Source organism: Fulvimarina pelagi HTCC2506 (assembly GCF_000153705.1).
In the GTDB taxonomy this organism is placed as follows: Bacteria; Pseudomonadota; Alphaproteobacteria; order Rhizobiales; family Rhizobiaceae; genus Fulvimarina; species Fulvimarina pelagi.
The window spans coordinates 1,163,129-1,219,591 of the sequence record NZ_DS022272.1; the positions used below are offsets into that span (position 1 = coordinate 1,163,129).

Below are 56,463 nucleotides of genomic sequence, written 5' to 3' on the forward strand. Positions count from 1 at the left end.
CGGCGATCACGAGCCCGGTGAATATGCCGATCTCGTTCGCTCCGCCAAGGAGCGGTTCCGGCGGGGCGACCTCTTCGAGGTGGTTCCCGGTCAGGTCTTCTATGAGCGGGCCGAACATAAGCCGTCGGAGATTTCGCGTCGATTGAAAGCGGTAAATCCCTCGCCCTATTCTTTTTTCGTCAACCTCGGCTCGAACGAGTTTCTCGTTGGCGCCTCGCCAGAAATGTTCGTACGGGTCGCCGGCAAACGCGTAGAGACCTGCCCGATTTCGGGCACCGTTCCGCGCGGTCAGGATGCGATCGGCGACGCCGAGCAGGTGCTGAAGCTCCTCAACTCCAAGAAGGATGAGTCGGAACTCACCATGTGTTCCGACGTCGACCGAAACGACAAGAGCCGGGTCTGCGATCCCGGCTCGGTGAAAGTCATTGGCCGACGTCAGATCGAAATGTATTCGCGGCTGATCCACACGGTCGATCACATCACCGGCGTTCTCCGCGACGGGATGGATGCCTTCGACGCCTTCCTCTCACACGCCTGGGCGGTGACGGTGACCGGCGCGCCGAAGCTCTGGGCGATGCGGTTCATCGAAAAGCACGAGAAGAGCCCACGCGCCTGGTATGGCGGCGCTGTCGGCATGGTGCATTTCAATGGGGACCTGAACACCGGGCTAACGTTGCGTACGATCCGTCTCAAGGACGGAATTGCCGAAGTGCGCGCCGGCGCGACGCTGCTCTTCGATTCAGATCCGGACGCCGAAGAGGCTGAGACGGAGCTGAAGGCCTCGGCATTGCTCGGCGCGATCCGCGAGGCCGGTATGGCCAATGAGGGCGCGGCGAAGCTCGCGGCGGCGAAGGTAGGAGAGGGATTGACGATCCTCCTCGTCGATCACGAAGACTCTTTCGTTCATACGCTCGCGAATTACTTCCGGCAGACGGGGGCAGAAGTTTCGACGGTTCGCACACCGGTGCCGCAGGAGATCTTCGACCGCATCAATCCCGATCTCGTCGTTCTCTCGCCCGGTCCAGGAACGCCCTCGGACTTCGATTGTGCCGCGACGATCAGGCGGGCCCGAGAACATGGCTCGGCGGTCTTTGGTGTCTGCCTCGGACTTCAGGCGCTGGCGGAAGCCTATGGAGGCGAGCTCAGAACCCTTCACATTCCCTATCACGGCAAGCCATCGCGCATCCGTATCTCGAAGCCGGGGATCGTCTTCTCCGGACTGCCAGATGAGGTCACGATCGGACGCTATCACTCGATCTTTGCCGATCCGGTCCGGTTGCCGCGTGACTTCGAGGTTACGGCTGAGAGCGAGGACGGCATCGTGATGGCCTTCGAGCATCGCTCCGAGCCAGTCGCCGCGGTACAGTTCCATCCCGAGAGCATTATGAGCCTCGGCGGCGAGGCGGGACTGCGGATGATCGAGAACGTCGTTGCCCATCTTCCGCGCCGTGCGAAGGAGCGGGCCGCCTAGGCATGTCCGAGACCGACAGGATCGAGGAAGGCGCTTCGCTGGCAAAGCGGATCGCGATGGCATCAGTCGCCATCGCGTTCGTCGTGCTGGTGATCAAATACGCCGCCTATCACGTCACCGGATCGGTGGCGCTTTTCTCCGATGCGATGGAGTCGATAGTCAACGTCGTGGCGGGGCTCATCGCGCTCTGGGCGATCACGCTGTCCTATAAGCCAGCAGACGACGACCACCCGTTTGGCCACAGCAAGGCGGAGTATTTTTCCGCCGTAGTTGAGGGCGTGTTGATCGCGCTCGCTGCGATTCTCATTCTCGCCGAGGCTTGGGACGCCTTCCGAGCACCCCGTTCCCTGGAAATGCCAGTATTGGGGCTCATCATCAACGGCGTCGCGACGGTCGTCAATTTTGGCTGGGCCACCTACCTGTTGCGGCTCGCCCGGCGCCGGCGGTCTCCGGCCTTTGCAGCTGACGGCAGACATCTCATGGCGGATGTCGTGACTTCGGTTGGCGTCATCGCCGGCCTTGTCCTTGCGACGTGGACGAATGTCCCGGTGCTCGATCCGCTGCTTGCCGCCTTTGTTGCGCTGAACATTCTTCGCGAAGGGTATGCGGTTATTTCGAACTCGCTTTCGGGCCTTATGGATCGGGCGATGGAACCGGAAGAGGAGGGTCGGGTGCGTGAAATCGTCTCTTCGAACGCAGATGGCGCTATCGAGGTACACGAACTACGCACACGCCTGTCAGGCCGAATGATCTTCATCGAGTTCCACCTGGTCGTGCCAAGCAGGATGACGGTTGGCGATTCCCATGTCATCTGCGACCGAATCGAGAACGCGCTGTTCGAGGCCTTTCCGACGGCCCGCATCCAGATTCACGTGGAACCGGAAGAAGAAGCACAGATCACAGGCGTTCCAGTCATCTAAGGGCTAGGCTCTGGCGCGGCGCAATGTAGGCGGCGCCATCGATTTAGCGATCGCCCTGAGATCGTGGCCATCCGCCTCGATGCGGGCGCGGGTCAGGCTGCCGGGGAGGGCAAGGAGACGGCGAGCGGCCATATGGTCGCCCGCTGCGTTGACCGTTTCGACACTGACGAGATGATCGTCACGGTAGCCAAGAACGGTGAGGCACGATCCATCACCTGGGCGGGCCTCAAAATAGTTGGCGGCACTTGGCAGCCCGGCGATTTGAAGCTTCTGGTCACCCTGATCGCTCCAGAACCATGGCACGGCATGGTAGGAGGTGCCGCCTTCGCCCTTCGCGAGGTAGCGGGATAAGTGCTTGGCCTGATCGGTCGCCGCCTGAACCGATTCCAGCCGCTGGTGAATTCCGTCGATGGTGAGAACCGCCGCGCAGTCCCCGATCGCGAAGATCGCGGGATCGTCGGTCGTAAGCTGGCCGTCCACCACGATGCCGTTTCGGCACTGGAGGCCGGCCTTTTCGGCGAGTGTGGTCGACGGTTTCACACCTGCTGCGAGGAGAACAAGTTCGCCTGCCAGCGACTGACCGTCCGCGAGGCGGACAGACTCGATCCTTCCTTCGTTCGAGCCCGCAATCTCCGCGACCGGAGCGTCAAGGAGAACTGTGTTTCCGATCGAGCGATGAAAATCGAGGAAATGTGCGGAGATGGCCGGTGAGACCGCACGAGCCATCAGGCGCGAACTGGCCTCCGTGACGGTTGAGGTCACACGTTGAAGAGCGGCCATTGCCGCAAACTCGAGCCCGATGAAGCCACCGCCGATGACGATCGCCTGCTTAGCTACGGCCAGGCGCTCGCGGATCGTCTCAGCATGGGCCAGCGTCCGCAATTCCAGAAGCGCAGGATGGTCGGCGCCCGTCAGCGGTGGGCGAACGTTCTCGGCGCCAATCGCGAGAACAAGGCGATCATAGCCGATAGTATCGTCTCGATCGGTCACGATGTGCTTGTTGGCACGATCGATCTCCGTCACACGTGTACCTTTGATCACCTCGATCTGATTGCTGGCGAAGAAGCTTTCAGGCTTCAGCAACAGCCGGCTTGCATCACCATCTTTCATGAAGGTTTTTGAGAGAGGCGGACGCTGATAGGGCAGGTGGGGCTCGTCGCCGACCATCGTCAGAGTGCCCTCGAAGCCATCCTGCCGAAGGCTCGTGACGAGTTGCACAGCCGCATGACCGGCACCCACGACTACGATTCTCATAAAGTGTAAGCTCCTGCGCCTCTAACCTTCCGGTTGTAATCGCCGATCGCAGGATCTGATGCAACCTGCCTTCGGAAGCGCGAGGACGACGATGGTCTCAGACGACCGCATTTCGACAGAGCTTTACCCGTATCATTCCGGATCGAGCTCGGTATCCCAGTATAGATAGTCGAGCCAGCTCTCGTGGAGGTAGTTCGGCGGGAAGAGCCGGCCATTATTATGCAGGTCATGGACCGTCGGCTGATATGGCTTCTGCTGCGGGAACATTCCTGCCGCTTTCGGCATGTGCCCGCCCTTCCTCAGGTTGCACGGCGAGCAGGCCGCGACGACGTTCTCCCAGGTCGTGAGCCCCCCCTTCGAGCGCGGGACCACGTGATCGAAGGTGAGATCATTGTGGTCACCGCAATACTGGCACTGGAAGCGGTCGCGCAGGAAGACGTTAAACCTCGTGAAGGCGGGATTGCGAGCCGGCTTCACATAGCTTTTTAAGCAGACAACCGATGGCAGCCGCATGGATGCTGTCGGGCTGTGAACCGCACGGTCGTACTCTGCTACGATGGTCACCCGATCCAGAAACACCGCCTTGATCGCGTCCTGCCACGACCAGAGCGAAAGTGGATAATAGCTCAGTGGTCGGTAGTCTGCGTTAAGGACGAGCGCCGGAGATAAATCGTTTGGGACGCCGATCGTCACCGACAAACTCCTCTTCTCACTGAGGCCCAGTAGGGCCACTGCGATTTATCGTGCGCCAACACGACAGCTTTGTGAAGCCTCATCACCGGTCTGTGCGGCGCTTTGGCCTTGAGTCGCAAACGCTTCTCTATGGTCTTCACAACGAACGACGTGGTTGAGAAGCTGTGGATAAACTGTGCGGAGGCTATGCGCAGCCTGTGGAAAGCACGCAGTGAGCCACGCGTGCGGATCAACCGACCGGAGTTCCGTCGCGGCGGTTGCGCGTCGCATAATAGGCCCAAAAGAGCCGCGCCGCGGTGGAGCGGTGGGGAGCCCAGCTCTCCGCGATCGCCGAGAGTTCTTCCGGCTTCGGCCGATCTTCGAGGCCGAATACCATCCTGACCGCCTCCTGAAGCGCGAGGTCCCCGACCGGGAAGACATCGCGGTGGCCAACCGCGAACAGAAGATAGCATTCTGCCGTCCAGACCCCGATGCCCCTGAGTTTGACGAGATCCGCGATCGCATCTCTGCCGCTGGCGGAGGCGAGGCGGGCAAAGTCGAGTGTTCCCTCGGCCCGAGCGCGGGCGAGTTCCCTAATTGTCGCCTGCTTGGGTCGAGAGAGCCCGGCCCTGCGGAGGGCCCCTTCGTCGAGCGCCAAGATGGCATCATGGTCGTCGAGATCGGCCTCGGCTTCGAGTCGGCGAAAGATCGCGTCCGCACTCGCCTTCGACACCTGTTGGGCGACAACGATGGCACAAAGGCCGCGCAGCCCTTCGGCCTGCCTGCGTATGGGTATACTCCCTGCTGTTTCGATCACCGGTAGAAGGCGCGGATCGAGCGCTGCCAATGCATCGAGTTCGGTAAGGATGTCTTCGGCACTGGTGATACGGCCAATCGGGCGGTCGATCATTTCAATTCCTTCGCTTGCGATCCTTCTTTAAGACGGAAGGACATATAGCGGTGCGAGGAACAAGCGGCGGGATGGATATCGGTGCGGGAGCATGGGAGGTGGATCATTCGACTCCCGTCTTTCGCTTTGCGCCGAGCCCGAATGGCGAGCTTCATATCGGACATGCCTATTCGGCGCTGATCAATCATCGAATGGCGCGTGAGAACAATGGTCGATTCCTCTTGCGCCTAGAGGACATCGATACCGCTCGATGCACAGCAGCCTTCGAAGAACAAATTGTCGAAGACCTTCATTTTCTAGGTGTCGATTGGGACGAAACCCGTCGGCGTCAGTCAGACCATTTCGCAGACTATGCCGCTGCACTCGAAACCTTGCACGATGCCGCGCTCGTCTACCCAGGCTTCATGACACGCGGAGAAATCCGTCGCTTTGCCGAGCGCTACGAGGAGGACGATGGCAGAACATGGCCGCGCGATCCGGACGGTGCGCCACTCTATCCGGGCCTTGATCGTTCCATTCCCGAAAGCGAACGTCAGAGAAGGATGGCAGAGGGCGAAAAGTATGTCTGGCGGCTCGACTTGACCGCCGCGATGGCACTAACGCCCGCACTCGATTGGCAGGAATGGGGTGGAGGCCCGAACGGTGAGACCGGGTTGATCCCCGCCGATCCGAAAGTCTGGGGCGACGTTGTGCTTGCTCGCAAGGATATCCCGACAAGCTATCATCTTTCGGTCACTGTCGATGATGCGCTTCAGGGCGTAACCGACGTCGTGCGGGGGCGGGACCTTTTCCACTCCACCAGCGTCCACCGGCTGCTTCAGACGGTGCTCGGATTTCCGGCTCCACGTTACCACCATCATGACCTGATCTTCGGTGAGGACGGGCGCAAGCTCTCCAAGAGCGCCGGCGATACTTCGATCCGATCGCTCCGCGCCGCCGGTTGCACGCGTAACGACATCGTCAGGATGATCGGGCTAGAGGGTGCTTTCTAAGCAGATAGAGGGTCGAACGGGCGCGATCCATCAAGGAGCTTCAAAGGCTTCGTCGGGAATGCGATTCAAACAAGGAGCGGGTTTTAAGTTGCTCAAGGAATTTAAGGAATTTGCCCTGAAGGGTAATATGGTGGATCTCGCGATCGGTATCATTATCGGTGCGGCGTTTTCCGGCCTTGTGAATTCGGTGGTGGAAGATCTCTTCATGCCGATAGTCGCAACGCTGACGGGGGGTGTGGACTTCACCAACAAATTTTTTGGTCTGGCGGAAAGCGTGAATGCGTCAAGTCTTGCTGCTGCGCGGGAGCAGGGCCCGGTGCTCGCCTACGGCAACTTCGTCACTCTTCTCATCAATTTCCTCATCGTGGCTTTCATTCTGTTCATGGTCGTCAAGGCAATGAACCGCCTGAAACGCAGAGAAGAGGAGAAGCCCGCCGAGGTCGCCAAAGTGCCGCGCAACGAAGCTTTGCTCGAGGAGATCCGAGACCTCCTCGCTAAGCAGTCGAGCGGCACTCCGAGGGTTTGAGGAGCCGCGGGTCTTCGTACCCGCAGGCGATGTGACCAAAGACGGCGGACGGGGTCGCGTCCCCGTCCGCCGTTCTCGTTCATACCCTCAGCGCGGTGCGATCATCGTCGAGGGGTCGACGATGCGGTCGTAATCTTCGGCTGATACTAAGCCGGAGGCTATCGCTTCGTCGCGAAGCGTTGTGCCATTCTTGTGCGCGGTCTTGGCAATGTTTGCAGCGTTATCGTAGCCGATAGAGGGCGCGAGCGCGGTGACCAGCATCAGCGACTGCTCCATGAGGCTCTTGATACGTGCCTCGTTTGCTTCGATTCCGTCGACGCAGTGCTCCGCAAAGCTTTCCATCCCGTCGGCGAGCAGTCTGATGGAAGAAAGGACGGCGTTGGCGATCACCGGCTTGAAGACGTTGAGCTCGAAATGACCTTGGCTCGCGGCGACGGTTACCGTCGTCTCGTGCCCGAATACCTCGGTGGCGACCATCGTAAGCGCTTCCGCTTGGGTCGGATTGACCTTTCCCGGCATGATCGACGAACCGGGCTCGTTCGCCGGCAGGCTCAGTTCGCCGAGGCCGGAGCGCGGGCCCGAGCCGAGGAAGCGGATGTCGTTCGCGATCTTCATCAGGTCGGCGGCCAACGTGTTGAGCGAACCATGGAAGAAGGCGAGGGCGCCATGGGAAGCGAGTGCCTCGAACTTGTTTTCGGCGGTGCGGAACGGATGACCGGTGAGGCTCGCGACCTCCGCGGCGATCGCCGTGTCGAAGCCGATCGGCGCGTTCAGCCCGGTGCCGACCGCCGTGCCGCCCTGGGCAAGCGCCAGAACCCCCTCTAGCGAGACGCTGACACGCTTCTTGGCAAGTTCCAGCGCCATCGCATAGCCCGAGAATTCCTGGCCGAGCGTCACCGGCGTTGCGTCCTGCGTATGGGTGCGGCCGATCTTGATGATGCCCTTATATTCTTCGGCTTTCTTTTCGAGCGAAGCATGCAGGCGGTCGAGGGCCGGCATGAGGCGCTTGTGGGTCTCGACGACGGTCGCGACATGCATCCCCGTCGGGAAGACGTCGTTCGAGGACTGGCTCATATTGACATGGTCATTGGGATGGACCGGCTTCTTCGAGCCCATCGTTCCGCCGGCCATCTCGATCGCCCGGTTCGAGATCACTTCATTGACGTTCATGTTGGTTTGCGTGCCCGAGCCAGTCTGCCAGACGACGAGCGGGAAGTGATCGTCGAGCTTGCCGGCGATGATCTCGTCGGCTGCCTTTTCGATGAGGTCGGCGAGCTCCTTCTCGAGCTTGCCTTTGGCGTAATTGACTCGAGCCGCCGCCTTTTTGACGGTTGCGAGCGCCACGATGAGCGGCATTGGTTGGCGATCGCCGCCGATCTTGAAGTTATTGCGCGAGCGTTCGGTCTGGGCCCCCCAATAACGATCGGCTTCAACTTCAATCGCGCCGATCGAGTCGGTTTCGGTCCTGGTGCTCATCGCTCATCTTTCCTGATCTTTCGGCATCCCGCCGCCATTAGTGAGCCACGGCATAACGCCGCCTTGGCGCACGGAAAAGGGCCACGCGTGAGGAAGACGTGCGATCACGTTCGAAAAGAGTGAAACAGAAGTGGAAAGCACCGTAGCGTCATGAGATTTTCGTGACCCCGCTTCGATTTCAATCATGCATGATCTATATCGATTGCCATGACGGATAAAAACGCTACCGATATTGATTGGGAGAGGCTGAACGAGAGCGTCGTAACGCGTCTGCATCTCGATGATGCTCTTTGCTTTGCGCTCTACAACGCGACGAATGCGATCATTCGGGCCTACAGGCCGCTTTTACACAAAATAAATCTGACCTACCCGCAATATCTTGTCATGATGGCGCTTTGGGACGAAGGCGCCATGCGAATCGTCGACGTCGCCCGGCGCCTCGATCTCGCGCCCAACGCGATTACGCCGCTGGTGGACCGGCTCGAGAAGATCGAACTTGTCTCGCGAGTGCCGTCCGAAACGGATCGGCGCACGTCGATGATTCATCTGACCGATCGTGGCGCCGAACTGGAGAAGGAGGCCTCGATCATTCAGCAGGCCATCTCCTGCAATATTGCGTTGGATTCCGATCGCCACGGTCCGCTGTTGCACGACCTCAAGCGGATCGTCGCCGGAATGGAGCAGGGCGATCTTCTGAGGGGGCGCGAAAAAAAGGATTAAAACTGCCGCGCCGTGCCCTGGTCGATTGAGGAGATTGGCGGTCCAAGAATCTACCCCGGACGCGACATGCGCGATAGCCATGCCCGAAAGTGCATCAAGGCGAATTCGACAGCGTCTATCCCGCGATCAAGGAGACGATTAATCAGGTCGGCGTGCCAAAGCGGGAGCGCGAGGATTCCATGGCGATAATCAAAAGCTATCGCTCGATGCTCGTGGCGCCGGAAAACCGAGCAGCCTGATCCTCGCCGCGACAATTCGACCGGTTTTGAACCCGCGCCGTTGGCCGACGGCGCGGGTTTTTGCTGCCAATCATGGCCCCGCCGCCAAGAGGGCGGGTTTAACGGTGCGTCAACACGCCGTCAGGGGCGATCTGCATGGTGCACGGGTCGGTCGTGCGCCCTACCATTCCTGCCACCGGAAGGTCTTAACCCTCCTGGCGAAGGGACACGTTAATGCAGAATACTGGTAGGGCGGTCGTAGCCAAGGCGAACAGGCGTGGACTCGTTTGGCTCGCGCCGATGGTCCTTATCTCCGTGGCTTTGGCATTCGGAAGTCTAAAAACAGCGGCCGCCCAGTCGAGCGATGGAGGTGGAGGGGGCTCAAGCACCGAAGAACAGTCCTCTACGCTCGATCTGCCGTTGATCGGAGAGGTAGAGCTTCCCGACTGGCTGGCCTTTATCGGTTCTTCCTCTTCCGAACAGTCCGAAGGCTCGACATCGGGCAGTGGCCGTGCAGCCGGACAGGGCGGCCCCGGCGGAGGTCAGCAGCAGCCTCCGGCTGTCGTGGTGACCCGCGCCGAGATCCAGTCCGTGGGCGACGAGTTCGAATTCATCGGCCGGATCGAAGCGATCGAAAACGTGACTCTCCAGGCCCGCGTCAACGGCTTTATCGAAGAGGTCTTCTTCGAAGGCGGGGACCAGGTTTCGATCGGCGACCGGTTGTTCAAGATCGAGGACGACCAGTATCAGGCCTCCCTCGATTCGGCGGAAGCGCAGCTTGCCGGCGCTGACGCGCAGCTCGCGGAGGCACAGCGGGCGCTCCAGCGGGCAGAGGAACTCATCGACTCAGGCACGATCCCCCAGGCCGAACTCGACAATGCCCGCGCCACCTTCGAATCGGCGCAGGCTTCGCGCCTGCAGGCACAGGCAGATGTTCGTCAGGCTCAACTTAATCTCGACTACACCTCGATCGAGGCGCCGATCGACGGCGTGATCTCCGAGCCGATGATCACCAAGGGCAATTTCGTGTCAGCGGCCAGCGGGACACTCGCCAATATCGTGCAACTCGATCCCATCTGGGGGACCTTCCCGATCGGCGAGGAGCGTATCTCGACGCTGCGCCGTGTCGGGGGCGGTGACGGCGATGCGGCTGCATCGGCGGAAAACTATCGCCTTACCCTGCGCCTGCCGAGCGACGAGCAGCTGCAGGGCGATGGAACCTTCGCCTTCGTCGGCAACATGGTCGATGAATCGACCGGCACGATCGAGGTGCGCGTCCAGTTTCCCAATCCGGACGGACGGCTTCTGCCCAACGAGAACGTCACTTTGATCGCGACGGAACGAGAACCGCCGCAGCTCCCAGTGATTCCCATGACCGCATTACAGCTCAGCCGCGAAGGGCGTTTCGTCTATCTTCTCGATGATGAGAACGACATGGTGCGCCAGCAGCCAGTGCAGATTGGCAAGCAGATGCGCGGCGCGGCCGCGATTACGAGCGGCGTCGAGGCAGGTGACCTCGTCGTGGTGCAGGGCGTGCAGAACCTTCAGGACGGAGCGCAGGTCACACCGAATTTCGAGGCGGGATCGTCCGGCTCGGGTGGATCGGCCGCCGGTGGCGCTCAGGAATCAGCGTCGAAAAACGGAGATGGTGGGGGCCAGACCGAAAGCGCCTCCGCGTCGAACGGTTCAGGTGCGCAGGCGGATAGCGGCGAATGATTTCCGACACCTTCATCCGCCGTCCTCGCCTAGCGACGGTCGTCTCCGTCGTCCTGGTGATCGCAGGCGCTCTTTCCACCTTCGTGATGCCGGTGACGCAGTTTCCGAACGTCGCGCCGCCGACGGTCAGCGTGTCGGCGAGCTATCCCGGCGCGTCGGCCCAGACGGTGGCAGACGCGATCGCAGCGCCCCTGGAGGAGGCGATCAACGGCGTCGAGAACATGATCTACATGTCCTCGACCTCTACGAATGCTGGACAGTATAATCTCTCGATCACCTTCGAGATCGGGACCGACCCCGACATCGCACAGGTCAATGTCTCGAACCGCGTTCAGCTCGCGACCTCGCAGCTGCCTACAGATGTCGCACGTCAGGGTGTGACGGTGCAGGCGCAATCGCCAAATTTCCTCCTGGCGATGAGCTTCTACTCGGCCAATCCCGAAACGCTGGGCCCGATCGACGTCGGCGCCTATGTCTCGACCAACATCACACCCGCGCTTTCTCGCGTGGAAGGCGTCGGTAACGCTGCGCCCCTGGGGCCCGCCGACTACGCCATGCGGATCTGGACAGATCCGGACAAGATGGCAGCGTTCAATATAGCTCCGTCCGACATCACGGCCGCGATTGAGGCTGCGAATACCGTCGCTTCAGTCGGCATCATCGGCGGATCGCCCGCGCCAGAGGGACAGGCGACCGTCTACACCGTGACATCGCAGGGTCGGCTCTCCGATGCCGAAGATTTCGACGATATCGTCATTCGCGCTCAACCGAACGGGGCGTTGGTTCGAGTGCGAGACGTCGCGCGGGTCGAACTCGGGGCACAGAACTATTCGGTGAATTCCTATTCGGCCGAGGGCCTTCCGTCGCAGCTCGTCCAGGTGAACCAGGCGCCCGGCGCGAATGCTCTGGCCACGGTCGCAGCGGTAGAGCAGGAGCTCGATCGGCTATCCGCCTCGTTTCCCGAGGGCCTCGAATACGACATCGTCTACAATTCCACCGAATATGTCAGCGCGACGATCGAGGAGATCATCTTCTCGCTGTTCCTCGTCGCGGCGATCGTCGTCGTTGTGGTCTACGTTTTCCTGCAGGACTGGCGTGCGACACTGGTGCCGGCGCTGGCTATCCCGGTCTCTCTCGTCGGTACGTTTGCCTTTCTCCTGGCCGCGGGCTTCACCGTCAACGTCATCACGCTGCTCGCACTGATCCTTGCAATCGGTCTCGTCGTCGACGACGCCATTCTGGTCGTCGAGAACTGCCAGCGCGTGATGGTGCAGGAAGGGCTCGAGGCGAAGGAGGCCGCGCACAAGGCAATGCGCGAGGTCACGGGACCCATCATCTCGACCACGCTCGTTCTCCTCGCCGTCTTTCTTCCGACGACCTTCCTGCCGGGATTGTCCGGTCAGCTTTACAAACAGTTCGGCGTGACGCTCTCGATCTCTCTTCTGCTCTCCTCGCTCGTCGCCCTGACGCTGACGCCGGCGCTGGCGGCGATTTTTCTGCGTCCGCCGCGCCGGAGCTGGGCGCCCTTGCGCCTCTTTTCGCGAGGGCTGGAAGGTGTGACGACGTTCTACGCCGGTGTCGTCGGTTTTCTCGTCAAACGCGTCCTCGTCGCTCTTATGATCCTCGCCAGCGCAGTCGGCCTTGCCGCCTTCTCCTTCCTCAGCCTTCCCAGCGCTCTCATCCCGACAGAAGACCAGGGCGCCATTCTCTTCGACGTCTCTCTTCCGGATGCTTCTTCTCTCCAGCGGACCGACGAAGTGCTCGATCAGGTCTCGGAGATCATCCGCAACACCGAAGGAGTCGAGACCTTCACGACGGCGGCCGGCTACAGCCTCCTGCAATCGGCGCAAAGGCCGGCAGGCGGCGTCGGTATCATCGGTCTAAAGCTCTGGGGTGAACGTCGCGACCTCTTCACGATCCTCGGGGAGCTGTCCGGCAAGTTCTCGCAAATTCCGGGAGCGACGATCGCCGCGTTCCCGCCGCCGCCGATCCCGGGTGTTGGATCGGTCGGCGGGTTCACGTTCGAGCTTCTGGCGCAGCAGGGCCAGGAACCGGCCGAAATGGCGCAGGTCGCCCGTGCCTTCGTTGGTGCGGCAAATCAGAGACCGGAGATCGCCGGCGCGCGCACGACGTTCTCGGCGAATGTGCCGAGTCTCTACTTGGAGATCGATCGCGATCGCGCCGAAACCCTCGGCCTGACCGTCGCTTCGATCTATGAGGCGGTCGGTGGAACGCTCGGCGAGGTCTTCGTCAACCAATTCAACTACAATGGCCGGGTATTCCAGGTGCGGCTCCAGGCCGAGCCGGAAGCGCGGGCGGACGAAGACGACATCCTAGACATCTACGCAAAGAACCGCGAGGGCGAGATGGTGCCGATCCGGACCGTCGTTTCTGTGCGCAATGAGTTCGGTCCCTATGCAGTGCCGCGATTCAACCTTTATCTTGCGGCCGAAGTCTCCGGTAATCCGGCACCGGGATTCTCGTCCGGTGCCGCACTTCAGGCCTTGGAACAGGTCGCCACCGAGACGCTGCCTGACGGCTACGGCTATCAGTTCGCGGGGACCTCCTATCAGGAGCAGCAGGCCGGGAACGTCACCTATCTCGCTTTCACGCTCGCCTTCATCTTCGCCTATCTCTTCCTCGTCGGGCAGTACGAAAGCTGGCTTCTGCCGCTGGCGGTGATGTTGTCGCTGTTCATCGCGGCGGCGGGCGCGGCGACCTCGCTCTTTCTGTTCGGCTACACATCGAACATCTACTCCCAGATCGGGATCGTCATGCTGATCGGGCTCGCCTCCAAGAACGCGATCCTGATCGTCGAATTCGCGCGATTCCAGCAAAATGTAGGCCTGTCGATTACCGAAGCGGCGATCAAGGGCGCGCGTCTCCGCCTGCGCGCCGTGTTGATGACGGCGCTCGCCTTCATCCTCGGCATCGTGCCGCTGGCGCTTGCAACAGGGGCTGGTGCGGCCGGCCGCAATGCCATTGGTATCACCGCGATTGGCGGCATGCTGGCGGCGACCTTCATCGGCATCTTCATAGTGCCGGCGCTGTACGCACTGGTGCAGCGGGTTTCACAAGGAAAGCCCGGCAAGCTCTGGGGCCGCGAGAGTAGGTATGAAGCGGGATCCGCAGGCTCGAGCCAAGCCCTCTCGATGCCATGGAACCGTAGGGTGAGGAATACCGAGGATGGCCAGGGCGCCGCACCGCAACCGGCCGAATGATTTCTACGCACAGTGTACGCAAGATAAAGCCGCCGCGCTCGATCCCGAGAGCGGCGGCTTCTCTTATCCAGTTTCAGTCAGCCTCCGGTCCGCCGGATCACGATTAAGCGCTACGCACTTTCTTCGAGCTACTGTTGCTGCCGAAGATCCAGTCCCTGTAGCTCAGCGGCTCGCCATAGGGTTCGAAGAGTTTCGATTCCCTGTGCTCAGCAAACTGCGCGTAGTTGAGGACTGCGACGAAGATCACGCCACCAACAGTGTTCCCGATCAGCACGGGCGCGACAAAGTTCGGGAAGAGCGCGAAGAACGACACATCGGTCCGGAAGGCCAGGAAGAAGACTTCGACAGACGACGTGATAACGTGGAAGAAGCCGCAGATCCCGAGGAAGTACATCAGGATGAAGACAACCATCATCCGCGAGACGGTGTCGCGCGCAGCGTGAACGAGCCAGACCATCGCTGCAACGATCCAGCCGGCGATGAGCGCGCGGGCGGCAATCGTCAGCCATTCGGTCTCGTAGGCGTGCCTCCCGATCTCGATCGCCTTTGCGACCCGTTGCACGGTCAAGACATCGACGTAGGCGATGAGCGCCGCGACCGCCATCGCACCGACGAGGTTGCCAATGAGCACGATCGTCCAGAGGCGCAAGAGGCTGGCAATGCTCGTCAGCTTCGTGAGCACCAACACGACAGGCGTAAGCGTGTTTTCCGTGAACAGCTGATAGCGGCCGATCACGATGATCAGAAAGCCGACGGGATACATAAGATTGCCGAGAAAGCCGGGCGTCTCTTCGCCGGCCGCTTCGGTGAGGATGACGCGAGCGAGAAATGTAAGGCCGATCGCGCCACCTGCACCAAGCGCGCTCCAGAACAGGTAACGGTTGCTGACGTCGAGTTCGTGATCGGCGGATGAGAGAACCCGCGCGAATACCTCTTCAAAAGAGAAATAGTCGGCGAGCGTCCTTCCTTCGTCGGGGGCATTGAGCAGGGACTCGTCGGGATCCCGCCTCAGAAGCTCTTCGTCATCCGCGTCGCGGCTATCTCGTCTCGTCTCACTCATACCAAGTCCCTGAACTAGAGGCGTTTCAACCATGCCGACCTATGCGGGTGAAGTAGCGTCAGATTGACTCGCATCACGCTACTGCCGAAAACGTGATCATTGCGAGATCAGGCGGAAACGCAACGGCTTGAACCGGCTGTTAACGCAAATCGTGCAATTCGATCGGTTCGAGGAGATTGTCGATGCGTACGATCCAGACCAAGCGAAGCCGGTTGATCCGGTTGATCATCCCGACCCTTTCGGCCGCTGTGCTCGCGTATTTCGCGATCCACGTACAGACCGGCGATTATGGACTGAGCTCAAAGGCGGAACTGGAACGGCGCCTGAACGTCAAGAAAGCGGAACTCGCGAGCCTCGAACGGGAACGGACGGCGCTGGCGCAGCGCGTGGAGCTACTAAGTTCGGGGACACTGGAACGCGACATGCTCGACGAGCGCGCGCGCTGGGCCCTGAATGTCGTTGCCGAGGACGAAATCGTCATTCTCAAATAGCGCGGTTCGCGGGCTTCAGGGCCGGGAGTGATGCTCCTGGTGCACTCGACGCCCCGCAGGTTCGAGTTCGCCTGTCCAACCTCTTTCCAAGCGTGAACCTTGGTAGTTTTTAACCATATGAAAGTTCAAATATTGCTGCGCTGCAGCGTAAACCAGTTAAAGGTTAAAGCAGAACGGGTCGCTTGAAGCGGCTTTCGTACGGTCTATAGTCAGCCATACACCGAGATATCGGTTCAGCGTATGGAGGCACCATGGCGGCTCGACCAAAAACGTCCTCGTCCCGCTCGTCCAAGACGGCAGCGTCGAAATCGACAAGGGCAAAATCGACCGAAAAGAAAACAGTCGATACAGAGTCGGGCAAAGAGATCGTCCGCACGCTTGAGGACTTCTCCACACCGGAGCCAGCCGATTTTTCAAAAGAAGAAGAGCTTCGCGCGTACCGCGACATGCTCTTGATTCGCCGCTTCGAGGAGAAGGCCGGCCAGCTTTATGGCATGGGCTTCATCGGCGGCTTCTGTCACCTCTATATCGGGCAGGAAGCCGTCGTCGTCGGCATGCAGATGTCGATGAAGGAGGGCGATCAGGTCGTTACGGGCTATCGCGACCACGGGCACATGCTGGCGACCGGCATGGAAGCGCGGGGCGTCATGGCCGAACTCACGGGTCGTCGTTCGGGCTACTCGAAGGGCAAGGGCGGCTCGATGCACATGTTCTCGAAAGAGAAGAAGTTCTACGGCGGCCACGGGATCGTCGGGGCGCAGGTTCCGATCGGCTCGGGTCTCGCCTTCGCCAACAAATATAACGGCACGGACGCCGTCTCGATCACCTATTTCGGCGACGGTGCCGCGAACCAGGGGCAGGTCTACGAGAGCTTCAACATGGCCTCGCTCTGGAAGCTGCCGGCCATCTACGTCATCGAGAATAATCGCTACGCGATGGGCACGTCGGTGTCACGCGCTTCGGCTGAGACCGATTTCTCCCACCGCGGCCTTTCTTTCAAAATTCCCGGCATACAGGTCGACGGCATGGACGTGCGGGCGGTGAAGGCAGCAGGCGACATGGCGGTCGAGCATTGCCGATCGGGCGAGGGGCCGATCATTCTCGAGATGATGACCTATCGTTACCGCGGCCACTCCATGTCCGATCCCGCGAAATACCGCTCGCGCGACGAAGTGCAGAAGATGCGATCGGAATCAGATCCGATCGAGCAGGTGAAGAAGCGGCTGACTGAGAACCACAACATGTCGGAAGACGAGGTCAAGAAGATCGATAAGGAGGTACGGGAAATTGTCGCTGATGCGGCGGACTTCGCGCAGAACGATCCCGAGCCTGATCCGAGCGAGCTCTGGACCGATGTCTATGCCGAGGAAATACCCCAGGCTGCCGAATAAGGGAGGACGGCGATGCCGACCGAAATTTTGATGCCCGCCCTCTCTCCCACGATGGAGGAAGGCACACTCGCCAAATGGGTGAAGAACGTCGGTGACACGGTCGAAGCCGGCGACATCATCGCCGAGATCGAGACCGACAAGGCAACCATGGAGGTCGAGGCCGTCGATGAGGGCAAGCTCGGCAAGATCCTCGTGGATGCGGGCACCGAAAACGTGAAGGTCAACGCCCCGATCGCCATTTTGCTCGCCGAGGGCGAAGATGACAGTGACATCGAGAAGGCGTCATCCGGCAACGGAGCTTCCAAGAAGGAAGAGGTCGCAACGAAGTCCGACGACGAGCCGGTGGCCGAGAGCGGTTCGCAGGAGCGTGGCGCCAAGTCGATAACGCCACTCGACGAACGACGGGTACCGGCCGAGGGCAAGACTCATCCAGATGTCGAGGACGAAGGACCGTTCGGCCAAAAGGTGCCGGACGATGTCGAACTGGTCTCAACGACCGTTCGTGAGGCACTGCGCGATGCCATGGCCGAAGAACTGCGCCGGGACGAAGCGGTTTTCGTCATGGGCGAAGAGGTCGCAGAATATCAGGGCGCCTACAAGATCACGCAAGGGCTGCTCGACGAGTTCGGCGCGCGCCGGATCGTCGATACGCCTATCACCGAGCACGGGTTTGCCGGTCTCGGTGTTGGTGCCGCTTTCGGAGGGCTGCGCCCGGTCGTCGAGTTCATGACCTTCAACTTCGCCATGCAGGCGATCGACCAGATCATTAACTCGGCAGCGAAAACGCTCTACATGGCCGGCGGGCAGATGGGCTGTCCGATTGTGTTCCGCGGCCCGAATGGCGCTGCGGCCCGCGTCGCGGCCCAGCACAGTCAGGACTATGCGGCATGGTACAGCCATGTACCAGGCCTGAAGGTGGTGCAGCCATTCACGGCTGCTGACTACAAGGGCCTGCTCAAATCCGCGATCCGCGATCCGAACCCGGTCGTCTTCCTCGAAAACGAGATCCTCTACGGTCAGTCCTTCGATGTTCCGAAGATGGACGACTGGACTGTCCCGATCGGCAAGGCGCGGGTGCACCGCAAGGGATCGGACGTCACGATCGTCTCCTGGTCGATCGGTATGACCTACGCCATCGAGGCGGCCGAAGAGCTCGCCAAAGACGGCATCGAAGTTGAGATCATCGATCTCAGGACGATCCGCCCAATGGATATGCCTGCGGTCGTGAAATCGGTGAAGAAGACGAACCGATGCGTGATTGTCGAAGAGGGTTTCCCACAGTGCTCGGTGAGCGGACACATCGCTTCCGAACTCATGGTGCAGGCTTTCGACTACCTCGACGCCCCGGTTTTGAAGGTCAACGGCAAGGATGTGCCAATGCCGTATGCCGCCAATCTCGAAAAGCTTGCGCTGCCATCGGTTCAGGACGTGATCGATGCGGTGAAGGCCGTCTGCTATCGGAATTGATCGCCATGAGCGCGCTTCCGTCGAATGAGAAAGAAATCGTCATACGTGATGACGGGCAGCTCAAAATCCGCAAGGAGATCGCGGCTTCTCGCAAGATAGTGTGGCGTTGCCTGACGGAGCCGAATTGCCTGAAAGCCTGGTGGCGCGACAATATCGAGTTCGAACCGAAGGAGGGCGGGCGTTTCGTCGAGCCGTGGGTTGACCCAACCGGTCGAAACCGGACGACTAGGGCGCAGGTAACCTCGTTTCATCCACCGCATGGGTTCGTCATGGTTTGGGCGGACGAGGAGTGGACCTTCGACACCGTGGTCTCCGTCAGCCTCGGTGAGACCGAGTCCGGTACCGAAGTGACGATCGAGCATCAGGGCTGGGAGAAGGCACCCGAGGTCGACCGCTCGACTCTGCTGCTCGACCATTCTGCCGGCTGGACGGCGCACCTCGGCAATCTTGCGACCCACGCCGAGAGCCATGGCGACGGACCGGACGGTTCCGGCGGAAGACACTGAACAGATGGCGAGCGCAACAGCCGAAACGACGAACGCGTTTTCACTGGTAATTCACCGGCCGCTCAAGACCGCAGCCGAAACCCAAAAAGACGACGTATAAGACCCTTCGGAGACGAACATGCCGATCAATGTGACGATGCCAGCCCTGTCTCCGACCATGGAAGAGGGCAATCTCGCCAAATGGCTGATCGCCGAGGGCGACAGCGTCTCGGCTGGTGACATCATCGCCGAGATCGAAACTGACAAGGCGACAATGGAAGTCGAGGCGGTCGACGAAGGAACGCTCGCCAAGATCCTGGTGCCTGGCGGGACTGAAGGTGTGAAGGTTAACGACGTCATCGCGATCCTGGCGGCCGAAGGTGAAGACGTCGAAGAGGCTGCCAAATCAGGTGGCGGTTCCGATCCGGCGCCGTCTGGCGACGACAAGGGCGGCGCTATGATGGCCAACGCCGAAGCCGACAATGCCGCGGAGGGCAGCGAAGAAGATGCGAAGGATGCATCAAAACGGGGCTATGCGCGGCCGGAGGGCGGAATAGGAAGCGGAGAAATCAAGGAAGCGACGGAGTCCGCCGGTCCGGCCCCAAAGGCCGAGGATGGCGACCGTGTCTTTTCATCGCCACTCGCGCGTCGACTCGCCAAGGAGGCCGGGATTGATCTGGCACAGGTGAAAGGCTCCGGCCCGCATGGCCGCGTGGTGAAGGCCGATGTCGAGACCGCCACGGAGAATGGTGTCGGCAAGGCCGCGGCCGCCGACAAGCCGAAAGATGCGGCGAAGGCGGATGCCGCCCCGGCGCCTGCAGCGAAGGGTCCGAGCGACGACGCAATCCTCAAGATGTTCGAGGAAGGCTCCTACGAGAAGATCCCGCATGACGGCATGCGCAAGACGATCGCCAAGCGGCTCGTCGAGAGCAAGCAGACCGTTCCGCACTTCTACCTCTCTGTCGACTGCGAACTCGATGCACTGCTTGCCCTGCGCAAACAGCTGAACGACGCGGCGCCGAAGACCAAGTCGGATGATGGCGAGAAGCCGGCCTACAAGCTTTCGGTGAATGACATGGTCATCAAGGCGATGGCGCTGGCACTCAAGACCGTGCCAACCGCCAACGTCTCCTGGACCGATACGGCTATGCTGAAGCACAAGCATGCCGATGTCGGCGTCGCGGTCTCGATCGACGGCGGGCTGATCACGCCCATCATCAAGCGGGCCGAGGAAAAGACGCTGTCGACCATCTCGAACGAGATGAAGGACCTCGCCAAGCGCGCCCGTGCCCGCAAACTGCAGCCGCAGGAATATCAGGGCGGCACGACGGCGGTCTCGAACCTTGGCATGTTTGGCATCAACAACTTCTCTGCCGTCATCAATCCGCCCCATGCGACCATTCTCGCCGTGGGTGCAGGCGAAGAGCGTGCGATCGTCAAAAACGGCGAGGTCAAGGTCGCGACCCTGATGACGGTGACACTCTCGACTGACCATCGCGCTGTAGACGGTGCACTCGGAGCCGAGCTGATCGCAGCCTTCAAGCAGTACATTGAAAATCCGATGGGGATGCTGGTCTAGCAGAGACACATGAAGACCGTCCTCGCCTTCGGCGATTCCCTCACCTGGGGCTACGATCCCGAGACTATGTTGCGGCACGATTTTTTCGATCGCTGGCCGAACGTCGTCGGCAGAGCGCTCGGGCACAAGGTCCGGGTGATCAGTGAGGGGCTGAACGGTCGTACGACGGCGTTCGACGATCATCTGGTCCCGGCCGAGCGCAACGGGGTGAAGATCCTGCCGACGCTGCTCGCCAGTCATCAACCGCTTGACCTCGTGGTGATCCTGCTCGGTACAAATGATCTCAAGCGGGACACGGGCGGGGGACGCGTCTTCGAATCCAGGCAGGGGCTCGAACGGCTCGTCGAGATCTGCCAGACCTTTCCCTATCAGCGCGGCTACGAGCCGCCGAAGCTACTGCTCGTCGCGCCGCCGCCTTTCTGCAGTACCACTGAACCCGATTTTTCGCTTTTGTTCGGGCATGCGGTCGAGGAGTCGACGCATTTTCGGTCCGCGATCACCAAGGTCGCCGAGGAGTACGGGATCGCCATGTTCGATGCGGGCGAAGTCTGCGAGACCTCGCCAATTGACGGCGTCCACCTCGATGCCGAGAACACGCGCCGGCTCGGCGAAGCGTTGATCGAGCCGATCCGAACACTGCTCGAACTCGACGACTGAGTTTCGGCAGACCTGACACGCAAAGGGCGACTTTCCGATCGCCCGCAGAGACAAACGATCCGGGGAGACGACCCATGGCTGATACATACGACGTTCTCGTCATCGGCGGCGGGCCGGGCGGCTATGTCGCCGCAATCCGCGCAGCACAGCTCGGCTTCAAGACGGCGGTCGTCGAGCGCGAGCATCTCGGCGGCATTTGCCTCAACTGGGGATGCATTCCGACCAAGGCCTTGCTGCGGACGGCCGAGATCTTTCACTATGCCGAGAACGGCAAGAACTACGGTCTCGAAATCGCCAAGCCGAAGTTCGACATCGAGGCTGTAGTAAAGCGATCGCGCGGTGTCTCGGCGCAGCTCAACGGCGGCGTCGGCTATTTGATGAAGAAGAACAAGATCGACGTGATCTGGGGCCAGGCGAAGATCAAGAAAGCCGGTAAAGGCGGCCCTGTCGAGGTCGAAGTCGGCAAGATGCAGAAGCCGATCGTCGAGCCGCAGCATCCGGTGCCGAAGGGCACGCTGGGCGAGGGGACTTACAAGGCCAAGCACGTCATCGTCGCGACCGGTGCGCGCCCACGCGTGCTGCCGGGAATCGAACCCGACGGCGACCGCATTTGGACCTATTTCGAAGCGATGAAGCCGAAGTCCATGCCGAAAAGCCTGATCGTCATGGGCTCAGGCGCGATCGGCATCGAATTCGCGAGCTTCTACCGCACCATGGGTGCGGAGGTGACGGTGATCGAGCTCCTGCCGCAGATCCTGCCCGTCGAGGACGCTGAGGTCGCCAAACTCGCCCGCAAGCAGTTCGAAAAGCAGGGCATGAAGATCATGACCGACGCGAAGGTCGCCAAGGTCGAAAAGGGCAAGGACGGCGTCACCGTCACGGTCGAGACAAAGGGCGGCAAGTCCGAGACGCTCAAGGCCGAGCGCTTGATCTCGGCGGTCGGCGTCCAGGGCAATACCGAGGGTCTCGGGCTGGAAGAGGCCGGCGTGAAGATCGAGCGCGGCGTCGTTCAGACGGACGGTCTCGGCAAGACGGATGCCCCCGGCATTTACGCCATCGGCGACGTCGCCGGCCCGCCCATGCTTGCCCATAAGGCCGAGCACGAGGGCACGATTTGTGTCGAAGCGATCAAAGGCATGCATCCGCACCCGATGAAGAAGACCGAGATTCCGGGTTGCACTTACTGCCACCCGCAGATCGCCTCGGTCGGCCTAACCGAGGCGAAGGCCAAGGAGATTGGCCACGAGGTGAAGGTCGGCAGATTCAACTTCACCGGAAACGGCAAGGCCATCGCACTTGGGGAACCGGACGGGATGATCAAGACGGTGTTCGACGCGAAGACCGGCGAACTCCTCGGGGCCCATATGGTGGGCGCGGAGGTGACCGAACTGATTCAGGGCTTCGTCATCGCGATCGGGCTGGAGACGACGGAAGAGGAGCTCTTCCACACCTGCTTCCCGCATCCGACCCTATCGGAAATGATGCACGAGTCATCGCTCGATGCTTACGGGCGCGTGATCCACCAATAGGCGGCTATTCGACTTGTTTGGAAATCGCGGCGGATGTCTTGTCTCACCTGACAATCACCTATCTGCCCTGCGGAACAGTGAACGCAGTCAGAGGATCCTAGCAATGGGTTGGTTAGCAGCAATTATCGTCGGCGGCCTTGCAGGCTGGCTCGCCGAAAAGGTCATGGGCAGCGACATGGGGCTGCTGATGAACATCATCCTAGGCATAGTCGGGGCGATCGTTCTCAGCCTCCTGCTTCAGTTGACGGGCCTCGGAGCCGGCGCAGGCGCTTCGTTCTCGTTCGCCTATCTGATCACCGGTTTCGTCGGCGCCTGCCTTCTGATCTTCATCTTCCGCCTCGTCCGGCGCTGACGCGACCGGTTGGCCGATTGCGACGAGCGCTAGCAGGGCTTAGGTAGAAGGCATGGTTACGGTGCTCGACAATCGCGCCGAGATCGAGGTGAAACCTCGGTTACGGCATCCCGAAAAGGCTCATCGGCCGGACACGGCCGCGAGCCCACCAAAGCCGGACTGGATCCGGGTTCGGGCACCTGTTGGGAAGGGTTTTCAGGAAACCCGTGACATTGCCCGCTCCAACGGTCTCGTCACCGTATGCGAGGAAGCTGGCTGCCCTAACATCGGCGAGTGCTGGGACAAGAAACACGCGACTTTCATGATCATGGGCGGGATCTGCACCCGCGCATGTTCCTTCTGTAACGTCGCGACTGGCATGCCCCATCCGCTTGATGAAGCTGAGCCTGAAAGTGTCGGCAGGGCCGTTTCCAAGATGGGGCTGAACCACGTCGTCATCACTTCAGTCGATCGGGACGATCTCGATGATGGCGGCGCTGAGCATTTCGTCCGCACGATCCGGGCGATCCGCGCCGCGGCACCGGGCACGACGATCGAAATACTGACGCCGGACTTCCTGCGAAAGCGAGGAGCCCTCGAAAAGGTGGTTGCGGCCAGACCCGACGTTTTCAACCACAATCTTGAAACCGTGCCGTCGAAATATCTGACGGTTCGGCCCGGTGCGCGATACTATCATTCGATCCGCCTCCTGCAGCAGGTCAAGGAACTCGACCCGACAATCTTTACCAAGTCCGGCATCATGGTCGGCCTTGGCGAGGAGCGGAACGAAGTCATTCAGCTGATGGACGACCTGCGCAGCGCCGACGTGGATTTCCTGACGATCGGCCAGTATCTGCAGCCGACGAAAAAGCATCATGCAGTGATCCGCTATGTGACGCCCGACGAGTTTCGCTCCTTCGAGACGATCGCGCTCGCCAAAGGATTTCACGTCGTCTCGGCGAGCCCCCTGACGCGCTCCTCGCACCATGCGGGAGAGGATTTTGAGCGGCTGAAGGCTGCTAGGCTCGCGAAATCGAACGCTGCATGATCGGGTCCGATGCCGCAATTTGAATCGACACGCCGTGTCGGCCACAGCGCTGACGAAATGTTCGAACTGGTCGCCGATGTCGAGAAATACCCGCAGTTTTTGCCGCTCTGTAAGAGCCTGCACGTGCGCTCGCAGCGCGACAAGGACAACAAAACCCTGCTCGTCGCCGACATGACCGTTGCCTACAAGATGGTGCGCGAGACTTTCACGAGTCAGGTCCTACTGAAGCCGGAAGAGCGTCGAATCGACGTCAAGTACGTCGATGGGCCGTTCCGCTATCTTGATAATCGCTGGACGTTCGAGCCGCTCGGCGAGAAACAATGCGATGTCCGCTTCTTCATCGATTACGAATTCAAGAGCCGCACCTTGAGCATGCTCATGGGCTCAATGTTCGATTACGCGTTCCGACGTTTCGCCCAGGCGTTCGAGGAACGCGCCGACGAAGTCTATGGCCGGCCCGATCGATAGGCTGGCGTGCAGTCTCTGATCATGTCGGTCAGGAGTGTTCGATTGCCACAAGGAGCATGCGGAGCGCCATTTCGACGCTCCTGATCCTAATCTCGGCCCGCCCGATATCTCCGAAGCGTTCTTCGCGATGCGTCGTTCCGTCAGGTGAAGCGCAGGCGAAGTGGACTAGACCAACGGGTTTTGATTCGCTGCCACCGCCTGGACCCGCGACGCCCGTGATTGCGATAGCCACCAATCCGCGCGATCGCCGCACGCCGCCTTCGGCCATCTCACATGCGACGGCTTCTGATACAGCTCCGTTCGCCTCGAGGGTTTGCGCCTCGACACCAACGAGATCTGTCTTCGCGTCGTTGGAATAGGTGACGAACCCACGATCCAGCACCGCCGACGATCCCGCGATATCGGTGATGGCCGCTGCGACCATGCCGCCCGTACAGGACTCCACTGTCGCAAGCTTCATCCCCTTTGCCGCATAGGTTTCCACGACCTGACGCGCGAGGATCTCTATTCCATCTCGCTTCGCGCTCACAGAGTCTCACCGTAGACGACGGACGCCGTCGCAATCGCTGCGATGCCTTCCTTACGACCCACGAAGCCGATCGTCTCGTTGGTCGTCGCCTTCACTGAGACCCTTTCCATATCGATCGCGAGGCAATCGGCGATGGCTTTCCTCATCGTTCCCCTGTGAGGCGCGATCTTCGGCGCCTCGCAGATGAGCGAGATGTCGGCATTCATGATCCGGCCACCCTTTTTCGCGACGATATCGCGTGCGGCAGTGAGGAAAATATGCGAGGCGGCGCCCTTCCATTGCGGATCGCTCGGCGGGAAATGATCGCCGATATCGCCCGCGCCGCAGGTCGCGAGGAGCGCATCAGTGAGGGCGTGGAAGCCGACATCGGCGTCTGAATGCCCAGACAGCGTCTGGTCGTGGGGTATTCGCACGCCGCAGAGGATCACATGGTCGCCGTCGACCAGCTTGTGGACGTCGTAGCCATTGCCCGTCCTCACATCGATCATGCGGCTCTCTCCCTTAAGGCGTCTGTCTGCGAGTTCGAGATCGCGGGCGCTCGTCAGCTTGACGTTGTCGGGTTCGCCCTCAACCATCGCGACTGCAAGACCGGCCCATTCGGCGATCGAGGCGTCGTCCGTGAACTCGACATCGGCTCGATTCGCCGCCTTCTCATGCGCGTCCATGATTGCCCGATAAGGAAAGCCCTGCGGCGTCTGGGCGGCATAAAGCCCGGAGCGGTCGACGGTGGCGATTACATGGCCGTCCTCGCCTTTCTTGAGAGTGTCCGCGACGGGAACCACGGGAAGCGCTCCAACGTCCGGTCCCGTCGCCGCAGCGACGCGATCGATGAGGTCGGCGGATAGGAAGGGCCGGACCGCGTCGTGGATCAGCACTGTATCGACGGGGTACTCCGAGAGCGCCAACAGACCGTTTCGCACCGAGGCTTGCCGTGTCGCTCCTCCGTCGACGACTCGAACTTCGCCAAGGTCATCGAAAGGCGCGATCGTCGCGGCGGTGCGTTCGGCGTCGTCCGGATTGGCGACGAGGACGACGGAACCGACCTTCGGATGGCGCAATAACCGCTCAAGGGTCCATGCGAGAATCGGACGGCCACCGATGCGGCGGAACTGTTTGGCTCCTTCGGGGTGCTCGCCAGCCCGAACGCCCCGCCCGCTCGCGACGATAATTGCGGCCACTTTGGGAATGCTCATGAACCGTAGTCTGCCTTGCTGGAACTCATGGGCGAGACGGGCACCCGACCCCGTCCGGAATGCAGGTGAAAGGGCGATGCGTCAACGGAATAGCTGGTCTTCGGGTTCGCCCACCGTCCTCCAAACTTGTCATTTGAAATCCGTCGTTCTACGAGGGTTTATGTGATCAAAAACGCGACAGATTCGTTGCATGCGACTTTAATGGGCTTCAGAGGACCATGACTCCGAATATTCGCACGCCGATACTCGTCGGCAAGCTTGAGCTTGCGAACCGTGTCTTCGCCGCTCCGCTATCCGGGATTTCCGACGTTCCCTTTCGCCGTCTGTCGCGGCGATTCGGGGCGGGGCTTGTCGTGTCCGAAATGGTGGCGAGCGGCGAATTCGTGAAAGGCGCCGAAGAGGGTAAGCTCCGTGCGCTGCGGGACGGTCCGGGCGTGCATACCGTTCAGCTCGCTGGCCGAGACCCGATCTGGATGGAAGAGGCGGCGCGCAGGCTGGCAGACGAGGGCGCCGATCTGATCGACATCAATATGGGCTGCCCGGCGAAGAAAGTCGTCGGCGGCCTTTCGGGGTCGGCGCTGATGCGCGAGCCGGACCTCGCCTTTAGCATTGTCGAGGCGACGGTCCGTGGCGCCGGTGCGACCCCCGTGTCCCTGAAGATGCGGCTCGGTTGGTGCCGCGACTCGATGAATGCCGCCGAGATTGCCGTCCGGGCGGAGGCTGCGGGCGTGACGATGATCACGGTGCACGGACGCACCCGGGCCGAATTTTACGAGGGCACGGCCGACTGGCGCGCGATCTGCAGCGTGAAGCGTTCGGTCGGAGTCCCCGTTGTCGCGAACGGCGACCTGACCGAGGCCAATCAGCTGTCCGCCATCCTCGCCGCGAGCGGTGCGGATGCCGTTATGACGGGGCGCGGCATGCAGGGGCGCCCCTGGTTCGCGGGTCTTCTCGCGGGACGGGTGACGATGGAGCGGCTTTCCGCAATCGATGCCGCTGATTTCGTCGGCGGCCACTACGAGGCGATGCTGTCACACTACGGCGTGACGACCGGGGTGCGCCATGCGCGCAAGCATCTCGGGTGGTATTTCGACCGGACGGCTTGGCCGGCCCAGCTCAAGGCTGACTTGATGCACGAGATCGATCCGCGCGCAGTCGCCGACCGGATACGTTCCCTTTTTTCGGGCTTGACGTTAGCCGATCTCGAAGTCCGCGCCTTGTCCGATCGCATGATCTATCCGAAGGCGGCCTGACCCTTGAACAATCTTTCGAGCCGCAAGCCCGCGCCGGATGCCCTGAGCATTCTTGGAGGACTGCCCCATCCGGTGATCGTCTGCGACGATCATGGCTATTTCCACTACGCGAACACGGATGCCGAACAGTTCTTCTCGGCAAGCCTGCCTTATCTTGTGCGCCGACGTCTTCAGGATTTCGTGCCGGTCGACAGCCCGCTTTTCTCGCTGATCCAAAAGGCGCTCGACGAGCAGGCGCGGTTCAGCGAATACCGGGTGGATCTTTCTTCGCCGCGCCTCGGCGAGGAGCGGGTGGTCGATCTCTACGTCTCGATCGTGCCCGACCATCCGGAACTTGTCGTGGTGATGATCCAGATGCGATCGATCGCCGAGAAGATGGACCGCCAGCTCACTCATCGCTCGGCGGCACGTACTGTGACCGGCCTTGCGGCCATGCTTGCACACGAAATCCGTAACCCGATTTCCGGTATCAAGGGCGCCGCACAGCTGCTTGCGAGCGAGGCCTCGGACGAGGACCGCGCCCTGACGCGAATCATCCAGGAAGAGAGCGATCGCATCGTCAAGCTGGTCGACAGGATGGAGGTCTTCTCCGATCAACGGCCGATCGAGCGATCGGCGGTCAACATCCATTCGGTGCTCGAATATGTGAAGACGATCGCCGCGAACGGTGTTGCACGCGATATTCCGATCACCGAACTCTACGATCCTTCTCTGCCGCCTGTCTTCGCCAATCGCGACCAACTGGTGCAGGTTTTCCTGAATCTCGTGAAGAACGCCTCCGAGGCGGTTTCGCGGACGAATGCGCCGGAGATCAAGCTGACCACCGCATTCCGTCCTGGCGTCAGACTGACGATCCCTGGCACACGAGACCGCGTCTCGCTACCGCTGGAATTCACCGTCGAGGATAACGGGCCGGGCGTTCCGGACGACATCCGCCAGAACATCTTCGACCCGTTCGTGACGACCAAACCCTCCGGCTCCGGCCTCGGCCTCGCCCTCGTCGCCAAGATCATCGGCGACCACGGCGGAGTGATCGAATGCGATACCCAACCGGGCCAGACGATCTTCAGGGTCCTGATGCCGGCCTGGAAAAAGCAGTTCGAGGACGCAGACTCTTCGGAATACCCGCGCGCGATGATGCGGCCCGCCTCGATGAAGGCGAAAACGGAATAAGCCCATGGTTCAGCAAATTCTCATCGCCGACGACGATGCCGCGATCCGGACCGTGGTCTCCCAGGCCATGATGCGCGCGGGCTTCGAAGTGCGTGCCACGTCGAATATCGCCACTCTCTGGCGCTGGATTTCGAGCGGTGAGGGCGATCTCGTCGTAACCGACGTGCTCATGCCCGACGGCAACGTCTTCGACTCCATGCCGAAGATGAAGAACTCCCGGCCCGATCTGCCGATCATCGTCATGAGCGCGCAGAATACCTTCATGACGGCGGTGAAGGCCTCGGAAAAGGGTGCCTACGACTACGTTCCGAAACCGTTCGACCTGACCGAGCTCGTCGGCGTCGTCCGCCGGGCTCTGGCCGAGCCGAAGAACGACGGAGGACGTCTCGCCCAAGAGGAGAACGGCGAGTCGATGCCGCTCGTTGGCCGCTCGCCGGCCATGCAGGACATCTACCGGGCCCTTGCGCGGATGATGCAGACCGATCTGACGGTGACGATCACCGGCGAGTCGGGCACCGGGAAGGAGCTCGTCGCACGGGCGCTGCACGACTATGGGCGGCGCAAAAAGGGTCCCTTCGTCGCGATCAACATGGCGGCGATCCCGCGCGAGCTGATCGAATCGGAGCTCTTCGGGCACGAGAAAGGCGCTTTCACGGGCGCGCAGGCGCGCTCGACTGGCCGCTTCGAGCAGGCCGAGGGTGGCACGCTCTTCCTCGACGAGATCGGCGACATGCCGATGGAGGCTCAGACCCGGCTCCTTAGGGTCCTACAGCAGGGCGAATACACTACCGTCGGCGGCCGCACACCGATCGCGTCGGACGTCCGCATCGTCGCCGCAACGAACAAGGATCTGCGCCAGTCGATCGCGCGCGGTCTTTTTCGTGAGGATCTTTTCTACCGGCTGAACGTCGTGCCCCTGCGACTTCCGCCCTTGCGGGAACGACTCGAAGATCTGCCGGATCTCTCGGCTCATTTCTTCGCCCAGGCGGCGAAAGAGGGTCTGCCACGCAAGATGCTGACGACGGGCGCGCTTGATGTCATGCGGCAGTACACTTGGCCGGGCAATGTTCGCGAACTGGAGAATCTGATCCGACGATTCTGCGCGCTCTATCCGCAGGATGAAATTACTGCGGAGCTTGTCGAAAGCGAGCTTGCCAACGATGTGATGCAGTTCGGAGGGTCCGACGATAACGGTTCGGGACCGGTCGATCTCAGCCATGCGACGGAACGCTATCTGGCCGATTACTTCTCCACCTTCGGCGACGCGCTGCCGCCGCCGGGACTGCACGCCCGGATCGTTCGGGAGGTCGAGTATCCGCTGATCGCGGCAGCTCTCGCAGCAACGCGGGGCAATCAGGTGAAAGCAGCCGACCTGCTCGGTCTTAACCGGAACACCCTGCGCAAGAAGATCCGCGATCTGGATATCTCGATCGTTCGCTCGATCCGGTAGATCGATCCGCACCCGCGAGTCCGGTCGCTGCGGGTGCGGCAGACGAGACGGGCAGCCTAGCGCGCAATCCGCGTAAGGCGATGCGAGTGGTCTGTCGACATCGCCATAGCGAGTAAACCCCTAATCTTGCTGACGTTCTGACCTTCTTCCGTAGCGGAATAATTTTTGAGTTGCATTTTTGACACAATGCGTATCTCTACAGAGGCCAGAGGTACCACGTACGCGATGACCAGCGAACCTATCGATTCGGCTCGGAACGGCCCGTTCCTCCTGGAGCGGCGCCGGTTTATGCTCGTTCCGGGTCTTCTTGCGGTCTGCGGGGCGTTGATCTGCGGCGGCATTTCGTTCGTCGTCTTGATGGGGCTGACACCGATCGCGCCGACGGATGCCGTCGTAACTGTCGCGACGGCCGTTAACGGCCTTTTCGTGCTGCTCCTCGCCGGCCTTATCTGGCGCGAGGCCGCACGCATGTTTCGCGCACGCCGCCAGGGCCGTGCCGCCTCGCGGCTTCACGTGCGCATAGTGCTTTTGTTCTCGATTGTCGCGGCCATTCCGGCGATCCTTGTGGCGATCGTTGCTTCGATCACGCTCGACCTGGGGCTCGACCGCTGGTTCGAGATGCGGACCCGGGCAATCGTCGATTCTTCGATCAACGTCGCGCGCGCCTACGTCAACGAGAACGCCCGCAACCTGCAGGGTTCGACGCTGTCGATGGCCTACGATCTCGATCAGCAACGTCGGCTCTACGATCTTGATCCTCGCGGCTTCGAGAACTTCATGACAGAGCAGGCGCGGGGCCGTTCGCTCCTTGGCGCTCAGCTAATCGGCGAAGACAAGGAAGCCTTTCTCACCGCCGACGTCGAGACGGATCAGCCGCTTCCCGTTCCGCCAGACGATGCCATGCAACAGGCGATTGACGGCAATCTCGTCTTCATTCCGCCAGGCGTGACCAATCTTGTTGGCGCGATCATCAAGCTGCGGCAGCTGCCGAAAGCCTATCTCTATACGGTCCGAGCGGTCGACCCGCAGGTGCTTGCAGCCCTGCGACTAATGGAAGAACGCTCGGCTGAATATCAGAGCCTTCAGGACAACCGTTTCGGGCTGCAGCTTGCTTTTGCTCTTCTCTATCTCGGGATCGCACTGATCGTGCTTCTGTCTGCGATCTGGACCGGTATCGGCGTCGCCGACCGGCTGGTGCGCCCGATCCGTCTTCTGATGAGCGCCGCTGACGAGGTCTCGCGAGGCAACCTCGCCGTGTCTGTGCCGGTGCGGGCATCCGACGGGGATGTCGGATCACTGTCGAGCACCTTCAACAACATGACCCGGCAGCTGCAGAGCCAACGCGCGGAACTGGTGAATGCGCGCGATACGATCGACGAGCGTCGGCGCTTCATCGAGGCGGTGCTCTCCGGCGTGACCGTCGGCGTCATCGGCGTCTCACCCAAAGGCGCGATCTCGATGCTGAACCCATCGGCGGAACGCATACTAGGCACCGATTCCCGTTCCACGGTCGGCGTCCAGCTTCGGACGGCCTTCCCGGCCTTCGCCGCGATCCACGATGCCGCGGCGGCGTCGCATCGCTCCGAATATCAGGAGGAGATCCGGCTGCGCGTTCGTGAACGCGAGCGTACTCTTGCCGTCCGGATCACCAGCGCGGAAAAGAGCCGAGACGAACAGTCTAGCGTGGTGACCATCGACGACATCACGGATCTCGTCGATGCTCAGCGTTCATCCGCCTGGGCCGACGTCGCTCGGCGCATCGCGCACGAGATCAAGAATCCTTTGACGCCGATCCAACTCTCGGCGGAGCGCATCCGTCGGCGTTATGGTAAGCGGATCGAGGATGATCGCGAAGTTTTCGACCGCTGTGTCGATACCATTGTGAGGCAGGTGTCCGATATCGGCCGGATGGTCGACGAGTTCTCCAATTTTGCGCGAATGCCGAAGCCGACCATGGAGCCGACCGATCTGCGCGACGTGATCAAGGAAGCTATCTTCGCGCGGGAGATGGGTGATCACGGCGTGGTCTTTGAGAAGGACATTCCAGATGAGCCACTGATCGGCTCCTACGATACGCGGCTTCTTGGTCAGGCCTTCGGAAACCTGGTCAAGAACGCCGTGGAAGCCCTTGAAGGCGCTGGCATATCTCATGGCAAGATAACCGTTCGTGCCCGGCCCGGCGAGCGTCATCACGAGGTTTCGATCATCGACAACGGGCAGGGTTTCCCAAAGGATGATCGAGATCGCCTGCTGGAACCCTATATGACGACGCGCGAAAAAGGCACGGGGCTGGGGCTCGCCATCGTTCGCAAGATCATCGAGGAACACGGCGGCACGATCGCGTTGGAGGATGCGCCCGGTCAGCCGTCGGGCGCGATGGTGCGCGTGATCCTGCCAGCGGGCAACACCAACATTGACGACTTAAACGGCTAGAGAGGCGACAAACGCTATGGCATCGGACATTCTGATCGTCGACGACGAGGCCGATATTCGCGATCTGGTCGCGGGAATCTTGGAAGACGAGGGTCATGAGACCCGTACGGCTGGAAACGCCGACCTTGCGCTTCAATCGATCGCCGATCGAGCGCCTCAGCTGATCTTTCTCGATATCTGGCTGCAGGGAAGCCGGATTGACGGGCTTGACCTTCTGGACATGATCAAGACGCAGCATCCCGAAGTGCCCGTCGTCATGATCTCCGGCCACGGCAATATTGAAACCGCCGTCTCGGCGATTCGGCGTGGTGCATACGATTACATCGAAAAGCCGTTCAAGGCTGACCGCCTCGTTCTGGTCGCCGAGCGCGCCTTGGAGACCTCGAAGCTCAAACGTGAGGTCGTCGAGTTACGGCGCAAGTCCAGCGACTTCACCGAGCTGCTCGGCAAGTCACAGCCGATGAACCAGCTGAGAACGGTGATCGACCGGGTGGCGCCGACTAACAGCCGGATCATGATTCTCGGCCCTTCCGGCTCCGGAAAGGAAATGGTTGCACGCGCCATCCATTCCGCATCCAATCGATCCGACGGCCCATTCATAGCGCTCAACGCGGCAGCGATCACACCGGAGCGGATGGAGATCGAACTCTTCGGCAACGAGACTCCCCCAGGCGTTGAACGCAAGATCGGCGCGCTGGAACAGGCCCATCGCGGCACACTCTATCTCGACGAAATCGCGGACATGCCGCGCGAAACCCAGAACAAGATTCTGCGCGTGCTGACTGAGCAATCATTCGAACGCGTCGACGGCACCAAGAAGGTTAAAGTCGATGTTCGAATCATCTCGTCCACCGCACAGAATCTGGAATCCTCCATCGCCGAGGGTTCATTCCGCGAAGACCTCTACCATCGGCTCGCCGTGGTCCCCATTAGCGTACCGCCGCTTTCTCAGCGCCGTCAGGACATCCCGCTGCTAATCGAGGCCTTCATGAAACAGCTGAGCGAGCAGACCGGTATCAAGCCGAAACAGCTCAGCCCCGAAGCGCTGGCTGTGCTGCAATCCTCAGAATGGCCTGGCAACATTCGCCAGTTACGCAACAACATCGAGCGACTGATGATCTTATCGCGCGAAGGCGATGACGACGATACGATCTCGGCAGACATGCTGCCCTCGGAAGTCGGCGATATGCTGCCGCAGACGCCGAGCCAGTCGAACGGCCAGATCCTAGCGCTGCCGCTGCGCGATGCACGCGAGGTCTTCGAGAAGGAATACCTCGTCGCCCAGATCAGCCGCTTCGGCGGCAATATTTCGAGAACTGCGGAATTCGTCGGCATGGAACGCTCGGCGCTCCACCGAAAGCTGAAGTCGCTCGGGATCTGACATCCGAAATGGCGTCTGCTTCAGGACCGGCTTGGTGGCTTTGCGCTTGCCTCCGAGAGAGTATAGAGCGAGGCCGAAAATCAGGTCTTGAGGGCGTGCGTCAATGCGTGTCGTAATCTGCGGGGCAGGCCAGGTTGGCTACGGTATTGCCGAGCGGCTCGCGTCGGAACGCAACGACGTCTCTGTCATCGACACCTCTCCTACGCTGGTTCAGGCGATCCGAGACAATCTGGATGCACGTGGTTTCGTAGGGCACGGCGCTCATCCGGACGTTCTGGCCGAAGCCGGCGCCGAGCAGGCGGACATGATCATCGCCGTGACGCTGCACGACGAGGTCAACATGGTGGCCTGTCAGGTCGCCCATTCCCTGTTCAACATTCCAACCAAGCTCGCCCGTATCCGCGCCCAGAGCTATCTCCAGTCCCATTGGCAGGATCTCTTCTCCACCGACAACATGCCGATCGACGTGATTATCTCGCCGGAGATCGAGGTCGGCGAGATGGTCCTGCGGCGCATCGCATTGCCGGGTGCGATGGATGCGGTGCGCTTCGCCGACAATTCGATTGCCATGATCGCGATCGAATGTCGTGAGGACTGCCCCGTCGTGAACACGCCGCTCGGCCAGCTGACGGATCTGTTCCCTGATCTCAACGCGACGGTGGTCGGCATCCTGCGCGGGAACGGCCTCTTCATTCCATCTTCGGCCGATCAGATGGTCGCGGGTGACGTCGCCTATGCGGTCGTGGAGCGTGCGCAGGTGAAACGCACGCTTGGCCTCTTCGGCCACGTCGAACCTGAGGCGACGAGGATCGTCATCGTCGGTGGCGGCAATATCGGGCTCTATGTCGCGGGCGAGATGGAACGGCGCAACCTTCGGGCCAAGCTGCGGGTCATCGAGGCCAACCGCGATCGCGCGGTGACGATAGCCGATCAGTTGAAGCGCACCATCGTCCTGCACGGCTCAGGTCTCGACCAAAATCTCTTACGCGAAGCCGATATCGAGGAAAGCGATCTCATCGTGTCGCTCACCAATGACGACAAGGTGAATGTGCTTGCCAGCGTCATGGGCAAGCGTCTCGGTTGCCACGGCAACTTGGCACTTCTCAACGACGCAGACTTCCAGGGCCTGACCCGACCGCTGGAGATCGACGCCTTCATCAACCCAAAATCGGTAACGATCTCCCGCGTTTTGCAGCACGTGCGCCGCGGCCGAATTCGGGCGGTTCACTCGATCCAGAATGGTCTTGCTGAAGCGATCGAGGCAGAAGCGCTGGAGACTTCGCCAATCGTCGGCGTGCCGCTGAGAGAGCTTGATCTGCCAGAGAACCTGCGGATCGGTTCGATCTATCGGAACGGCACTTATGTAAAGCCGACTGGCTCCACCAAGATCCGAGCCAAGGACCGCGTTGTCATCTTCGCCAAGTCCGGCGCCGTCCGGCGGGTTGAGCAGATGTTCCGGGTCAGTCTCGAATTCTTCTGAAGGTGCCGCTCAGGGAGCGGGCGACGGGCGCATATCAGACGTGGAGATAAAGCGTTCTTCGCGCGAAAGACCATGCGCGTTTGGCGCGTTTCCCGCGCCGGTCTTATTTGCGAACAGGATGTTCTCATGTACTCAAGGACAGTCCGCCTGCCGTTGATCAGCAGGCGACGGCATGCAAGCTTAGTCTCCGCCCGGGGCCATCAGGCCCTCAACTAACGATAACAAAAGGATGGCGCAGGAAGTCATGGCTGAACGCTCTCAGAATCTGCAGGATCTCTTTCTCAATACCGTTCGCAAGCAGAAGATTTCGCTGACCATCTTTCTCGTGAACGGGGTCAAGCTGACGGGCGTCGTCACCTCCTTCGACAATTTTTGCGTCCTCTTGCGACGCGACGGCCATTCGCAACTCGTCTACAAGCACGCTATATCCACCATCATGCCGGCGCAGCCGGTGTCACTCTACGACGGCGACGATGGGAAGGCCTGATTGGCGGAATATAGCGGTATCGGTCCCAAGGGACCGATAGAACACAAGGCGGATCCGACGCGAAGCGCGGTCTATGTCCCGGTCTTCAAGGATACCGGCCCGAAAGAGCCCGGCTCCAACCTCGAAGTGCGACGCTCGCCCGACGCCAAGCTCGAAGAGGCATTGGGTCTCGCGGCGGCGATCCAGCTGGAGATCGTCGACAGCGGGATCATCACGCAGCGCGCGCCGCGGCCTGCCACGCTCATCGGCCAGGGCAAGGTCGAGGAGCTGAAGGGCGTCGTCGTGGCCGAGGAGATCGGTCTCGTGATCATCGATCATCCGCTGACGCCGGTGCAGCAGCGCAATCTCGAACGCGAGCTCAATGCCAAGGTCCTCGACCGAACGGCCTTGATCCTCGAAATTTTCGGCGAGCGTGCACGGACGAAGGAGGGTCGGCTCCAGGTCGAACTCGCCCATCTCAACTATCAACGCGGCCGTCTGGTGCGGTCGTGGACCCATCTGGAGCGCCAGCGCGGCGGTGCCGGCTTTCTCGGCGGCCCCGGCGAGACGCAGATCGAGGCCGACCGACGCCAGCTTCAATCGAAAATTAAGGCGCTCGAAGTCGAACTTGAAAAGGTGCGCAGCACGCGCCAGCTCCATCGCGCCAAGCGCCGCAAGCGGCCCCATCCAATCGTCGCGCTCGTCGGCTACACGAATGCCGGCAAGTCGACCCTTTTTAACCGGATGACCGGCGCCGACGTCTTCGCCCAGAACCTGCTCTTCGCGACCCTCGATCCGACCATGCGGCGCACGACGCTCGCCCACGGTACAGAGATTTTGTTCTCCGATACCGTCGGCTTCATCTCCGAATTGCCGACCCATCTCGTCGCCGCCTTCCGCGCGACACTTGAAGAGGTGATCGAGGCCGACATCATCCTGCACATCCGCGACGTGTCGGACCCGGACAGCCTGGCCCAGGCGGAGGACGTCAGGCAAATCTTGCGCGATCTGGAGATCGATGCGGACGATACCGACCATGTCGTCGAGGTCTGGAACAAGATCGACCGTGTCGATGGCTCGGAACGCGAGCGGATCGAGACATTGGCGGCGAACGAAGCCGAGAAGGAACGCCCGCATGTCGTCTCGGCCTGGACGGGCGAGGGGATCGAGGCTCTGCTCGCCGATATCGAACGCCGGATCGCCGGCAAGATCGCCGAACTCGCCGTCACGCTCGATCCGGACGGTCTGCGCTATCTCTCGTGGATCTACGAGAACGCCTCGGTGCTCGACCGAGAGGATCTGGAGGACGGTTCGATCCATCTGCAGATCAAGGTGACCGAACAGGGCGCCAGCGAACTGGTGCGTCTCAAGGCCGCCGGAGAGGGCATCCAGTTCGGGTGATGGGCCGGTGCCGCGATGCGTGAGCACGGGGCTCCAGTCGGCTGCGCATCATCCTTCAAAAGAAAAAGCGCCGGTCGCGTAGACGACCGGCACTTTTTCTTTTTCGAAGCTTTCTGCCGGTCAGGTGCCGGTCGCGATCAGCATGAAGGCCGGTATGTCGTCGCCGAAGCCGACCATGGTATTGCTGTCATCCCGGGAGGAACGTCCGCGACCGCCACGTCCGCCCCGTTCGCCGGAGCGCGAGCGCGATCCGTTATGGGCGCGCGAATTCGGCTTGCGGGCGTTGTCATTTTGCTGGATGGCGACGGCTTCCACGGTATCCTCGGTCTCGGTTTCGTCGTTCTGGGGCTTTGGATCATCCGCCTTCGCGGCGACGTCGTCCTGCTGCTGCTGGTCGTCCTTGTCTGCCCCGCCGCGCGAGCGGCCCTTGCGGTTGCGGCCACCGCGCCCCGATCCGCCACGTGAGCGAGACCGGCGATCGCCTTCGCCCTCGTCGCTTTCGGTCACCTCAACCTTTGACAGATCGCCGTCGAGCCACTCGATTTCAGTGCCGATCAGTTTCTTGATTGCGTCGAGATGCTTGGTTTCGGATTTCGTGACAAGCGTGAAGGCCTTGCCGGAGCGTCCCGCGCGACCGGTTCGACCGATGCGGTGGACGTAATCCTCGGCGTGGATCGGCACATCGAAATTGAAGACGTGGCTGACAGCCGGAATATCGAGGCCGCGCGCCGCGACATCGGAAGCGACGAGAAGCTGGAGCTTGTCCTCGCGGAAATTGTGCAGCATCGTCATGCGGGCCCGCTGGTCCATATCGCCATGCAGCGCACCGGCGGAGAATCCATGCTTTTCGAGACTGCGGAAGAGGGTCGAGACGTCGCGCTTTCGATTGCAGAAGATGATCGCATTTGTGACATCTTCGTTCGCGCGCAGGAGGTCGCGTAAGCGTGCGCGTTTGTCGTAGTCCTTCGCGCCGGATGCGACCAATCGCTGTTCCACGGTGAGAGCGGCCGAAGCAGGCTTGGCGACTTCGACCCGAACCGGATTCTGCAGGAACTGCTGCGTCAGCTTCGTGATTTCGGGCGGCATCGTCGCCGAGAAGAAAAGGGTCTGCCGGGTGAAGGGGAGAAGCTTGCAGATGCGCTCGATATCCGGGATGAAACCCATGTCGAGCATCCGGTCAGCCTCGTCGATTACTAGGATTTCGACGCCCGTCAAAAGCAGTTTGCCGCGCTCGAAATGATCGAGCAGGCGGCCGGGTGTCGCGATCAGCACATCGCAGCCGCGGTCCAGCTTCTTATCCTGCTCCTCGAAGGACATACCGCCGATGAGGAGCGCGACATTAAGTTTCTGTTCCTTGCCGTAGCGGGCGAAGCTCTCCTCGACTTGCGCCGCCAGTTCGCGCGTCGGTTCGATAATGAGCGTGCGAGGCATGCGTGCGCGGGCACGACCCTTTTCCAGCATCGTCAGCATGGGAAGCACGAAAGAAGCGGTCTTACCCGTACCGGTCTGCGCAATCCCAAGTACGTCCCGACGCTCAAGCGCGTGCGGAATTGCTTCCGCCTGAATGGGCGTCGGCTGGGTGTAGCCGGTCGCTTCAACTGCGGCCAAGACTTTCGCGCTTAAGCCGAGTTCGGAAAAGGTGGTCAAATCGACAATACTCTCGATACGTCTGGAGATGCAGGGAACAGTAAGCTTTCAAGCGGCGCGATAGAGCGCCCCTTTCACCAAGTCAACTGCAGAGCCCACATAAAGGTTAGTTCTCGCAGTTTGTAGTCCCTGGAAGCAAGAAATCCACGACGGCATTTGTGTTCTGAGACTTCCGCCGTAGCATTTCTTCGCGATTTCCCTTATTGCCTGATCAATTGGTGGCGAAACCAAAATCGTAGGATCCGTCCGGCTGCACCCGTAATTCGTAGGTTTCGGCGATTTCTCCATCGAGCGGCACGATCTCGAAGAAGAGAGTGAGCGAGCCTTCCTGACCTTCGGCTGGCTCGTCGGCTGTGTATCCCACAACCGCGCCGCCAAGTGCCGCGACTTCGTCAACCTTGATCGAGCGGGTGATCTGCGCGCCGGTTGGAGAAGGTGCGATCTGCTGAATGAAGAACTGGGATTTGGCTGGATCGGCCGGGTCGCGTGCCATTACAGCACGCCAGATGCCATTGCGGTCGCCCTCTCGCCAGGGCCCGACCACCTGAACGTCTTCGACCAGGGGCGAGAGCGTACCGACGACTTGGGCGACGCTATCGGACCCAATGGTCTGAGACTGGGCTGCGGCAGGGGCCGCGTCCTCAGCCGCCTCCGGTGCGGCTGCGGGCTCATCGGACGGAATTGTAGCGTCGCTCGGTGCTGTCGCCTCAGGCGTCTGCGCAGGCGAGACCTGATCTGGCGCGACGTTCTCGGCCGGCGTTTCGTTGCCTTGCGCCAGAACCGGCACCGCGCAAATCATCAGGCTCGAAGCGAGGCAGAGTTTCGCAGAAAGGTGTCGCATGGCTATCCTTTGTGGGAACACGTGTGTTCGATGTACCGATGCCTGATGTAATGCGTCATCGTGATTCATCGACCTCGGACGGCCAACGCGAACTTAGATATCGAGATCGTCGACGAAGGCCGAGCGTTCCTGAATGAAGCGGAATCGCAGATCGGGCTTGTTGCCCATAAGCGCATCAACGGCACCGGAGGTTCCGGCCTCGGGAGCTTCGTCCATGACGACCTGAAGCAGCGTGCGCTTCTTCGGATCCATGGTCGTTTCCTTGAGCTGTCCGGGAAGCATCTCACCAAGGCCTTTGAAGCGCGAAACCTCCACCTTTCCCTTGCCTTTGAACTCCCTCTCAACAAGGCGTTCGCGATGCCGGTCGTCCCTCGCATAGGCGGTCTTGCCGCCCTGGGTGAGCTTGTAGAGCGGCGGTACGGCCAGATAGAGATGACCGCCGCGAATGAGCTCCGGCATCTCGCGATAGAAGAACGTGATGAGCAGCGAGGCGATGTGAGCGCCGTCGACATCAGCGTCCGTCATTACGATCACCCGCTCGTAGCGAAGATCGGCATCTCGATATTTCGAACCGGTGCCGCAACCGAGCGCCTGAATGAGATCCGCAAGCTGCTGATTTGCGCCAAGCTTTTCGCGCCCGGCACTTGCCACGTTCAGAATTTTGCCGCGCAAGGGGAGGATCGCCTGCGTCTTCCGGTCGCGCGCCTGCTTGGCCGAACCGCCCGCCGAGTCGCCCTCGACGATGAAGAGTTCGGCTCCCGCGGCACCCGACTGGGAGCAGTCGGCGAGTTTGCCCGGAAGGCGCAGCTTGCGCGTCGCACTCTTACGGCTAACCTCCTTTTCCTGACGCCGCCGCAGCCGCTCGTCAGCACGGTCGAGCACCCAGTCTATCAGCCGTGCCGCATCCTGCGGCGAGGAGGCGAGCCAAATGTCGAAGGAGTCCCGGATCGACTGCTCGACGATCCGTTGAGCTTCGGAGGTCGCCAGCCGATCCTTCGTTTGACCGACGAATTCCGGCTCGCGGATGAAGACCGAGAGCATGCCCGAAGCCGTCGACATCACGTCGTCGCCAGTGATCACCGAAGCGCGTTTGTTGCCGGAGAGCTCAGCAAAAGCCTTGAGGCCGCGCAAAAGAACAGCGCGTAGCCCGTTCTCGTGGGTGCCGCCCTCAGGCGTCGGGATAGTATTGCAGTAGGAGCGGATCGAGCCGTCGTCTGGCGTCCAGGCGACTGCCCATTCGACGGCGCCGTGCCCAGACACTTTCTCTGTACGACCGGCGAAGATCTGCGAGGTGATCCGATCTTTGCCGATGGAATTGTCGAGGTAATCCTTGAGGCCGCCGGGGAAGTGGAACGTCTCGCGAGCAGGGATCGGGCTCTCTGTGCCAAGCAGTGCAGGGTCGCATTGCCAGCGGATCTCGACTCCACCGAAAAGATAGGCTTTGGACCGAGCCATGCGAAAGAGGCGGGTCGGCTCGAAACGTGCATGTTCGCCGAAAATCTGCGGGTCGGGCCGGAAGCGGACCCGAGTGCCACGACGATTTTGCGTTTCGCCGACGGTCTCAAGTTCGGTGACGGCCTTGCCGCGTGCATACTCCTGCCGGTAGAGCTTGCGGTTCCGCGCTACCTCGACCTCGAGCTTTTCCGATAGCGCGTTGACTACGGAAACGCCGACGCCGTGCAGACCGCCGGAAGTCTCGTAGACCTTTGAATCGAATTTGCCGCCCGCATGCAGCGTCGTCAGGATAATCTCGAGGGCGGACTTATCCTTGAAACGCGGATGCGGATCAATCGGAATGCCGCGGCCGTTGTCGCTGACCGTGCAGAAGCCGTCCGTATCAAGCGAAACTTCTATGAAATTGGCGTGTCCTGCAGTCGCTTCGTCCATCGAGTTGTCGATGACTTCGGCAAAAAGGTGATGTAGCGCCTTGGCGTCCGTGCCGCCGACATACATACCCGGACGGCGCCGAACCGGTTCGAGACCTTCCAAGACCTCGATGTCGGCAGCGGTGTAGTCGCCGCCGAACGGACGCGGATCGGTCTCGGCTGCTTTGCGCGGCTTGGGCGTGCGCTGCGGCGGCATCTTACGAGCGGCATTACCCGAAAAAAGATCGTCGCTCATTGAAACCTACCCACGCGCGGAAGGCCCTCCGCGTCCCGTTGCGGGGTAGCGCTAAGCATGAGACTCCTGTCGAGGCGGGCTGCAACCATGCCTCTCGGGTACACTTTCACGTATTGTTCTTCAAGCGCCGCAAGGCAACAGGCGACGGCAAACGCGCCGCATGAAACCGATTTCCACCGATTTCATGCAAGTCAAAGCCATGCTTTGGAAGTTCAGTAGAGATTGTCTGACGATTAACAGCCGGTCCCGCCTACCGTATGAAGCGTCGAATATCAGTTGCGTCCAGTTTCCTCAGCAATCGCTTCTGCGTGATAGGCTGCACGCCAGTCGAATTGACTGACTGTTTGCGGGACCTGTTTTTCGCTGGGCCATGCGCGTGGTTGCTGGTTCTTCATTCCGGAACGGCCGCCAACAGGAAACTGGTAAATCGTCGCCGACTGCGTTTCGAAGCCCGTGGCCATGATTGATCTCCTGCTTCGTTCTGCCGTTCTTGGGGCCGCTCCAGGCGGCCAACATTTTCAGTTCGGGTTGCTCATATAGTGACCAATTTGCCTGAAAAAAATGCACATGCACAGGCATCTTTGAAACGAACACGTCTGTTGAGGCCCTTTCTGAGCACGCGTCACGTAAACGTGATGGCCGTGCACGGCGCCAAGTGCCCGGTTACCTGGACGCGATTATTCCTCATTCGACGTGATGTTTCACCTCCGGTTCGGCATCCAGTCAGTAAATGCATCGCGCTTGGCACGGATGTTGCAAACGCGAAGGCGAGCCGCGCAGGACCAAGCCGAGACAATTTCGGCCTGACGCGACGGACTGCTTTCCGGATGCCCCTCTCAGGAGATGATCGATGACGAAATACAAGCTCGAATATATCTGGCTCGACGGCTACACCCCCGTCCCAAACCTCCGCGGCAAGACCCAGATCAAGAGCTTCGACGATTTCCCCACGCTGGAACAGCTGCCGCTCTGGGGCTTCGACGGGTCGTCCACTCAGCAGGCGGAAGGACATAGCTCGGACTGTGTGCTGAAGCCTGTCGCCGTCTATCCTGATCCGGCCCGCAGGGACGGCGTCCTCGTGATGTGCGAAGTCATGATGCCGGACGGTACGACACCGCACGTTTCGAACAAGCGTGCGACGATCCTCGACGACGAGGGTGCCTGGTTCGGCTTCGAGCAGGAATACTTCTTCTACAAAAACGGCCGTCCGCTGGGTTTCCCGGAGCAGGGCTATCCCGAGCCGCAGGGTAAGTACTACACCGGCGTCGGTTATTCGGCCGTCGGGGATATCGCCCGCACGATCGTCGAGGAGCATCTCGATCTGTGCCTTGCGGCCGGTATCAACCACGAAGGCATCAACGCGGAAGTCGCAAAGGGCCAGTGGGAATTTCAGATTTTCGGCAAAGGCTCCAAGAAGGCAGCCGACGAGATGTGGATGGCACGCTACCTCCTGCAGCGCCTTACCGAAAAGTATTGCATCGACATCGAGTACCACTGCAAGCCGTTAGGCGACACCGACTGGAACGGCTCGGGCATGCACGCCAACTTCTCGACGAAGTACATGCGCGAAGTCGGTGGTAAAGAATATTTTGAAAGCCTCATGGGTGCATTCGAGCAGAACCTCGAAGACCATATCGCCGTCTACGGTCCGGACAACCACATGCGCCTCACCGGCAAGCATGAGACCGCTCCATGGAACAAGTTCAGCTATGGTGTCGCCGACCGCGGCGCCTCGGTTCGTGTGCCGCATTCCTTCGTAAACAATGGCTACAAGGGCTATCTCGAGGATCGCCGTCCGAATTCTCAGGGCGACCCCTACCAGATCGCCTCCCAAATTCTGAAAACGATCGCCGAGGTCGAGGAAAGAACGGAAGGCGGCATCTCCGTCGCCGCCTGATCGAGCCGAACACTTTCACGCCGAAGGGCCGGTATCCGCAAGGTGCCGGCCCTTTCTGTGTCTTTACCGATGAGAGCAGTCTTAAGGAGAAGGTTTTCGATCCAGCTTCACCGTGCGATGTCGCAATCGTGCGGAATATGAAAAAGGGGCGCCCGTAGGCACCCCTTTGAACTTTGTCGATTTGGCGCGTAGCCGCGCGGGTTGTCTCAGACCGAGTAGTACATCTCGAATTCGACCGGGTGCGGGGTCATCTCGAAACGCTCGACTTCTTCCATCTTAAGCTCGACATAGGCGTCAATCTGATCGTCGTCGAAGACGCCGCCGGCCTTCAGGAAGTCGCGGTCGCTGTCCAGACTCTCAAGCGCTTCGCGCAAGCTGCGGCAGACGGTGGGTATCTCCTTCAGTTCCTCCGGCGGCAGGTCGTAGAGATCCTTGTCCATGGCTGCGCCTGGATGAATCTTGTTCTTGATGCCGTCGAGACCCGCCATCAGCATGGCGGAGAAAGCGAGATAGGGGTTCGCCGTTGGATCCGGGAACCGGACCTCGACACGCTTAGCCTTCGGCGACTGGCCGAACGGAATACGACAGGAAGCGGAGCGGTTGCGCGCCGAATAGGCGAGCAGCACCGGTGCCTCGTAACCCGGCACCAGGCGTTTGTAGGAGTTGGTCGAAGGGTTGGTAAAGGCGTTCAGCGTGCGGGCATGCTTGATGATGCCGCCGATGTAATGAAGGCAGCTTTCTGACAGGCCTGCATACTCATCGCCCGCGAAGGTCGGCTTCGAGTCCTTCCAGATCGACTGGTGGACGTGCATGCCCGTCCCGTTGTCGCCGTAAACCGGCTTCGGCATGAAAGTGGCCGTCTTTCCGTAGGCGTTTGCGACCTGATGGATGACGTACTTGTAGATCTGCAGCTTGTCGGCGTTGCGGGTGAGGGTGTCGAACTTAATGCCGAGCTCGTGCTGGGCAGCCGCCACCTCGTGATGATGCTTTTCGACCGAAACGCCCATCTCGGCCATCACCGTGAGCATTTCCGAGCGCATGTCTTGGGCACTGTCGATGGGCGGAACCGGGAAATAGCCGCCCTTGGTGCGCGGGCGATGACCGAGGTTACCGGTCTCGTATTCGGTGTCGTCGTTCGACGGCAGTTCGGTACAATCGAGCTTGAAACCGGTATTGTACGGATCAGTCTTATAGCGGACGTCGTCGAAGACGAAGAACTCGGCTTCCGGTCCGAAAAAGGCGGTGTCGCCGATGCCTGACTGGGAGAGATAGGCCTCGGCCTTCTTGGCCGTTGTGCGCGGATCGCGATTGTAGGCCTCGCCCGAGATCGGATCGAGGATGTCGCAGGTGATCGCCATCGTCGACTGAGCGAAGAACGGGTCCATATGCGCCGTCTCGGGGTCGGGCATCATGACCATGTCGGATTCGTTGATCGCCTTCCAGCCAGAGATCGAGGATCCGTCGAACATCGTGCCTTCCGAGAACAGGTCCTCGTCCACCTGCGAGATGTCCATGGTGACGTGCTGCAACTTCCCCTTTGGATCGGAGAAGCGAAGGTCGACGAACTTCACGTCGTTGTCCTTGATCTGCTTCAAAATTTCATTGGCATCCGTCATGACGGTCCTTCCCGGTTGATATGCAGTGTTTTGATTTGTTCGAAGCCAGGGTGAGGGCTTCGTGTCAGATCGCGTCCGTGCCGGCTTCACCGGTGCGGATACGGATGGCTTCCTCGATATTCGACACGAAGATCTTGCCGTCGCCGATCCGGCCGGTCTGCGCGGCCTTACGGATCGCTTCGACGGCAGTCGCGACCACGTCGTCGCCAAGGACGAGTTCGACCTTCACCTTGGGTAGGAAGTCGACGACGTATTCGGCGCCTCGATAGAGTTCGGTATGTCCCTTCTGACGGCCGAACCCTTTCGCCTCGGTCACGGTAATGCCCTGGAGACCAACCTCCTGCAGCGCCTCCTTGACCTCATCGAGCTTGAACGGCTTGATGATCGCCTCGACCTTCTTCATCGAACTTCCCCTGTCTCTCTGGTCCCCGACCCGGGCATTCGGCCCGACGAACCGCTGCAATGCAGGCTACGTGCCAGCACGGGTCGTGGAAACCTGCGGGCGGAGAAATAGTTTTCGAAGCGGCGAGTGCCAGTTCCCGTATGCGGATTTCGAAGTCCAGTTCGCTGCTTTCTCCCGGCAAGGCGAACCAAGCACCTCCTCGCTTCTGGCGTCACGCCTATTTTCGCGACATTTGCACATTGAGAAGATGATTAGATATCGGGCAAGATGAACAATGAATAAGCAATTGCCCATGGAGTGGCGGCGCTTTCACACGCTCCTTACACCGGACGAGATGGGGCAGGCCGACCGGATCACGATCAGGCGTGGCGTTTCCGGCTTCGTGCTTATGAAAGCTGCCGGTAACCGGGTAGCAGAAGCTGCTCTCAAGATGATCGGTGATATCGGAACCGGCGGGACGTGCCGGATCGCATGCCTCGGCGGGCCCGGAAACAATGGTGGTGACGCCTTCGTCGCAGCCGAACTCCTTCGGCGGAGTGGGCATTCCGTCGTCGTCCATACGCTCAGCAAGCCTGAATGCCTTTCGGGCGACGCGGCTCTCGCAGCGGGTTATTACGAGGGCACCGTTGAACCACTCGATACGTTCGAGCCGGAAAAAACTGATCTCGTCATCGACGGTCTGCTCGGCGCCGGCCTGTCGAGGCCAATCGAGGGAGATGTCGCAGCTCTGATCGCAAGGACGAACACTGCGGCGCCTCGACTACTGGCGATTGATCTGCCCTCCGGCGTGTCCGGCAAGAGCGGCGCCATCCTCGGCGATGCATTCCAAGCCGAAAGGACCGTATCGTTCTTCCGCGCCAAGCCCGGGCATTTCCTGGAGCCGGGGCGAACCCGATGTGGGTCCGTCGACATCCGACAAATCGGGATCGAGGCGAATGTCCTCGATACGATCAGACCGAAAGCTTTCCTGAACCAGCCTGAGCTTTGGCGATTGCAATTGAACCTTCCGGCCGGTGCGGGGCACAAATACGATCGCGGCCATGCGGTCGTCTTTTCAGGACCGGCCTTGAAGACTGGTGCGGCGCGCCTTGCCGCGAACGCCGCCCTGCGCGCCGGCGCAGGACTTGTGACGTTGTTGTCGCCGCCTAACGCGATCCTGGTGAATGCATCCCATCTGACTGCCGTCATGCTGAGGAAATGCGAGGGGTCCGGCGATCTCGGCGAAATCCTTGTTGACCATCGTTTCAACGCCTTCGTCTTGGGTCCCGGCTTCGGAACGGGAGAACGAGTGCGCGATTACGCGCGTCTCGTGCTGGAGGCCGGACGTGCACTTGTCCTAGACGCTGACGGCATCAGCGCCTTCAGCGATGTACGGAACATCCTCTTCGACAATGAAAAGCAGCCTTCCGAAGGGGAGGGCGTCCGACTGGTCCTGACGCCGCATGCGGGCGAATTCGCGCGCCTCTTCCCCGACATCGCAGAGGCCGACCGGCTGTCGAAACTGGACCGCGCACGACAGGCTGCAGAGCGGGCGAACGCGGTTATTGTCCTGAAAGGGCGAGACACCGTGATCGCCTCGCCGGACGGGCGCGCGGTAATCAATGCGAACGGCACGCCGTGGTTGGCGACTGCCGGAACTGGCGACGTCCTGAGCGGGATCATCGCGGCGCAGCTTGCACAGGGCATGCCGGCCTTCGAAGCGGCAGCGGCAGGTGTCTGGATGCATGGCCGAGCCGCAGAGCTTTTCGGTCCCGGGCTGACCGCGGAGGAACTTGCGGGTCAATTGCCGCGCGTGTTCGTGGAATTGATGGAAGCCTGATCATGCGTTCGGCCTGATCGCCGATTTCGAGTGTCTAAACAAAGGTGAAACACGGTTGCAGGCCGAGCCACGCCGTTGCGGTAGACGCTCTTTATGCTAGGCTTGCAGGCATGATCAGCCAGACATTGTCACTACGCTCGCCCGGAAGATCAAAGTTCCGGTTCCCTCTCTTCATGCTCCTTCTTGGACTTTCGGTCGTCGGTCTCGCGCAAGCACAAGAAAACGGAACATCCGGCCGCGTTGCGCCCGCCGGAACGCCTGTAGGCGAAGCGACCGAATCCGTTGCCGCAAGTAACGGGCCAGACGTTTCGCAGCCCTTCGTCGTCGCTACAAGAGAAGCGCCGCCCTTTGCCATGAAGGACGGAAACGGCGAATGGACCGGTCTTTCGATCTGGCTTTGGGAGCGAATAGCCGCTGATCTCGACATCGAATACCAACTGGAAGAGACCGATCTTGCTTCGATGATCGAGGGGGTTGCCGATGGCCGCTATGAATCATCGATCGCTGCGATGACGATCACACCAAGCCGAGAACAGCTGGTCGACTTTTCTCATCCCTTCTACTCCACCGGCTTCGGGATAGCTGTCGAACGCGGCGGCGGATCCTGGATTTCAAGCCTCGCTGCGATCTTTACCTGGGGTTTCATCCAGGCGGTTCTTGCTCTCGCGGCCCTCCTAGCTGGCATCGGCGTCCTCTTCTGGCTTGCCGAGCGGCGAGCGAACCCAGACGAATTCGGCGGCAACCCAATCAAGGGCATCGGCTCGGGCTTCTGGTTTTCGGCCGTCACGATGACGACCGTAGGTTATGGAGATAAGGCGCCGAGGACGATCGCGGGCCGCGTCATCGCACTGATCTGGATGTTCGGAGCGATTTTGATCATCTCTACGTTCACCGGCATGATCGCCTCGGCGTTGACGACGAACCGGCTCGCGACCACGGTCGAAGGGCCTGACGATCTTGCCGGCGTATCGGTCGGGTCGATCGGCGGATCGTCCAGCGACGAATGGCTTGGGAATTCCCGGGTGTCATTCATGGGCTACGAGTCCGTGCAATCGGGTCTCACAGCGCTGGCGCGGGGGCGGATGGACGCATTTGTCTACGACAAGCCGCTGCTCCAGTACCGCATCAAGAATGAGTTCGCGGATGATCTGGAGGTTCTGCCCGGAGCATATGGCCGTCAAGATTACGGCATCGCTTTACCCCAAGGCTCGGATTTGCGTGAACCGGTCAATCAAGCGCTGCTCAACGTTATCGAGAGCGAGGAATGGGCCGACCGTGTTTTCGCCGCGCTCGGCGCATTGGAATGAGGAAACGGCGGCATGAACACCGCAGGTCAGGCCCACCTAACTGTTGCGCAGCGCGCGGATCAGTTCGTCCTTCTTCATATCCGAGCGTCCATCGATGTCGAGTTCCTGCGCACGCTCGTAAAGTTCGTCTCGCGTCCACTCCTCGTAGGGGGATGCCTCTCCGCCCTTCTTTGAGGGCTCCATATCTGGATTGGCCTTCGCGTTTGAGATTGCGGCGGCCTTCCCCTTGGAATAGCCCTGATCCCGGAGGTCCTCATAAAGATCAGGCGCCTTGAGCGACGGATTTTTCTCAGTGTCCTTACGCGCCATGTGGCACTCTCCGTGTAAGCCGTTTTCCTATTTATTCCGGCTCCCGCGTACCGGCGGCGTCCGGGCCGCCAAGGCTGCGCTCGTCGTCGGGCGAACGGGCATCAGCACGTCCAGCAGGATCCATGCCGACGCCTTCGGCGGTCGCGTAGGTATGGCCCCCGTCCGCGAGCAGCCCAAGCGCTTCGTTTATCTGCATCTCGATAGCAGACATTTCGTCGCCGCGATCAGCATTCTCACGGACACCGATTCGGTTGCGCAATTCTTCGAGGCGTCTCTGCCGATCTTCGATTGGCATGGTCTGATTGTTCAGAATATCGTCGATCTCGTCTTGGGTCACCGGCTGGGTGATGCCGGGATTGTCGGCATCGCCCCCTACGGCTTGGTCAACCGGAACGATATCAGCTTCAGTGCGGGTTGGGTGATCTGACATTGAACGCATCCTTGTTGGGTAAGGCTGTTCGTTAAACTCACGGCGATGACGCCGGTTTCACGAATGGTGTAGCCTATTTCCGAAGGCTGCTTCTAACCGCCGCCGCTTCCGGTGTCGGCCTCGGGCGCCACCATCTCGCTCTCTTGTTCTGAAACGCTCTGGGCAGGCGCTGCGCCTTCAGCTTCAAGTTCCGGAGAAGTCCCAGGCTGGGACGATCCGAAGCCTCCCATGAAAACTGCCACCAGAGCGGCTACAGCCAATGCGGCGATGAGAATAACAAGGACGCGCGTCCCAGAACCGCCCTGACGTACATCCTTCGGGTCGTGTTGAGACATGACTCTTCGTCCTTTCAATGAGTTTGGCCGGAGCGTCCTCGTTTAGTGTGTCAGTATATCTTCGATTTTGCCCAATGGATGATTTGTAAGATCCTTTGGTATCTCACCGACCACGCGATCAGCCACTTCCTTGTGAAGATGGTCCCGCAATTCGCCAAGTGTTGAAGGCGAAGCAACAAGCGCAATGCGCTCGAATCGATGCCGGATCGCCATCTTATAGAGAATATCAGCCAGATCAGAAGCGAAGCGGTCCTTCGCAAGTTCGTGCCAGTCGGTATCCTCGAAGGCAGAACGATGGGGGTTGGACGCGCCACCGTCACCGGCGCGGCCTCGCCGATTTGCACTTTGCTCAGCGTCCGAGGGGTTCTCTTGCTCTTCGACGCGCTGGATCTCGAAATTTGGGAGTTCTGCATCGCCTAGGTTCTTGAGGAAAAGTGCCTTCTCACCGTCGGCGACGAGCACCCAGGTTTGATAGCCGATCTCAACGGGATCCATGGATAATCTCCCTTATCAAAGTGAAGGGGCGCGTATGACACGCGCCCCGATGAACCTCTACAATCCTATTCGTCCTCGTTCTGAAGCATACGCCAGATGCCGAAGCCGACGATCGCTATCAACGGTGTCAGCAAGGCTGCCGCCTTCCGTTTGCGCGCCATCGCAAAGATCTTCGGGAGGTTCGAAAGCGCAGTGGTACCAGCGACCGACGCTATATCTCGTTTCATCCGGTCCTGGACCCGTTTTTCGGGCGTGCGCCTCACAACGAGGGTGGTGATCCAGAGAAGAAGAATGACACCCAAGCACAAACCAGACGCGATCAATGCCGCGTTGAGAGCTCCGATCTGCGCTGCAACGTAAACGAAGAGAGCCGTGATCAGGAATGCGAGGAGGAGCACAGCGAAAATCGCCATGATCGCGTAAAGCGTCGCGAGTCGTTTAAGCCTCGCGACATACGTTCCAAGTTCGCCTTGGAAGATTTTCGCAATAAGAAACCACATGGGCGCTTAGTGGAAGATGCGTGCGTACAGGTAACCGATAGCTGCTGCTATAAGAACGCTCTTGATCGGTTCGTCGCGGATACGATCACTTATCTGATCTTCCAAGTCGTCCGCTGCTTCCTGAGCCTGTTGCAAGTAGCGCTCGCCCTTCGCCTTGTATTCGTCGCGCATCGCAGTTGCCTGTGTACGCGCGCTATTCGAACGGTTCTGCGCCATCGACTTCAACGATTCGGCAACACCGGAAACGTCTTCACGCAACTTCTGAATTTGTGCCTCAAGTTCCTCGCGATCGCCACGTTTGGCGGTCGTGCCAGCTGTAGTTGACGAAGTCGCCGAACCGGAAGCGGAGCCGGCGCCTAGCGTCGAAGAAGAGGTGGTGTCCGATGCCATGGGATGCCTTTCTAGTCTGCTGTCCGCACAAGCGGATGCGCGGTGATGTCTCGGAGTCGAAACAGCGCAATGGCAAGAATGTTCCAGCGTTTCAGAGGTGCATTGGACACCGAACACAGGCACTCCAAGGAAGCGCCGCTCGCCTTGCTACGCGCGGGTACGCACCTCATGTGAACGGCTGGCGACCGGCAGTATTGCCGGCTTCCGACCGTCAACAATGATGGCGTTCGAATGTTCGGCTCAAGCCGCCGGTGCTACGCCTATGATCTGCGACGCGATTGAATCGGGTCCGTACTCGCCGTCGCCCTCGATTTCGAGGATTTGACCGATGCGTGTGCGGGCGCGCGATACGCGACTCTTGATCGTCCCGACTGCGCAGTGACAAATGTCTGCCGCTTCCTCGTAGGAAAAGCCGGACGCGCCGATCAGGATGAGCGCCTCGCGCTGATCGTCAGGCAGCATGTCGAGAGCCTTGCGGAAATCCTGAAGGTCGAGATGGCCCTGCTGCTCGGGATGTCCTGCAAGCTGCATGGCATGAACGCCATCGACGTCCTGCACCTCGCGCCCCTTTTTGCGCATCTGTGTATAGAACTCGTTGCGCAGTATCGTGAACAACCATGCCTTGAGATTGGTGCCGGGCTGGAAGGTATGCTGTTTGTCCCAAGCCTTTACCAAGGTCTCCTGGACGAGGTCGTCTGCGCGGTCGAAAGAGCCGGCGAGCGATGCTGCGAACGCACGCAAGTTCGGGATCACCTGGATGAGTTCCCGGCGAAAATCGGTCTCCGTGGTCATTCGACCTCCTCTTTGTCCGATTTCCGTTTCTTTTCGCCTTCGGCCTGATCGAGCTGCTCAAGGAGGGAAAGGAAGCGATCCGGTACCGGTTCGCTGGCGACATCGTTATAATAGGCTTTCAGTCGGTCGCCTATAGCACTGGGCAGCGCAAAGCTCATTTCGGAATCTCGCTTTTTCTCCGAGGCTTCATTGGCACCCGGTCCGTCCTTTTCGGCTTTGCGTGTGTCCATGTCTGGTCCCGGCATGTCTCTCATATGGTCAATTCGTTCGCGAATTCGAGGGTGCTTTGGCCTTAGCGGCCTGCTCTGTCCCGTTTCGACGGTTGCAAGGAGGGCTTCTGCGAGAAGGGTCCTACGCTAGGCCGTATTCTGGGCGGGACATATAAGCGGATCGTAAATGCTCAAGGGGAGCCGACTTGTCCCATCGATTCTATCCGCGTGGCGAAGATCGTATTGGCCGTGACACTTCACAACCACTTTTCAGACACCATAAATAGGGCCGGACCGACTTGAACCCATTCTAGGGAACTTCGGCAGGATCGGCGCATTGTCGGCGAAATGTCGATAAGCGATCGATCGATCACAACCTAATCGACACGAGGGGAGTATTCATGTCGATGTCATCCCGCATAGCGCCGCATATACCTTATCTCCGGCGTTATTCTCGGGCTCTTACCGGATCGCAATCGAGCGGCGACGCTTATGTCGCGGCCGTGCTCGAAGCGCTTATTGCCGACCCCGATATCTTCCCCGACGATCAGTCGCCGCGCATCTCGCTTTATAAGTTGTTCTCTTCGCTTTGGCAGTCGCTGGACGTAAACATCCAGGATGACTCGCAGACCGGGGCTTGGGAGGAAAAGGCGTCGCGGAACCTTAAGGCAATCTCACCGCTGCCGCGTCAGGCCTTTTTGTTGGTCGCCGTCGAAGGCTTCACCACAGATGAAGCTGCCGAAATCCTTTCGAAGGACGAGACGGAGTTCTCCAACCTGATCAGCCAGGCGAGCGCTGATATCGGCCGGCAGGTTTCCACCAACATCATGATCATCGAGGACGAACCGCTCATCGCGATGGACATCGAGCAGATGGTGGAAGGCCTCGGGCATTCGGTGACTGGTGTTGCGCGAACCCATAAAGAAGCGATCGCGCTCTTCGAGCAGCAGCAGCCAGGCATGGTTCTTGCCGACATTCAATTGGCAGATGGCAGTTCAGGCATCGACGCGGTGAACGACATACTCTCCCACGTCTCCGTGCCGGTGATCTTCATTACTGCCTTCCCGGAGCGCCTTCTGACTGGTGAACGACCGGAGCCGACTTTTCTCGTAACGAAACCGTTCAATCCAGACATGGTCAAGGCTCTCATCAGCCAAGCCTTGTTCTTTGAAAGCGACCGCAAGGTCGCAGCGTAAGAGGCCGGGGCTTCCCCCGGCCGCATTCGAAGGTCGTGCCGATGGCGGGCGGGCATCGGAAGCACGGCCAAATGTGCAAATGTTCGAGCGTGGTCTAATGCTGGCAGCAAAGGTCATGAAAGCTGTTGAGAATACGGATATGTCCGTATTCCGGCAGGACCACGATCTTCGCTACTCCTGGGTTTGCAACCCCGGCCGTTCATGGCTCTCGGGCATCAAAGAAGGCATGAGCGATGCCGATATCTTGCAGGCATCGGCACTGCAGCACGCCGTCGATATCCGACGCAAGGTTCTAGAGACTGGCGCACCCGTCCATTTCGAGTTCCTGCACGAGAGTGCACGCGCGGGACGATGGTACGACATACATCTGGACGTCGATCGTACCGAGGATGGTTCGATATCGGGGATTCTCGGGACGTCAGTAGAGATAACAGAGCGCAAGCGACGCGAGGATACGCTCAAGACCCTCCTGCGCGAACTGTCCCATCGGTCGAAGAACCTCCTCGCCATCATACAAAGCCTAGCAAGCCAGACCGCGCGTCACTCGCTGACCGTTCCAGAGTTCTTGGTTCGATTTCGGGGGCGTATCCAGTCCCTTTCCTATTCACAGGACATCGTCACGGACACCAATTGGCGCGGCGCGCAACTTGACGAATTGATCAATTTGCAGGTCGAGCGGTACGCGCCGGATGGCAACCAGCAGATCAAGACCGAAGTAGTCTCAGTCTATCTATCGCCGACGGCTTCGCTTCATGTCGGACTTGCCCTGCACGAACTCGCGGTCAATGCCGCGTCTTACGGGTCGCTCTCGGTCCCCGGCGGCGAAGTAGAAATCACGACCGAATTCGATACGCTTGAAGATCACGACGATCTCGTCCTTCTTTGGAAGGAGCGCAATGGTCCCCGGGTTCGACAGAATCGCGATCCACGTTTCGGTACCGCGACCCTTGAGCGGATCGTACCGAATGCCGTCGGAGGCTCGGCCAAGCTTACTCACGAGCCCGACGGCGTGCTCTACCGTCTTGTCATTCCTGATGCGCAGTTCGAACTGACGCACGAAGTCAGCACGGTCTAAAGCCGTAAGTCTGGATCTGTGAAACTGTCACACGATCGTGATGAACGGTGGCATATTGCACCTGAGCTTTCATAGCACCTTTAGATTGCATAAACTATCTTATAAATGCTCGTTGGTCGAACGTCATCTATATTTGTCGCGCTAAGCCCCTGAGATACTAACTCTCTGAAGATTCATGTTCTTCTTTGCGTATTATTGCGTAGTGGCGACACTCACCTTTCTTCCCAACCAGCCACGCTTATCGACGTCCCCCTTCTCAGGATGCAACGACATAACCTTGCGGAAAGATTAGATCGCGTAGCTGCGCACCGGAACGAAAGCGGCTAAAGTATGTTGTGACGGCAACATGGAGAGGTTCAATGGAACACATCGCTGCTTTGATGTTGCTGGTTGGCTGCTCGTCGGATGTCACGACTTGCCGAGAGGTCCCTGTTGCCGCCCCCGCTTACGAAACACTCGACGAATGCCGTAACGACCTGGGCTTGCAGGTAAGGCTTGCAGAAACACGTATGCCGAAGCTCTACGGAGCCTGTAAGGCGGTCGATCCGGCAGCGTTTGAACAATCTGCATCTCTCGAGTGGTCGGTAACGCGTGATGGCCGCCTGAACATCGACCTCGTTGACGATCAGCAACTCGTCGCATCCCGGTGAAGAGCGGTTCATCTGCCATTCACTTGACTGATGCATTCAATTCGCCTCGCGGTACGCGGGGCGTTTTCTTTTCGGTGTCACAGTTTGGCGGCGAATGAGCGCTGGAAGTCGGTTCACTGCCGACCCGAATTCCGTTCCAAAAACGTTGACGAACAAGAATCCGTCTATTGAACAACGTCATAGACGCTGTATTGTTTGTGCATACGAGACACACAGGAGAGGTTCCAGTCGATGAAGAAGATGATTGCGATCGCGGCCTTGACGCTAAGCGTTGCTGCAACCGGTTGTACGACCGAAGACCGCTATACAGGTGGTGGCGCGCTTGCTGGTGGCGCTGTTGGCGCTCTGGCCGGCCAGGCGATCGGCGGCAACACCGAATCAACCCTGATTGGTGCGGCTGTGGGTGCGGCAGGCGGTGCTGTTGCCGGCAACGTCATCGGTCGTTCGCAGAGCCGTCCGGGCTACTGCCAATATTCCGATGGAAATGTCTATCGGTGCCCAAGGGGCTACTAATCGCCTAGAGGCAGGTCACGTTCGTGAAAGCCGTCGGCACGCCCGGCGGCTTTTTTGTTTCGGAATAGCCTGCCGTCTTCGATCAACCTTTGTATAGCTGCACAGGTTCGAGCATTCCAGAGAACAATACGGCCAACCACTGCAGCAGGAGCGAACGAACAATTGAGACGCGTCTCGACATACTCATACCGTCTTGCTGCAGGCCTCGTTATGGTCTCCTTGCTTTCATTTTCTGCATGCGTTGGACGTGACGGATCGCCCGTATTTGGAGCCGTGTTCGGTCTGGAAGACGCAAATGTTAAGCCCTATCGGCAAGGCATGATCCCGGAACCGGAGGTCAGGCCTGGGGACAATCTCGTCGGGACCGCAGCGAACTCGCCGGGGCAATGCATCTGGCGCAGAGCCGGTTCGGCCCGCCGCTTCGAAGCGGACTGCCCGGAAGGCTATTCGTTTTAAACTACGCTGCAGGGAGCGCTAACGGGCCGCATCACGAACTGACAAGCTCGACGAACGCTTGCCTGTATCCGCCACCTGCGGCGGGGTCCGACCTGAATTCG

General features: G+C 60.2%; 55 protein-coding genes (2 of these 55 only partly in view). 33 read left to right on the forward strand and 22 right to left on the reverse strand.

Features of this window, described 5'->3' with window-relative positions; genetic code table 11:
* On the forward strand, positions 1 to 1,471 hold the 3' portion of the coding sequence (locus FP2506_RS05455; protein ID WP_007066408.1) for an anthranilate synthase. 722 nt of this gene lie to the left of the window's left edge; 1,471 of the gene's 2,193 nt are visible here — the last part of the coding sequence; its start codon lies off the left edge, out of view; its stop codon occupies positions 1,469 to 1,471.
* Positions 1,472 to 1,473: 2 nt separating this feature from the next.
* Positions 1,474 to 2,391 (forward strand): cation diffusion facilitator family transporter, encoded by a 918-nt coding sequence (locus FP2506_RS05460; protein ID WP_007066409.1) that lies wholly within the window; start codon positions 1,474 to 1,476, stop codon positions 2,389 to 2,391.
* 3 nt (positions 2,392 to 2,394) lie between these two features.
* Here FP2506_RS05460 and FP2506_RS05465 read toward each other — a convergent pair whose 3' ends face one another.
* From FP2506_RS05465 to FP2506_RS05475, 3 genes are all read right to left on the reverse strand, one after another.
* Entirely contained in the window at positions 2,395 to 3,645 is a 1,251-nt protein-coding gene (locus tag FP2506_RS05465) for an NAD(P)/FAD-dependent oxidoreductase (RefSeq protein WP_007066410.1), read from the reverse strand.
* A 132-nt stretch (positions 3,646 to 3,777) separates the two neighbouring features.
* On the reverse strand, positions 3,778 to 4,338 hold the full coding sequence (locus FP2506_RS05470; RefSeq protein WP_040489438.1) for an HNH endonuclease: 561 nt from the start codon (positions 4,336 to 4,338) through the stop codon (positions 3,778 to 3,780).
* Between the two features lie 229 nt (positions 4,339 to 4,567).
* On the reverse strand, positions 4,568 to 5,227 hold the full coding sequence (locus FP2506_RS05475) for a DNA-3-methyladenine glycosylase family protein (protein ID WP_007066412.1): 660 nt from the start codon (positions 5,225 to 5,227) through the stop codon (positions 4,568 to 4,570).
* A 71-nt stretch (positions 5,228 to 5,298) separates the two neighbouring features.
* On the opposite strand from FP2506_RS05475, the gene gluQRS reads away from it, so the two are divergent.
* Both gluQRS and mscL read left to right on the forward strand, forming a co-directional pair.
* Positions 5,299 to 6,219 (forward strand): tRNA glutamyl-Q(34) synthetase GluQRS, encoded by a 921-nt coding sequence (gene gluQRS / locus FP2506_RS05480; RefSeq protein ID WP_007066413.1) that lies wholly within the window; start codon positions 5,299 to 5,301, stop codon positions 6,217 to 6,219.
* An 88-nt stretch (positions 6,220 to 6,307) separates the two neighbouring features.
* Positions 6,308 to 6,745, forward strand: coding sequence for a large conductance mechanosensitive channel protein MscL (mscL, locus tag FP2506_RS05485; protein ID WP_040488932.1), 438 nt, complete (start codon positions 6,308 to 6,310; stop codon positions 6,743 to 6,745).
* Positions 6,746 to 6,832: 87 nt separating this feature from the next.
* On the opposite strand, the gene fumC is transcribed toward mscL, so the two are convergent.
* A complete protein-coding gene (gene fumC / locus FP2506_RS05490) occupies positions 6,833 to 8,221 on the reverse strand; it encodes a class II fumarate hydratase (RefSeq protein ID WP_007066415.1) in 1,389 nt (462 codons plus the stop codon).
* Between the two features lie 207 nt (positions 8,222 to 8,428).
* On the opposite strand from fumC, the gene FP2506_RS05495 reads away from it, so the two are divergent.
* The 4 genes from FP2506_RS05495 (at position 8,429) to FP2506_RS05510 (ending at position 14,096) form a co-directional block, all read left to right on the forward strand.
* A complete protein-coding gene (locus FP2506_RS05495) occupies positions 8,429 to 8,941 on the forward strand; it encodes a MarR family winged helix-turn-helix transcriptional regulator (RefSeq protein ID WP_007066416.1) in 513 nt (170 codons plus the stop codon).
* An 89-nt stretch (positions 8,942 to 9,030) separates the two neighbouring features.
* The gene (locus tag FP2506_RS18935; protein WP_007066417.1) at positions 9,031 to 9,180 is read left to right on the forward strand and encodes a globin family protein; all 150 of its coding nucleotides are present in this window, start codon (positions 9,031 to 9,033) and stop codon (positions 9,178 to 9,180) included.
* 213 nt (positions 9,181 to 9,393) lie between these two features.
* Complete coding sequence (locus FP2506_RS05505; RefSeq protein WP_050764994.1) at positions 9,394 to 10,875, forward strand: efflux RND transporter periplasmic adaptor subunit; 1,482 nt, start codon at positions 9,394 to 9,396, stop codon at positions 10,873 to 10,875.
* Entirely contained in the window at positions 10,872 to 14,096 is a 3,225-nt protein-coding gene (locus FP2506_RS05510) for an efflux RND transporter permease subunit (RefSeq protein WP_007066419.1), read from the forward strand. The genes FP2506_RS05505 and FP2506_RS05510 overlap by 4 nt, the downstream gene beginning before the upstream one ends.
* A gap of 103 nt (positions 14,097 to 14,199) precedes the next feature.
* On the opposite strand, the gene FP2506_RS05515 is transcribed toward FP2506_RS05510, so the two are convergent.
* Positions 14,200 to 15,156, reverse strand: coding sequence for a formate/nitrite transporter family protein (locus tag FP2506_RS05515; protein WP_007066420.1), 957 nt, complete (start codon positions 15,154 to 15,156; stop codon positions 14,200 to 14,202).
* Between the two features lie 182 nt (positions 15,157 to 15,338).
* Between FP2506_RS05515 and FP2506_RS05520 the strand changes: the two genes are divergently transcribed.
* The 10 genes from FP2506_RS05520 to FP2506_RS05565 all read left to right on the forward strand — a co-directional run bounded on the left by FP2506_RS05520 (position 15,339) and on the right by FP2506_RS05565 (position 24,602).
* Positions 15,339 to 15,647: an FtsB family cell division protein gene (locus FP2506_RS05520; protein WP_040488933.1), complete on the forward strand. Its 309-nt coding sequence runs from the start codon at positions 15,339 to 15,341 to the stop codon at positions 15,645 to 15,647.
* 251 nt (positions 15,648 to 15,898) lie between these two features.
* Positions 15,899 to 17,038 carry a pyruvate dehydrogenase (acetyl-transferring) E1 component subunit alpha gene (gene pdhA, locus FP2506_RS05525; protein WP_007066423.1) on the forward strand — a complete coding sequence of 380 codons (1,140 nt, stop codon included), beginning with the start codon at positions 15,899 to 15,901 and terminating at the stop codon, positions 17,036 to 17,038.
* 12 nt (positions 17,039 to 17,050) lie between these two features.
* Positions 17,051 to 18,505 carry a pyruvate dehydrogenase complex E1 component subunit beta gene (locus tag FP2506_RS05530; protein WP_007066424.1) on the forward strand — a complete coding sequence of 485 codons (1,455 nt, stop codon included), beginning with the start codon at positions 17,051 to 17,053 and terminating at the stop codon, positions 18,503 to 18,505.
* Between the two features lie 5 nt (positions 18,506 to 18,510).
* Complete coding sequence (locus FP2506_RS05535) at positions 18,511 to 19,011, forward strand: SRPBCC family protein (RefSeq protein ID WP_148227476.1); 501 nt, start codon at positions 18,511 to 18,513, stop codon at positions 19,009 to 19,011.
* 118 nt (positions 19,012 to 19,129) lie between these two features.
* Positions 19,130 to 20,569, forward strand: a complete 1,440-nt coding sequence (locus FP2506_RS05540) for a pyruvate dehydrogenase complex dihydrolipoamide acetyltransferase (protein WP_007066426.1) — start codon at positions 19,130 to 19,132, stop codon at positions 20,567 to 20,569.
* Positions 20,570 to 20,578: 9 nt separating this feature from the next.
* Complete coding sequence (locus FP2506_RS05545) at positions 20,579 to 21,226, forward strand: SGNH/GDSL hydrolase family protein (protein ID WP_007066427.1); 648 nt, start codon at positions 20,579 to 20,581, stop codon at positions 21,224 to 21,226.
* 74 nt (positions 21,227 to 21,300) lie between these two features.
* Positions 21,301 to 22,755, forward strand: coding sequence for a dihydrolipoyl dehydrogenase (gene lpdA / locus FP2506_RS05550; protein ID WP_007066428.1), 1,455 nt, complete (start codon positions 21,301 to 21,303; stop codon positions 22,753 to 22,755).
* A 103-nt stretch (positions 22,756 to 22,858) separates the two neighbouring features.
* Entirely contained in the window at positions 22,859 to 23,107 is a 249-nt protein-coding gene (locus tag FP2506_RS05555; protein ID WP_007066429.1) for a GlsB/YeaQ/YmgE family stress response membrane protein, read from the forward strand.
* Between the two features lie 52 nt (positions 23,108 to 23,159).
* On the forward strand, positions 23,160 to 24,134 hold the full coding sequence (lipA, locus tag FP2506_RS05560; RefSeq protein ID WP_007066430.1) for a lipoyl synthase: 975 nt from the start codon (positions 23,160 to 23,162) through the stop codon (positions 24,132 to 24,134).
* Positions 24,135 to 24,143: 9 nt separating this feature from the next.
* Positions 24,144 to 24,602: a type II toxin-antitoxin system RatA family toxin gene (locus FP2506_RS05565; protein WP_007066431.1), complete on the forward strand. Its 459-nt coding sequence runs from the start codon at positions 24,144 to 24,146 to the stop codon at positions 24,600 to 24,602.
* Positions 24,603 to 24,630: 28 nt separating this feature from the next.
* On the opposite strand, the gene FP2506_RS05570 is transcribed toward FP2506_RS05565, so the two are convergent.
* Complete coding sequence (locus FP2506_RS05570) at positions 24,631 to 25,131, reverse strand: CinA family protein (RefSeq protein WP_007066432.1); 501 nt, start codon at positions 25,129 to 25,131, stop codon at positions 24,631 to 24,633.
* Positions 25,128 to 26,324 carry a bifunctional 2-C-methyl-D-erythritol 4-phosphate cytidylyltransferase/2-C-methyl-D-erythritol 2,4-cyclodiphosphate synthase gene (locus tag FP2506_RS05575; RefSeq protein ID WP_007066433.1) on the reverse strand — a complete coding sequence of 399 codons (1,197 nt, stop codon included), beginning with the start codon at positions 26,322 to 26,324 and terminating at the stop codon, positions 25,128 to 25,130. The genes FP2506_RS05570 and FP2506_RS05575 overlap by 4 nt, the downstream gene beginning before the upstream one ends.
* Before the next feature lie 218 nt (positions 26,325 to 26,542).
* On the opposite strand from FP2506_RS05575, the gene dusB reads away from it, so the two are divergent.
* From dusB to hflX, 8 genes are all read left to right on the forward strand, one after another.
* Complete coding sequence (dusB, locus tag FP2506_RS05580) at positions 26,543 to 27,577, forward strand: tRNA dihydrouridine synthase DusB (RefSeq protein ID WP_007066434.1); 1,035 nt, start codon at positions 26,543 to 26,545, stop codon at positions 27,575 to 27,577.
* Positions 27,578 to 27,580: 3 nt separating this feature from the next.
* Positions 27,581 to 28,750, forward strand: coding sequence for a two-component system sensor histidine kinase NtrB (locus FP2506_RS05585; protein WP_007066435.1), 1,170 nt, complete (start codon positions 27,581 to 27,583; stop codon positions 28,748 to 28,750).
* Between the two features lie 4 nt (positions 28,751 to 28,754).
* Complete coding sequence (gene ntrC / locus FP2506_RS05590; RefSeq protein ID WP_007066436.1) at positions 28,755 to 30,200, forward strand: nitrogen regulation protein NR(I); 1,446 nt, start codon at positions 28,755 to 28,757, stop codon at positions 30,198 to 30,200.
* Between the two features lie 225 nt (positions 30,201 to 30,425).
* Entirely contained in the window at positions 30,426 to 32,633 is a 2,208-nt protein-coding gene (locus tag FP2506_RS05595; protein ID WP_007066437.1) for a sensor histidine kinase NtrY-like, read from the forward strand.
* A gap of 16 nt (positions 32,634 to 32,649) precedes the next feature.
* Complete coding sequence (ntrX, locus tag FP2506_RS05600; RefSeq protein ID WP_007066438.1) at positions 32,650 to 34,014, forward strand: nitrogen assimilation response regulator NtrX; 1,365 nt, start codon at positions 32,650 to 32,652, stop codon at positions 34,012 to 34,014.
* Positions 34,015 to 34,117: 103 nt separating this feature from the next.
* Positions 34,118 to 35,494: a Trk system potassium transporter TrkA gene (trkA, locus tag FP2506_RS05605; protein WP_007066439.1), complete on the forward strand. Its 1,377-nt coding sequence runs from the start codon at positions 34,118 to 34,120 to the stop codon at positions 35,492 to 35,494.
* A 244-nt stretch (positions 35,495 to 35,738) separates the two neighbouring features.
* Positions 35,739 to 35,981 (forward strand): RNA chaperone Hfq, encoded by a 243-nt coding sequence (hfq, locus tag FP2506_RS05610; RefSeq protein ID WP_007066440.1) that lies wholly within the window; start codon positions 35,739 to 35,741, stop codon positions 35,979 to 35,981.
* Complete coding sequence (gene hflX, locus FP2506_RS05615; protein ID WP_007066441.1) at positions 35,982 to 37,361, forward strand: GTPase HflX; 1,380 nt, start codon at positions 35,982 to 35,984, stop codon at positions 37,359 to 37,361.
* 120 nt (positions 37,362 to 37,481) lie between these two features.
* On the opposite strand, the gene FP2506_RS05620 is transcribed toward hflX, so the two are convergent.
* The 4 genes from FP2506_RS05620 to FP2506_RS05635 form a co-directional block, all read right to left on the reverse strand.
* On the reverse strand, positions 37,482 to 39,008 hold the full coding sequence (locus FP2506_RS05620) for a DEAD/DEAH box helicase (protein WP_007066442.1): 1,527 nt from the start codon (positions 39,006 to 39,008) through the stop codon (positions 37,482 to 37,484).
* Positions 39,009 to 39,219: 211 nt separating this feature from the next.
* Positions 39,220 to 39,849, reverse strand: coding sequence for a hypothetical protein (locus tag FP2506_RS05625; RefSeq protein WP_007066443.1), 630 nt, complete (start codon positions 39,847 to 39,849; stop codon positions 39,220 to 39,222).
* A 93-nt stretch (positions 39,850 to 39,942) separates the two neighbouring features.
* Positions 39,943 to 41,931 (reverse strand): DNA topoisomerase IV subunit B, encoded by a 1,989-nt coding sequence (parE, locus tag FP2506_RS05630; RefSeq protein WP_425277088.1) that lies wholly within the window; start codon positions 41,929 to 41,931, stop codon positions 39,943 to 39,945.
* A gap of 311 nt (positions 41,932 to 42,242) precedes the next feature.
* On the reverse strand, positions 42,243 to 42,431 hold the full coding sequence (locus FP2506_RS05635) for a DUF2735 domain-containing protein (protein ID WP_007066445.1): 189 nt from the start codon (positions 42,429 to 42,431) through the stop codon (positions 42,243 to 42,245).
* Between the two features lie 389 nt (positions 42,432 to 42,820).
* Here FP2506_RS05635 and FP2506_RS05640 point away from each other — a divergent pair, with 389 nt between their 5' ends.
* Entirely contained in the window at positions 42,821 to 43,867 is a 1,047-nt protein-coding gene (locus FP2506_RS05640) for a glutamine synthetase beta-grasp domain-containing protein (RefSeq protein ID WP_007066446.1), read from the forward strand.
* A 206-nt stretch (positions 43,868 to 44,073) separates the two neighbouring features.
* On the opposite strand, the gene glnA is transcribed toward FP2506_RS05640, so the two are convergent.
* Both glnA and FP2506_RS05650 read right to left on the reverse strand, forming a co-directional pair.
* Positions 44,074 to 45,483: a type I glutamate--ammonia ligase gene (glnA, locus tag FP2506_RS05645; RefSeq protein WP_007066447.1), complete on the reverse strand. Its 1,410-nt coding sequence runs from the start codon at positions 45,481 to 45,483 to the stop codon at positions 44,074 to 44,076.
* Between the two features lie 64 nt (positions 45,484 to 45,547).
* Entirely contained in the window at positions 45,548 to 45,886 is a 339-nt protein-coding gene (locus FP2506_RS05650) for a P-II family nitrogen regulator (RefSeq protein WP_007066448.1), read from the reverse strand.
* Between the two features lie 274 nt (positions 45,887 to 46,160).
* Here FP2506_RS05650 and FP2506_RS05655 point away from each other — a divergent pair, with 274 nt between their 5' ends.
* Both FP2506_RS05655 and FP2506_RS05660 read left to right on the forward strand, forming a co-directional pair.
* Positions 46,161 to 47,705 carry an NAD(P)H-hydrate dehydratase gene (locus tag FP2506_RS05655; RefSeq protein ID WP_244404124.1) on the forward strand — a complete coding sequence of 515 codons (1,545 nt, stop codon included), beginning with the start codon at positions 46,161 to 46,163 and terminating at the stop codon, positions 47,703 to 47,705.
* A 173-nt stretch (positions 47,706 to 47,878) separates the two neighbouring features.
* Positions 47,879 to 49,012 carry a transporter substrate-binding domain-containing protein gene (locus tag FP2506_RS05660; RefSeq protein WP_007066450.1) on the forward strand — a complete coding sequence of 378 codons (1,134 nt, stop codon included), beginning with the start codon at positions 47,879 to 47,881 and terminating at the stop codon, positions 49,010 to 49,012.
* A gap of 36 nt (positions 49,013 to 49,048) precedes the next feature.
* On the opposite strand, the gene FP2506_RS05665 is transcribed toward FP2506_RS05660, so the two are convergent.
* From FP2506_RS05665 to FP2506_RS05700, 8 genes are all read right to left on the reverse strand, one after another.
* Positions 49,049 to 49,321 (reverse strand): DUF7218 family protein, encoded by a 273-nt coding sequence (locus FP2506_RS05665; protein WP_007066451.1) that lies wholly within the window; start codon positions 49,319 to 49,321, stop codon positions 49,049 to 49,051.
* A 31-nt stretch (positions 49,322 to 49,352) separates the two neighbouring features.
* The gene (locus FP2506_RS05670; RefSeq protein WP_007066452.1) at positions 49,353 to 49,751 is read right to left on the reverse strand and encodes a hypothetical protein; all 399 of its coding nucleotides are present in this window, start codon (positions 49,749 to 49,751) and stop codon (positions 49,353 to 49,355) included.
* A gap of 92 nt (positions 49,752 to 49,843) precedes the next feature.
* Positions 49,844 to 50,086, reverse strand: coding sequence for a hypothetical protein (locus FP2506_RS05675; RefSeq protein WP_007066453.1), 243 nt, complete (start codon positions 50,084 to 50,086; stop codon positions 49,844 to 49,846).
* Positions 50,087 to 50,128: 42 nt separating this feature from the next.
* The gene (locus tag FP2506_RS05680) at positions 50,129 to 50,581 is read right to left on the reverse strand and encodes a host attachment family protein (RefSeq protein WP_007066454.1); all 453 of its coding nucleotides are present in this window, start codon (positions 50,579 to 50,581) and stop codon (positions 50,129 to 50,131) included.
* Between the two features lie 65 nt (positions 50,582 to 50,646).
* Positions 50,647 to 50,994, reverse strand: coding sequence for a hypothetical protein (locus tag FP2506_RS05685; RefSeq protein WP_148227478.1), 348 nt, complete (start codon positions 50,992 to 50,994; stop codon positions 50,647 to 50,649).
* Between the two features lie 93 nt (positions 50,995 to 51,087).
* Positions 51,088 to 51,471, reverse strand: coding sequence for an ElaB/YgaM/YqjD family protein (locus tag FP2506_RS05690; RefSeq protein ID WP_007066456.1), 384 nt, complete (start codon positions 51,469 to 51,471; stop codon positions 51,088 to 51,090).
* Positions 51,472 to 51,711: 240 nt separating this feature from the next.
* Positions 51,712 to 52,263: a sigma-70 family RNA polymerase sigma factor gene (locus tag FP2506_RS05695; RefSeq protein ID WP_007066457.1), complete on the reverse strand. Its 552-nt coding sequence runs from the start codon at positions 52,261 to 52,263 to the stop codon at positions 51,712 to 51,714.
* A complete protein-coding gene (locus FP2506_RS05700) occupies positions 52,260 to 52,493 on the reverse strand; it encodes a NepR family anti-sigma factor (RefSeq protein ID WP_007066458.1) in 234 nt (77 codons plus the stop codon). The genes FP2506_RS05695 and FP2506_RS05700 overlap by 4 nt, the downstream gene beginning before the upstream one ends.
* 380 nt (positions 52,494 to 52,873) lie before the next feature.
* On the opposite strand from FP2506_RS05700, the gene FP2506_RS05705 reads away from it, so the two are divergent.
* From FP2506_RS05705 to FP2506_RS05720, 4 genes are all read left to right on the forward strand, one after another.
* Positions 52,874 to 53,668, forward strand: coding sequence for a response regulator (locus tag FP2506_RS05705; protein WP_007066459.1), 795 nt, complete (start codon positions 52,874 to 52,876; stop codon positions 53,666 to 53,668).
* A 139-nt stretch (positions 53,669 to 53,807) separates the two neighbouring features.
* The gene (locus FP2506_RS05710) at positions 53,808 to 54,743 is read left to right on the forward strand and encodes a PAS domain-containing sensor histidine kinase (RefSeq protein WP_244404125.1); all 936 of its coding nucleotides are present in this window, start codon (positions 53,808 to 53,810) and stop codon (positions 54,741 to 54,743) included.
* Between the two features lie 359 nt (positions 54,744 to 55,102).
* Complete coding sequence (locus tag FP2506_RS05715) at positions 55,103 to 55,393, forward strand: hypothetical protein (RefSeq protein WP_007066461.1); 291 nt, start codon at positions 55,103 to 55,105, stop codon at positions 55,391 to 55,393.
* Between the two features lie 231 nt (positions 55,394 to 55,624).
* Positions 55,625 to 55,906, forward strand: coding sequence for a YMGG-like glycine zipper-containing protein (locus FP2506_RS05720; protein WP_007066462.1), 282 nt, complete (start codon positions 55,625 to 55,627; stop codon positions 55,904 to 55,906).
* A gap of 487 nt (positions 55,907 to 56,393) precedes the next feature.
* Here FP2506_RS05720 and FP2506_RS05725 read toward each other — a convergent pair whose 3' ends face one another.
* A protein-coding gene (locus tag FP2506_RS05725; protein ID WP_040489446.1) for a HugZ family pyridoxamine 5'-phosphate oxidase crosses the window boundary here: on the reverse strand, positions 56,394 to 56,463 show its end. Its footprint extends 671 nt past the window's final position; only the last 70 of its 741 coding nucleotides appear in the window; its start codon lies beyond the right edge, outside the window; the stop codon is at positions 56,394 to 56,396.

Bases quoted from the DNA above. Each gene is read 5' to 3' on its own strand.
- FP2506_RS05680 (WP_007066454.1), bottom strand. From the start codon at position 50,581: ATGGATCCCGTTGAGATCGGCTATCAAACCTGGGTGCTCGTCGCCGAC.
- fumC (WP_007066415.1), bottom strand. From the start codon at position 8,221: ATGAGCACCAGGACCGAAACCGACTCGATCGGCGCGATTGAAGTTGAA.
- FP2506_RS05520 (WP_040488933.1), top strand. From the start codon at position 15,339: ATGCGTACGATCCAGACCAAGCGAAGCCGGTTGATCCGGTTGATCATC.
- lipA (WP_007066430.1), top strand. From the start codon at position 23,160: ATGGTTACGGTGCTCGACAATCGCGCCGAGATCGAGGTGAAACCTCGG.
- FP2506_RS05565 (WP_007066431.1), top strand. From the start codon at position 24,144: ATGCCGCAATTTGAATCGACACGCCGTGTCGGCCACAGCGCTGACGAA.
- ntrX (WP_007066438.1), top strand. From the start codon at position 32,650: ATGGCATCGGACATTCTGATCGTCGACGACGAGGCCGATATTCGCGAT.
- FP2506_RS05515 (WP_007066420.1), bottom strand. From the start codon at position 15,156: ATGAGTGAGACGAGACGAGATAGCCGCGACGCGGATGACGAAGAGCTT.
- parE (WP_425277088.1), bottom strand. From the start codon at position 41,931: ATGCCGCCGCAGCGCACGCCCAAGCCGCGCAAAGCAGCCGAGACCGAT.
- FP2506_RS05575 (WP_007066433.1), bottom strand. From the start codon at position 26,324: ATGAGCATTCCCAAAGTGGCCGCAATTATCGTCGCGAGCGGGCGGGGC.
- FP2506_RS05495 (WP_007066416.1), top strand. From the start codon at position 8,429: ATGACGGATAAAAACGCTACCGATATTGATTGGGAGAGGCTGAACGAG.
- FP2506_RS05710 (WP_244404125.1), top strand. From the start codon at position 53,808: ATGTCCGTATTCCGGCAGGACCACGATCTTCGCTACTCCTGGGTTTGC.
- FP2506_RS05715 (WP_007066461.1), top strand. From the start codon at position 55,103: ATGGAACACATCGCTGCTTTGATGTTGCTGGTTGGCTGCTCGTCGGAT.
- FP2506_RS05675 (WP_007066453.1), bottom strand. From the start codon at position 50,086: ATGTCTCAACACGACCCGAAGGATGTACGTCAGGGCGGTTCTGGGACG.
- trkA (WP_007066439.1), top strand. From the start codon at position 34,118: ATGCGTGTCGTAATCTGCGGGGCAGGCCAGGTTGGCTACGGTATTGCC.
- FP2506_RS05625 (WP_007066443.1), bottom strand. From the start codon at position 39,849: ATGCGACACCTTTCTGCGAAACTCTGCCTCGCTTCGAGCCTGATGATT.
- pdhA (WP_007066423.1), top strand. From the start codon at position 15,899: ATGGCGGCTCGACCAAAAACGTCCTCGTCCCGCTCGTCCAAGACGGCA.
- FP2506_RS05695 (WP_007066457.1), bottom strand. From the start codon at position 52,263: ATGACCACGGAGACCGATTTTCGCCGGGAACTCATCCAGGTGATCCCG.
- FP2506_RS05650 (WP_007066448.1), bottom strand. From the start codon at position 45,886: ATGAAGAAGGTCGAGGCGATCATCAAGCCGTTCAAGCTCGATGAGGTC.
- FP2506_RS05635 (WP_007066445.1), bottom strand. From the start codon at position 42,431: ATGGCCACGGGCTTCGAAACGCAGTCGGCGACGATTTACCAGTTTCCT.
- FP2506_RS05720 (WP_007066462.1), top strand. From the start codon at position 55,625: ATGAAGAAGATGATTGCGATCGCGGCCTTGACGCTAAGCGTTGCTGCA.
- FP2506_RS05595 (WP_007066437.1), top strand. From the start codon at position 30,426: ATGACCAGCGAACCTATCGATTCGGCTCGGAACGGCCCGTTCCTCCTG.
- FP2506_RS05475 (WP_007066412.1), bottom strand. From the start codon at position 5,227: ATGATCGACCGCCCGATTGGCCGTATCACCAGTGCCGAAGACATCCTT.
- FP2506_RS05540 (WP_007066426.1), top strand. From the start codon at position 19,130: ATGCCGATCAATGTGACGATGCCAGCCCTGTCTCCGACCATGGAAGAG.
- FP2506_RS05690 (WP_007066456.1), bottom strand. From the start codon at position 51,471: ATGGCATCGGACACCACCTCTTCTTCGACGCTAGGCGCCGGCTCCGCT.
- FP2506_RS05700 (WP_007066458.1), bottom strand. From the start codon at position 52,493: ATGGACACACGCAAAGCCGAAAAGGACGGACCGGGTGCCAATGAAGCC.
- FP2506_RS05665 (WP_007066451.1), bottom strand. From the start codon at position 49,321: ATGGCGCGTAAGGACACTGAGAAAAATCCGTCGCTCAAGGCGCCTGAT.
- FP2506_RS05545 (WP_007066427.1), top strand. From the start codon at position 20,579: ATGAAGACCGTCCTCGCCTTCGGCGATTCCCTCACCTGGGGCTACGAT.
- ntrC (WP_007066436.1), top strand. From the start codon at position 28,755: ATGGTTCAGCAAATTCTCATCGCCGACGACGATGCCGCGATCCGGACC.
- hfq (WP_007066440.1), top strand. From the start codon at position 35,739: ATGGCTGAACGCTCTCAGAATCTGCAGGATCTCTTTCTCAATACCGTT.
- lpdA (WP_007066428.1), top strand. From the start codon at position 21,301: ATGGCTGATACATACGACGTTCTCGTCATCGGCGGCGGGCCGGGCGGC.
- FP2506_RS05530 (WP_007066424.1), top strand. From the start codon at position 17,051: ATGCCGACCGAAATTTTGATGCCCGCCCTCTCTCCCACGATGGAGGAA.
- FP2506_RS05655 (WP_244404124.1), top strand. From the start codon at position 46,161: ATGAATAAGCAATTGCCCATGGAGTGGCGGCGCTTTCACACGCTCCTT.
- glnA (WP_007066447.1), bottom strand. From the start codon at position 45,483: ATGACGGATGCCAATGAAATTTTGAAGCAGATCAAGGACAACGACGTG.
- FP2506_RS05460 (WP_007066409.1), top strand. From the start codon at position 1,474: ATGTCCGAGACCGACAGGATCGAGGAAGGCGCTTCGCTGGCAAAGCGG.
- FP2506_RS05555 (WP_007066429.1), top strand. From the start codon at position 22,859: ATGGGTTGGTTAGCAGCAATTATCGTCGGCGGCCTTGCAGGCTGGCTC.
- FP2506_RS05535 (WP_148227476.1), top strand. From the start codon at position 18,511: ATGAGCGCGCTTCCGTCGAATGAGAAAGAAATCGTCATACGTGATGAC.
- FP2506_RS05670 (WP_007066452.1), bottom strand. From the start codon at position 49,751: ATGTCAGATCACCCAACCCGCACTGAAGCTGATATCGTTCCGGTTGAC.
- FP2506_RS05705 (WP_007066459.1), top strand. From the start codon at position 52,874: ATGTCGATGTCATCCCGCATAGCGCCGCATATACCTTATCTCCGGCGT.
- FP2506_RS05505 (WP_050764994.1), top strand. From the start codon at position 9,394: ATGCAGAATACTGGTAGGGCGGTCGTAGCCAAGGCGAACAGGCGTGGA.
- FP2506_RS05660 (WP_007066450.1), top strand. From the start codon at position 47,879: ATGCTCCTTCTTGGACTTTCGGTCGTCGGTCTCGCGCAAGCACAAGAA.
- gluQRS (WP_007066413.1), top strand. From the start codon at position 5,299: ATGGATATCGGTGCGGGAGCATGGGAGGTGGATCATTCGACTCCCGTC.
- dusB (WP_007066434.1), top strand. From the start codon at position 26,543: ATGACTCCGAATATTCGCACGCCGATACTCGTCGGCAAGCTTGAGCTT.
- FP2506_RS05465 (WP_007066410.1), bottom strand. From the start codon at position 3,645: ATGAGAATCGTAGTCGTGGGTGCCGGTCATGCGGCTGTGCAACTCGTC.
- FP2506_RS05685 (WP_148227478.1), bottom strand. From the start codon at position 50,994: ATGGCGATTTTCGCTGTGCTCCTCCTCGCATTCCTGATCACGGCTCTC.
- FP2506_RS05640 (WP_007066446.1), top strand. From the start codon at position 42,821: ATGACGAAATACAAGCTCGAATATATCTGGCTCGACGGCTACACCCCC.
- FP2506_RS05510 (WP_007066419.1), top strand. From the start codon at position 10,872: ATGATTTCCGACACCTTCATCCGCCGTCCTCGCCTAGCGACGGTCGTC.